This is a genomic window from Spiribacter salilacus, from assembly GCF_009649225.1.
GTDB lineage: Bacteria > Pseudomonadota > Gammaproteobacteria > Nitrococcales > Nitrococcaceae > Spiribacter > Spiribacter salilacus.
In genome coordinates this window covers 512047-569717 of the sequence record NZ_WJPP01000001.1, presented here as the reverse complement: position 1 = coordinate 569717, position 57671 = coordinate 512047, and the positions used below count along the sequence as shown (strand labels likewise).

41 protein-coding genes and 7 pseudogenes (2 of these 48 only partly in view) are annotated in these 57671 nt (G+C 51.8%); 28 read left to right on the top strand and 20 right to left on the bottom strand.

Features of this window, described 5'->3' with window-relative positions:
• A protein-coding gene (locus GH984_RS02865) for a hypothetical protein (RefSeq protein ID WP_153718676.1) crosses the window boundary here: on the bottom strand, nucleotides 1–602 show its 5' portion. The gene continues 193 nt to the left of window position 1, outside the view; the window shows 602 of its 795 coding nt (coding positions 1–602); it begins with the start codon at nucleotides 600–602; its stop codon lies beyond the left edge, outside the window.
• Between the two features lie 136 nt (nucleotides 603–738).
• Between GH984_RS02865 and GH984_RS02860 the strand changes: the two genes are divergently transcribed.
• A complete protein-coding gene (locus GH984_RS02860) occupies nucleotides 739–1722 on the top strand; it encodes a 5'-nucleotidase (protein WP_153718675.1) in 984 nt (327 codons plus the stop codon).
• Nucleotides 1723–1737: 15 nt separating this feature from the next.
• Here GH984_RS02860 and GH984_RS02855 read toward each other — a convergent pair whose 3' ends face one another.
• The gene (locus GH984_RS02855) at nucleotides 1738–3399 is read right to left on the bottom strand and encodes an NERD domain-containing protein (RefSeq protein WP_153718674.1); all 1662 of its coding nucleotides are present in this window, start codon (nucleotides 3397–3399) and stop codon (nucleotides 1738–1740) included.
• A gap of 125 nt (nucleotides 3400–3524) precedes the next feature.
• On the opposite strand from GH984_RS02855, the gene GH984_RS02850 reads away from it, so the two are divergent.
• The 3 genes from GH984_RS02850 (at nucleotide 3525) to GH984_RS11055 (ending at nucleotide 7411) form a co-directional block, all read left to right on the top strand.
• Nucleotides 3525–3827, top strand: a complete 303-nt coding sequence (locus tag GH984_RS02850; protein ID WP_153718673.1) for a metallophosphoesterase — start codon at nucleotides 3525–3527, stop codon at nucleotides 3825–3827.
• A gap of 336 nt (nucleotides 3828–4163) precedes the next feature.
• Nucleotides 4164–6293: an AAA family ATPase gene (locus GH984_RS02845; protein ID WP_153718672.1), complete on the top strand. Its 2130-nt coding sequence runs from the start codon at nucleotides 4164–4166 to the stop codon at nucleotides 6291–6293.
• Nucleotides 6294–6361: 68 nt separating this feature from the next.
• Entirely contained in the window at nucleotides 6362–7411 is a 1050-nt protein-coding gene (locus tag GH984_RS11055) for a helix-turn-helix transcriptional regulator (protein ID WP_153718671.1), read from the top strand.
• Here GH984_RS11055 and GH984_RS02835 read toward each other — a convergent pair.
• Entirely contained in the window at nucleotides 7381–8622 is a 1242-nt protein-coding gene (locus GH984_RS02835) for a F0F1 ATP synthase subunit delta (protein WP_153718670.1), read from the bottom strand. The two genes, GH984_RS11055 and GH984_RS02835, sit on opposite strands and share 31 nt — an antisense overlap.
• Before the next feature lie 291 nt (nucleotides 8623–8913).
• Here GH984_RS02835 and GH984_RS02830 point away from each other — a divergent pair, with 291 nt between their 5' ends.
• Together GH984_RS02830 and GH984_RS02825 are read left to right on the top strand one after the other, a co-directional pair.
• Nucleotides 8914–9846 carry an LEM-3-like GIY-YIG domain-containing protein gene (locus tag GH984_RS02830; protein WP_153718669.1) on the top strand — a complete coding sequence of 311 codons (933 nt, stop codon included), beginning with the start codon at nucleotides 8914–8916 and terminating at the stop codon, nucleotides 9844–9846.
• 52 nt (nucleotides 9847–9898) lie between these two features.
• A complete protein-coding gene (locus GH984_RS02825) occupies nucleotides 9899–10531 on the top strand; it encodes a hypothetical protein (RefSeq protein ID WP_153718668.1) in 633 nt (210 codons plus the stop codon).
• 96 nt (nucleotides 10532–10627) lie between these two features.
• On the opposite strand, the gene GH984_RS02820 is transcribed toward GH984_RS02825, so the two are convergent.
• Nucleotides 10628–12712: a DUF2779 domain-containing protein gene (locus tag GH984_RS02820; protein WP_153718667.1), complete on the bottom strand. Its 2085-nt coding sequence runs from the start codon at nucleotides 12710–12712 to the stop codon at nucleotides 10628–10630.
• An 86-nt stretch (nucleotides 12713–12798) separates the two neighbouring features.
• Here GH984_RS02820 and GH984_RS02815 point away from each other — a divergent pair, with 86 nt between their 5' ends.
• The 6 genes and pseudogenes from GH984_RS02815 to GH984_RS02790 form a co-directional block, all read left to right on the top strand.
• A complete protein-coding gene (locus GH984_RS02815; RefSeq protein WP_153718666.1) occupies nucleotides 12799–13494 on the top strand; it encodes a HEPN domain-containing protein in 696 nt (231 codons plus the stop codon).
• Between the two features lie 134 nt (nucleotides 13495–13628).
• Nucleotides 13629–14006: a metallophosphoesterase family protein gene (locus GH984_RS02810; protein ID WP_153718665.1), complete on the top strand. Its 378-nt coding sequence runs from the start codon at nucleotides 13629–13631 to the stop codon at nucleotides 14004–14006.
• Between the two features lie 106 nt (nucleotides 14007–14112).
• The gene (locus GH984_RS02805) at nucleotides 14113–15816 is read left to right on the top strand and encodes a DUF262 domain-containing protein (protein WP_172973145.1); all 1704 of its coding nucleotides are present in this window, start codon (nucleotides 14113–14115) and stop codon (nucleotides 15814–15816) included.
• Between the two features lie 110 nt (nucleotides 15817–15926).
• Entirely contained in the window at nucleotides 15927–16370 is a 444-nt protein-coding gene (locus tag GH984_RS02800; RefSeq protein WP_153718663.1) for a hypothetical protein, read from the top strand.
• Between the two features lie 670 nt (nucleotides 16371–17040).
• Nucleotides 17041–17460: a hypothetical protein gene (locus GH984_RS02795; protein WP_153718662.1), complete on the top strand. Its 420-nt coding sequence runs from the start codon at nucleotides 17041–17043 to the stop codon at nucleotides 17458–17460.
• A gap of 12 nt (nucleotides 17461–17472) precedes the next feature.
• Nucleotides 17473–17769, top strand: a pseudogene (locus GH984_RS02790) (integrase core domain-containing protein); the annotation flags it as partial.
• A gap of 187 nt (nucleotides 17770–17956) precedes the next feature.
• Here GH984_RS02790 and GH984_RS02785 read toward each other — a convergent pair.
• The 5 genes from GH984_RS02785 to GH984_RS02765 form a co-directional block, all read right to left on the bottom strand.
• Nucleotides 17957–18196 carry a hypothetical protein gene (locus GH984_RS02785; RefSeq protein WP_153718660.1) on the bottom strand — a complete coding sequence of 80 codons (240 nt, stop codon included), beginning with the start codon at nucleotides 18194–18196 and terminating at the stop codon, nucleotides 17957–17959.
• 75 nt (nucleotides 18197–18271) lie between these two features.
• On the bottom strand, nucleotides 18272–19084 hold the full coding sequence (locus tag GH984_RS02780) for a hypothetical protein (protein ID WP_153718659.1): 813 nt from the start codon (nucleotides 19082–19084) through the stop codon (nucleotides 18272–18274).
• 351 nt (nucleotides 19085–19435) lie between these two features.
• Nucleotides 19436–19681 carry a hypothetical protein gene (locus GH984_RS02775; protein ID WP_153718658.1) on the bottom strand — a complete coding sequence of 82 codons (246 nt, stop codon included), beginning with the start codon at nucleotides 19679–19681 and terminating at the stop codon, nucleotides 19436–19438.
• A 45-nt stretch (nucleotides 19682–19726) separates the two neighbouring features.
• Nucleotides 19727–20899, bottom strand: a complete 1173-nt coding sequence (locus GH984_RS02770) for a vWA domain-containing protein (protein WP_153718657.1) — start codon at nucleotides 20897–20899, stop codon at nucleotides 19727–19729.
• 4 nt (nucleotides 20900–20903) lie between these two features.
• Complete coding sequence (locus tag GH984_RS02765; RefSeq protein WP_172973143.1) at nucleotides 20904–21935, bottom strand: ATP-binding protein; 1032 nt, start codon at nucleotides 21933–21935, stop codon at nucleotides 20904–20906.
• Nucleotides 21936–22104: 169 nt separating this feature from the next.
• Between GH984_RS02765 and GH984_RS02760 the strand changes: the two genes are divergently transcribed.
• The 7 genes and pseudogenes from GH984_RS02760 to GH984_RS02730 all read left to right on the top strand — a co-directional run.
• Nucleotides 22105–22386, top strand: a complete 282-nt coding sequence (locus GH984_RS02760) for a hypothetical protein (RefSeq protein WP_153718655.1) — start codon at nucleotides 22105–22107, stop codon at nucleotides 22384–22386.
• A gap of 223 nt (nucleotides 22387–22609) precedes the next feature.
• Entirely contained in the window at nucleotides 22610–24484 is a 1875-nt protein-coding gene (locus GH984_RS02755; protein ID WP_153718654.1) for a UvrD-helicase domain-containing protein, read from the top strand.
• A 5-nt stretch (nucleotides 24485–24489) separates the two neighbouring features.
• Nucleotides 24490–27687, top strand: a complete 3198-nt coding sequence (locus tag GH984_RS02750; protein ID WP_153718653.1) for a helicase-related protein — start codon at nucleotides 24490–24492, stop codon at nucleotides 27685–27687.
• Complete coding sequence (drmB, locus tag GH984_RS02745) at nucleotides 27677–29536, top strand: DUF1998 domain-containing protein (protein ID WP_153718652.1); 1860 nt, start codon at nucleotides 27677–27679, stop codon at nucleotides 29534–29536. Before GH984_RS02750 ends, drmB begins: the two co-directional genes overlap by 11 nt.
• Nucleotides 29536–31212, top strand: coding sequence for a nuclease-related domain-containing DEAD/DEAH box helicase (locus GH984_RS02740; protein ID WP_153718651.1), 1677 nt, complete (start codon nucleotides 29536–29538; stop codon nucleotides 31210–31212). Before drmB ends, GH984_RS02740 begins: the two co-directional genes overlap by 1 nt.
• Before the next feature lie 151 nt (nucleotides 31213–31363).
• Nucleotides 31364–31851 (top strand): annotated as a pseudogene (locus GH984_RS10860) (transposase); the annotation flags it as partial.
• Nucleotides 31852–31915: 64 nt separating this feature from the next.
• Nucleotides 31916–32032, top strand: a pseudogene (locus tag GH984_RS02730) (transposase); the annotation flags it as partial.
• Nucleotides 32033–32256: 224 nt separating this feature from the next.
• Here the strand turns inward: GH984_RS02730 and GH984_RS11125 are convergent.
• Together GH984_RS11125 and GH984_RS11120 are read right to left on the bottom strand one after the other, a co-directional pair.
• Nucleotides 32257–32361 (bottom strand): annotated as a pseudogene (locus tag GH984_RS11125) (IS110 family transposase); the annotation flags it as partial.
• Nucleotides 32362–32402: 41 nt separating this feature from the next.
• A pseudogene (locus GH984_RS11120) lies at nucleotides 32403–32588 on the bottom strand (IS110 family transposase); the annotation flags it as partial.
• A gap of 63 nt (nucleotides 32589–32651) precedes the next feature.
• On the opposite strand from GH984_RS11120, the pseudogene GH984_RS02725 reads away from it, so the two are divergent.
• Nucleotides 32652–33517, top strand: a pseudogene (locus GH984_RS02725) (integrase core domain-containing protein); the annotation flags it as partial.
• A gap of 65 nt (nucleotides 33518–33582) precedes the next feature.
• On the top strand, nucleotides 33583–34461 hold the full coding sequence (locus GH984_RS02720) for an HNH endonuclease signature motif containing protein (protein ID WP_153718649.1): 879 nt from the start codon (nucleotides 33583–33585) through the stop codon (nucleotides 34459–34461).
• 184 nt (nucleotides 34462–34645) lie between these two features.
• Here GH984_RS02720 and GH984_RS11050 read toward each other — a convergent pair.
• From GH984_RS11050 to GH984_RS02705, 3 genes and pseudogenes are all read right to left on the bottom strand, one after another.
• Nucleotides 34646–34720 (bottom strand): annotated as a pseudogene (locus GH984_RS11050) (hypothetical protein); the annotation flags it as partial.
• A 106-nt stretch (nucleotides 34721–34826) separates the two neighbouring features.
• Nucleotides 34827–37652: a DEAD/DEAH box helicase gene (locus tag GH984_RS02710; RefSeq protein ID WP_153718648.1), complete on the bottom strand. Its 2826-nt coding sequence runs from the start codon at nucleotides 37650–37652 to the stop codon at nucleotides 34827–34829.
• On the bottom strand, nucleotides 37649–39163 hold the full coding sequence (locus GH984_RS02705; RefSeq protein WP_153718647.1) for a hypothetical protein: 1515 nt from the start codon (nucleotides 39161–39163) through the stop codon (nucleotides 37649–37651). Before GH984_RS02705 ends, GH984_RS02710 begins: the two co-directional genes overlap by 4 nt.
• 980 nt (nucleotides 39164–40143) lie before the next feature.
• On the opposite strand from GH984_RS02705, the gene GH984_RS02700 reads away from it, so the two are divergent.
• From GH984_RS02700 to GH984_RS02680, 5 genes are all read left to right on the top strand, one after another.
• Nucleotides 40144–41694: a DNA cytosine methyltransferase gene (locus GH984_RS02700; RefSeq protein WP_369691900.1), complete on the top strand. Its 1551-nt coding sequence runs from the start codon at nucleotides 40144–40146 to the stop codon at nucleotides 41692–41694.
• Nucleotides 41695–41916: 222 nt separating this feature from the next.
• Nucleotides 41917–43398 (top strand): ATP-binding protein, encoded by a 1482-nt coding sequence (locus GH984_RS02695; protein ID WP_153718646.1) that lies wholly within the window; start codon nucleotides 41917–41919, stop codon nucleotides 43396–43398.
• Complete coding sequence (locus tag GH984_RS02690; protein WP_153718645.1) at nucleotides 43395–46046, top strand: Z1 domain-containing protein; 2652 nt, start codon at nucleotides 43395–43397, stop codon at nucleotides 46044–46046. The genes GH984_RS02695 and GH984_RS02690 overlap by 4 nt, the downstream gene beginning before the upstream one ends.
• Complete coding sequence (locus GH984_RS02685) at nucleotides 46039–47010, top strand: PD-(D/E)XK motif protein (RefSeq protein WP_153718644.1); 972 nt, start codon at nucleotides 46039–46041, stop codon at nucleotides 47008–47010. The genes GH984_RS02690 and GH984_RS02685 overlap by 8 nt, the downstream gene beginning before the upstream one ends.
• Nucleotides 47010–49070, top strand: coding sequence for an AIPR family protein (locus tag GH984_RS02680; RefSeq protein ID WP_153718643.1), 2061 nt, complete (start codon nucleotides 47010–47012; stop codon nucleotides 49068–49070). The genes GH984_RS02685 and GH984_RS02680 overlap by 1 nt, the downstream gene beginning before the upstream one ends.
• Nucleotides 49071–49100: 30 nt before the next feature.
• On the opposite strand, the gene GH984_RS02675 is transcribed toward GH984_RS02680, so the two are convergent.
• The 3 genes from GH984_RS02675 to GH984_RS02665 are packed head-to-tail and all read right to left on the bottom strand — an operon-like array spanning nucleotide 49101 to nucleotide 53321.
• The gene (locus GH984_RS02675) at nucleotides 49101–50813 is read right to left on the bottom strand and encodes a class I SAM-dependent methyltransferase (RefSeq protein ID WP_153718642.1); all 1713 of its coding nucleotides are present in this window, start codon (nucleotides 50811–50813) and stop codon (nucleotides 49101–49103) included.
• Nucleotides 50803–53004 (bottom strand): DNA/RNA helicase domain-containing protein, encoded by a 2202-nt coding sequence (locus GH984_RS02670; protein WP_153718641.1) that lies wholly within the window; start codon nucleotides 53002–53004, stop codon nucleotides 50803–50805. Before GH984_RS02670 ends, GH984_RS02675 begins: the two co-directional genes overlap by 11 nt.
• Nucleotides 53001–53321 (bottom strand): nucleotide pyrophosphohydrolase, encoded by a 321-nt coding sequence (locus GH984_RS02665; protein WP_216643607.1) that lies wholly within the window; start codon nucleotides 53319–53321, stop codon nucleotides 53001–53003. The genes GH984_RS02670 and GH984_RS02665 overlap by 4 nt, the downstream gene beginning before the upstream one ends.
• Before the next feature lie 138 nt (nucleotides 53322–53459).
• Here GH984_RS02665 and GH984_RS02660 point away from each other — a divergent pair, with 138 nt between their 5' ends.
• Together GH984_RS02660 and rlmKL are read left to right on the top strand one after the other, a co-directional pair.
• Nucleotides 53460–54422 (top strand): virulence RhuM family protein/type II toxin-antitoxin system death-on-curing family toxin, encoded by a 963-nt coding sequence (locus GH984_RS02660; RefSeq protein ID WP_153718640.1) that lies wholly within the window; start codon nucleotides 53460–53462, stop codon nucleotides 54420–54422.
• Nucleotides 54423–54532: 110 nt separating this feature from the next.
• Nucleotides 54533–56674 carry a bifunctional 23S rRNA (guanine(2069)-N(7))-methyltransferase RlmK/23S rRNA (guanine(2445)-N(2))-methyltransferase RlmL gene (gene rlmKL, locus GH984_RS02655; protein WP_153718639.1) on the top strand — a complete coding sequence of 714 codons (2142 nt, stop codon included), beginning with the start codon at nucleotides 54533–54535 and terminating at the stop codon, nucleotides 56672–56674.
• On the opposite strand, the gene GH984_RS02650 is transcribed toward rlmKL, so the two are convergent.
• The 3 genes from GH984_RS02650 to GH984_RS02640 all read right to left on the bottom strand — a co-directional run.
• Complete coding sequence (locus GH984_RS02650; RefSeq protein ID WP_153718638.1) at nucleotides 56671–57009, bottom strand: helix-turn-helix transcriptional regulator; 339 nt, start codon at nucleotides 57007–57009, stop codon at nucleotides 56671–56673. The genes rlmKL and GH984_RS02650 overlap by 4 nt on opposite strands.
• Before the next feature lie 132 nt (nucleotides 57010–57141).
• Nucleotides 57142–57474 carry a helix-turn-helix domain-containing protein gene (locus GH984_RS02645; protein ID WP_153718637.1) on the bottom strand — a complete coding sequence of 111 codons (333 nt, stop codon included), beginning with the start codon at nucleotides 57472–57474 and terminating at the stop codon, nucleotides 57142–57144.
• Nucleotides 57474–57671: the 3' portion of a toxin gene (locus tag GH984_RS02640; protein WP_153718636.1), read on the bottom strand. 147 nt of this gene lie beyond the right edge of the window; the window shows 198 of its 345 coding nt (coding positions 148–345); its start codon lies off the right edge, out of view — the gene reads right to left on this strand; the stop codon is at nucleotides 57474–57476. Before GH984_RS02640 ends, GH984_RS02645 begins: the two co-directional genes overlap by 1 nt.

Below are 57671 nucleotides of genomic sequence, written 5' to 3'. Positions count from 1 at the left end.
CAGGTGTCCTCCCAATGACCTTCAGTTTCCTCGCCTGTCTTGAAAGACACGAACCCCTCAAAGAGACGGATCTCCCAGCCATTCAGTTCGGTAGCAAGGTCTTGTATGAGACGCATGCTGGCAACCATGAGCCCTGAGGCAGGCTGGGTGTACCAAAGGCGCTGCCGTTGCCGTTTTTCACCCTTACTATCTTGGTCTTGTAATTGATCAGGAATGCGCGCAATTGGATTGCCCTGCCGTGCGCCGCGGCGTTTATCTTGAGGTTGAGCGCGCTTCGCGAACGCCATCGACAATGGTGCCTCGATCATCAAGTTGAGGGTACGCCGTTTTCCTGCACCATGATGCGCTTTCAACCACTCCGTGATCGCAGGGCAAAGCATGCCATAGTGCTTGTCGCCTCGCGGTTTGAGTTCTTTGGAGTTGAGTCGATAATCCTGAAGTGGATCTGGGATTTTGTCACCATTGATGGTGATCCCGCAGCTTCGTTTACTGCTTGAAAAACCGATGTCGATTATGACCCAGGGTGGATCCTCACCACTTGTTGTGGTCGCGTTTAATTTAGCAAGTTCTTTGATGCATCCTGCTCGGACAGTGCTTGTCATTTCAGCCCTCCTGATTGGCTTTAGAATTAGCGTGGACGAGATTAACGTGACGCGCAACAGCCAAATTAAAGGCGAGCCCTAAGCCGTTCAGTACTCTGATAAGCTGCCATTTGTTAGAACGCACCAAGGAGTGGTGATGACCGATTCAGATAGGCAAACCCGCGCTGCAGCATCACACACGGTTATCGAACCGATAGAGGAGCGCTTAGTGGTGGCCATCGCCTCCAGCGCGCTGTTTGATCTTCGGGCGTCCGATCAGATATTCCGCGAACAAGGCGCCGAGGTTTACCGCGAATATCAGCAAGCGCAACGGGGTACGCCGCTCGGCAAAGGCATCGCGTTTCCATTCATTCGGCGTTTTCTTGCTTTCAATCAGCGCTTCCCGGCAGAGCGGCCGGTTGAAGTGGTCCTGCTGTCGCGCAACTCCGTTGAGACCGGGCAGCGCGTCTTTGAATCGATTGACCATCATGGCCTCGACATTCGGCGGGCTGCGTTTCTGGAGGGTAACTCGCCTTATCCCTATATTGGTGCGTTTCAGGCGGCACTCTTTCTGACGGCCAATGAGTCGGATGTGATTAGCGCGGTTGAGGCGGGTTTTCCGGCCGGGCTTGTTATGCGCTCGGAGGTTGAAGACGACCTAGCCGATGGCGCCTTACGTGTCGCTTTTGACTTTGATGGTGTGATCGCTGATGACGAGTCTGAATCGATGTTCCAGCAAGGGTTGGCAGCATTCGAACAGTATGAGGTTGAGCGAGTTCATGAACCCCATCAGCCGGGGCCGTTGGCGCCGCTTTTCCGTAAGCTCGCTATGCTGCAACAACTCGAGCACCAAGCGCAGGCAACTGACCCTAACTACGAGCCCATGCTCCGCACCGCCATTGTCACCGCTCGCGGTGCGCCCACGCATAATCGCCTAGTTACAACGCTGAAGAGCTGGGGCGTTAGTGCCAACGAAACATTCCTGCTCGGTGGTATCGAAAAGCATCGCGTGCTCGAGACGCTACGACCGCATATCTTCTTTGATGACAATCAGCGGCATTTGCAGTCACCCGCTGGCGATCTGCCTATGGTTCATGTGCCATTTGGGGTGGTTAATCGACGGGCCGGGCTTGGCGAGTGAGTTAATGTGACGCCGTTATCTCCGCGCACGCTGCATCTCCTTTAGCCAACCACAATCTTCGTGCACGAGGAGTTCACAGGCAATCGTTGCCCGAGTGAGGCCGCACCAGAGGAGGGCGGTTTCGCGCTCGCGTTGTTCTGGGTCGCCAGATAGCTCGATATCCGTCAGGATGACGGCGTGAGCTTGTTGCCCTTTAAACCGGTAAATGGTCTCGGCCTGGATAGGCCCGACTGTGTGAATGGGGTTGCCGTTGTTGTCATGCCGGCCGGTAAAGCGTTGAATGCCCCTGCCGGCAATTTCGCTGAGATCTCGATAAACGGCTGACGATTGGCCCCGCAAGCTGACGATAGCGATTTGCTCGGGCGTGAATCCTTGCTGCATCAAAGCGTTGAGCCGTTCTTCCAACTGCCGCTGCTGCTCTTCCTCGGTTGCGTAGGTGGTGACCCAGGGTGTGTAGCCATCCATCGGGTTCGCCCAATCAATCTTTTTGTCGAGCAGCTTGTCGATAAAACGGGCAATGCGGGCGGGCGTTCGGAAGTTACGGCGGTTGTTGTAGCGAACAAATCCCTCGAGTGGCACGGGTTTGTTCCCTTGCAGCGATTGTTCCTCATCCTCGAGCCATAAGCACCGGAAGTCGGGTTTCATGGCAAGCCGCAGCACCTCGTACCAGTCGGCCTTGAAGTCCTGGCCTTCATCAATGATCAATACATCATAGGGCCCGGCCTTATCAGCGATATCAGCCATTTGCTCCACGAGTTCATCCCAAAAGGCGCCGCCGTCGGATGCACTTGCTTGTAGACGGTCCGCATCACCAAAACGCTCGAGCCACTTGCGGCAGTGCCCGTGGAAGTTGTTAACGTTTTCGGTATCGCTGAGACGGTTCTGCAATGCGTCTGCTAACGGTCGATTGAAGCAAACAAGCAGCGGAGCCTCTTCATTGGCGATTGCCTGCTCGTAAGCCTCGATCGCTACTAGGCTTTTGCCTGCTCCTGCGGCGGCTTGAATACGTAATCTCCACGGGGTGAATTCAAGCGCAGCAGGTAGTTCTTGCAGTGGGCTCGCCAAGCGTTGATAGACCACTTCATGTTGCTCAGTCGTGCGGGTCATGTCCCGCTCTAGCGAGAGCGATTGCATCAAGAAATCGCGCATCAGCCGAGGTGTTTGGTCTTGGGTACCCCCAATCGGCAGCAGTTTTCCAATGCGCTCAGCAAGCTCGCTGTCTTTGGTGGCATCTACAATGCCCTCGATGGAGAGTCCTGCGGCGTTGATGCGCTCAACGCGGTGATCGGGGCAGTAAAGAAGTGATCGGACAGTGATTCGCGGGATATCGGCTGCCTTCAATGCCTCGAGAAACAGGTTACGGGAGAGGTGCATTTGATCGATGACTGACTTTGAGCGTGTCTCGCCGGCATAGTGAACCCCCAGGTCATCGTCCTGCTCTTGCAAAACCCCGTTCTTTTGCTCAATCAGTAGAACATCACCGGATTGATTGACGATCACAAAGTCAATTTCGCCAAATTTCTGATCATGCGGCTTTAAGCTGGCGATATAGCGGTTGTGGAAAACCGTGTAATCCAGCGGCAGTTCATCGGCTAAGCGTTCAAGGGTCGTCAGCTCTGCCTCGGAGGCACCGCTAAGCCTGAGCTCGGCGACATTGTTGGGTATTATTCGAGCCATTCCTTGGTCCCCACGCTTGAATTATTTTACTGTGCAGCGCGCGCCTGCGACGAAATCTGTCGGAATCATCTGTGATCATCAGCGCCTGCTATGCTAACCCTATCTCAACGGCCAAGGAATAGGTTATGTACGACATCGTCGGCGATATTCATGGACATGCTAGCCGCTTGGCGCAGCTGCTTGAGCGCTTGGGCTATGTGCAGGATGCGCAGAGCTGGCACCACCCGGCCCGTCAGCTCATATTCGTTGGTGATTTTATTGACCGTGGGCCCGAGCAGGTTGAGACTTATCGCTTGGTGCGCGCCATGATCGATCGCGGTGCCTGCGTGGATTACACCGTAACCGAGCCGCCGCCGGCGGGTAAGTTAACGGCCTATCGCTGGGCCGGGGAGGCGAGCATTAAACCGGATGGGTATCTTTGGGTTTGAGGTGCATTTTGCCGTAGCTGACCGATTGATTGCGACATAGCTTGTCGAAACCCTGTGCGATCATCCCCCTTGTAGTTCACATCTTCCTTCTCTAAGCAAATTAGCTTTGCGTTTTTATGCGCGCTCTTTTTGAGCGTGCAGATCTAGTACGTCCAATCAATGGAGGTTATTTCATGGTCAAAACTCGGAAAGCGGCTGTTGCAATTCAGAATCGACGCTTTTTGGCAAGAAAACCCGGAGTCGCTAAAGCGGTTCAACGTTACGTTAAACGCAATCCAGCGGAATCGCGCTTAGTCAACGCAAGTTTACGCATCTACCAGTAGGAAAGGAGTTTATATGACAGACCTTAATTGTGTTTGGCGTGAAGATCTCAATAAAGTGAAAAAGGGTAATCGCTTGTTGGCACGGGTTGCACTCAACTTGCATTTGGCATCGCTGGCGGAAAAAGCACGTTTGACGCCAAATCCAGTGAGCAGCGGTATGAAACGGTTAATAAGGCCTTTATTGAAGCCAGAGGCAGTTAAGACATTAGATGCCCGCGCTAGACGTGATGGTGATAAGAGCGACAAGGAGGGTATGACCACACAATCGGATTGGGATGATGTGTTGTCCGTTGTGCCTGAGAGCGTACTGGCGGCGCTGCAAGAAGTGGACTTTGATGCACAGTATTTCCAGGTTGTTGCACTGATTGGAGACACGCTGTCGTTAAACCCCGTTGAAAAGCGAATTCTCCTGTTTATTGAGCTTCTGAATCTGTCTGGTGCCTTGAGGTACATGTGTCGAGAGACCTCGCGGGCGCCCAGCCATACTAATGCAAACCGGTTGGCCCATTCGCTAGAACTAGAGCCACGAGAGGTACGCATCGCTTTGGCCCCAAATGGCCGGTTGCAGCAGTTGGCGCTCGTTGAGGTTGCCAGCCAGAGCGATCTAGAAGATTTTGTCACGGCTGGCGAGGTGCTTAATAAGAGTCGTGCCAATGAGGTGATGACTGAGAAAGATTTGCTCTCGGTTTTTCTCGAGCCGTTATCACCATCGCAAGTCTCGCTGAGCTGTTTTCCTCATCTGCGCGCTGAGACTGATCTATTGGATGGTATTTTCCAGGGCGCAATCAAAGACCATGTCAAGGGAGTTAATGTCTTATTCTATGGCGGGGCAGGCACGGGCAAAACCGAGCTGGCTAAGGCGTTTGTAGAAAAGCTTGGTGCGGAGGTCTTTAGCGTCCGAAGCACGGATTTGAACGGTGATCCACTAAGTCGTGAAGGCCGAATTGGTGGGTACCTGATGGCACAGGTTCTGCTGCAAGACCGCACGAACCAAATACTGATATTTGACGAAATCGAAGACCTACAAACGATTAATGAGTTGATGGTTTCACGCTCAACAGGGTATGCCCCGAGCAAGGACAAGGGTTGGTTAACCCGCGTTCTTGAGACGAATCAGGTGCCTACAATTTGGATTACGAATGATATCCAGTCTTTAGATCCCGCCGTTCGGCGGCGGTTTCTGCTACCGGTTGAGTTTAAAACGCCACCGCAAAATGTACGGCGTGAAATTGCGAACCGTATCTTAGGCGAGGCAGGTGTATCCACGGCGTTGATTAATGAAATTGCTGAAGATATTGCAATTACGCCGGCCGCGATAGATAACGCGCGACGTGTTGTTAAATTATGCGCCGCAAAAAATCCTGACCAAACTGTACGCCAAGTGATGGCAAAAACGCGCCAAGCCATAGCTGGACGGGCGAGTCCGCGCGTGCGAGCCGTGAATACCACTATTGACTTGCGGCTTTTGAACATCGAGGGCGCTAAATCGCCCGAGGCAGTTATAGACGGTATGCGCAAAAGTGGGCAGGGTCGTATTTGTGCTTACGGGAAACCAGGCACTGGTAAAACTCAGTTTGCCGAAATACTGGCTCAGGCACTGAATAAGGAGCTGGTGGTTGCGCCTGCATCAAGTGTTCTTAGTTGTTTTGTGGGGGAAACTGAGCGCAATTTAGCTGAGCTGTTTGAGCAGACAGATCCTGCTCAAGCCATCATTCTGTTGGATGAGGTCGATAGCTTTTTGGCCGACCGCACTGAGGCCCAGCGTAGCTGGGAGCGCACCATGGTGAATGAGCTCCTGCAGCAGATGGAACGGTTTAATGGCGTGTTTATTGCTGCTACCAATTTGATGGAGGGTTTGGATCCCGCAGCGCTACGGCGATTCGATTTAAAGCTGATGTTTGGCGAATTAACGCGCACGCAGCGGTATCAGATTTTTGCGCAAGAAGCGTTAGGCAGTGCTGATCAGCCGGTCCCTGAAACCTCGCAGCGATTACTCGACCAGCTTGAAGGGCTTACGTTGGGTGATGTGGCAAATGTTCAGCGCCAGCAGATGGTGTTAGGCGAATCTTTAGCCCCAGAGCAATTCCTGCGCCAGTTACGATCGGAATGGGAGCTGAAATCAAAAGCCGTTAACTCACTTTAATTGCTAGTCTTTAGTCGCTGTTCGTTTGGTGGTAGCTTTAACAAATCTACCTCAGGAGGAGGGCCGTTGTGACGGATCACACTCGAGTAGAGTTAGGCCAACACCACGAAGTGAGTGCACGGCGGACTCGGCTGTTAAATGTATTAAAACAGCCGGCCACTTCGTGGCAATCTTGCCACACTGCCGGTCAGTTACAAGATGCCTTGCCTGACGATTATCCCAAAGGCCGGCGTGGGGCCGGCCGGCGAAAGTTACTACGAGACCTTGAAGCACTCAAGGATGCGGATTTTATTGTTATAGATAAGCGAAGCCAGCAGGATGTACGTTATCGCCGGGCTGCTGATCCCATCGTTGAGGATTCACTAATTGCAGAAGCGGAGCTCAACCGCATAAGAAAAGAAATTACCCGTGCTGCCAGGCATCAACAACTGGGAGCCACATTACAACGTTTGACTCATACTGACGGCACGGGATTAGCCAATAAAAGCATTATCGACTTTGTGCCGGACCATCTGCAGTTAAAAGAGGTTGCACTATCTGAGGAGATATTGGATAAGGTGCTTCAGGCGCTATTTGGTCGGTGCCCGCTAACAGCTCGATACCGAAAGCGCAGCGGCAAAATGAGTGGTGGCGAGCTGCATCCGCAGGCATTCGTGCAAAGGGGCCCAATTCCCTACCTGCTTGCGGTTAAGCAGGGTGAAGGGAATTTAATTAAGCACTTCCCGCTGCATCGGATGACCAGCGTGGCCTTGCTCAGCAACAAGCCGGCAATACAGGTTGAGGAATTTGACCTGCAGGCCCACATTGGGGCCGGGTTTGTCGATTTCAGTCAAGGAGAACAGGGCAAAGTCAGTTTTAAAGCCCGTGGGTACATTATTGATATCCTCGGGCACTGTCCTTTATCTGATGACCAGCAAATTACCACAGACTTAACTGATGACTCATTTGATGCAGTAGTATCGGCAACAGTGCCACTAACTGGTGCGTTTTATCGCTGGCTGCTGGCAGCGGGGTCAAACGTTGAGGTTTTAGAGCCATTGGAGTTGCGCCAGCGTTTTCAAGCTGAAATGCAGAAATGTGCTGACATTTACTCCAGCACATTAATAGGGCCAGGATAGCCGTCCACCACAGTTTCGGTAAATTTAAAGCGCTTGATATGCTGGCCATAGTACGTGTTCCATTTCCGTGCGCTAGGCGTGCGCCCCTCGCCCTGCGCTGCCGATGCGCGCGTATGGAAGCCTAATCGATACCCAATTTGTCGTGCCCATTGTAAGCAGGTGCAAATACCATGCCGTGCCCACGGTTCTGCAGCATTTAGCAATGGCTGAACGGTTTCTCGATGCTCCCTAGCGATCTCGATGAAATCAGATTGAACCTCATCGATGAACACAATTTTATTAATGTGATCGATGTGCAGCCGTATCCAGCCAACCGTATTCATGTCAGAAGGGTGATAGCGACATGCAGAAATCATTTTTTCAGTAACCTGATTGGGCAGCGCATTGAGCGTTGGCTCAATAAGTGCTGGGCTGCGAATGACCAAAACTAATTGGGCTTCAGCGAAAATCCTTTGCAGCCCAGACCATTGGCCATATGCCAGTGTGAAAATTTTGCCCGCATCGCAGTAGTCCTCTAAGGCTTGACGGCTGATGACATTGTTTTCCGCCAGAGCCAACAAGGCGTTTTGGTAACGCGCAGTCGTGACTGGATCAAACTTCTTGAGTTGTCCCCAAGTCATTTGGTCAATATTTTGATCCTGCATGCGCCTAGCTAACGTGCGAATGTTGAGTGCTGCCTCCGAAATAAACTCAGGGCGGTTAACGCCAAATAGTATTTCAAGCTCAGCAAACGAGTTTGGGAACAGCCTGAGAATCATGCGTTCTCTGATGCGGTTCATTTGTTCATCAGTTAGTGCAGTCCAAAACGTATTCATGACCGTATCAAACCAGCGGGTTGGTTGACGCTCGAAGGAGTGGATGGGTGGTTCAGTGGCAGTACCCGGCGCGGCCGATTGCCGAGCAATGTATACACCCACCACATCGTCATAGAGCCGAACAGCCTGAAATACTGTTGAGTTCAAGTTGTAGATGAATTTTTTTGGGCACTCGACAATTCCGAGTGTGACCAACTCTTCTTGACCAGAGGTGACTTTCTTAAATGTTTTTCTCACCAGATCAGGGGGGAGTTGGTTGATCCAGGTTCGGTATTCGGCTTTAGTCAGCGCTTTTTTTACCTGTTGCCAGGTGGGGTTAATCAGCAGTTGCTGATTGCCAACAAATTCTTCGCGTTCTTCGGTTGTCAGGGATTTTGCCAAGCTGGCTTTCGGCATAGATAGTACCTTATTGTTAAACGTTGAGTTTTTCTTCAGGCCAAGATCGGCTGAGTAGCCTACGAAAGGAAAGTCAATTTAGACACGAACTTAATTATACTAGCGCTGGGTGACAGGGAATGTCGTGATTAAAGATGGGGATTTTATGAAATGGATTAGGCGATACGAGTGGTGGATTGTTCGGGAACCGCGTCACGCATTTAATCACGACATAAAATGTCGCGACGTTTTGGCAAACTATAACGCTGAGAAATCAGTATTGCCCTAACTCAGTTTTATGGAGCGCACTTAATGCAAAATGAAGTAAATAATGAGTTTACCGAGTCACGTAAGGAGCCATTGCTTCCTTATTATGTATACCTACTTCTCAATCCTTTAGACCATAACCGTGTGTTCTACGTGGGCAAGGGTACTGGGCAGCGGGCTGGCGCCCATTACAATGACGTAAACCGATTGCTTAAGCAGCTAGCTCAGGAAAGTGAAGACCAGTTGACCAAGGCTGAGCTGACGAGCAAACAGGCTGTAGTCCGCAATATTGCAGAGGCGGGAAAAAAGCCGCTGGAAGTGATTGTGGGTCGGTATGAGACTGAGCAAGAGGCCTTCGCCGTGGAGGCGACGCTTTTGCATTTTTTATATGGAAAAAGTTCTCTAACCAATATTGCGAGCGGGCGTCGCCACCGTTACATCCGAACCAAAGAAGAATTTGAAGAGATTGTAAAAAATGCACGGGATCAAGAAAATATCCCAAGAAAAGCAGGTGTTGATGAGGAAAAAGTCACAGGACTTCGTACTAACGAATACCGAAATCAAAAAATATTGGGTTTAGAGGAAGCAAGTGCCTATGACACACTCGCCGAACTTCAGCAGATTTTAACGGAGAACGGGTTTGTATGGCGTGATTTTAATGAACCTGGCGACCGATATTTTCATCCTGGAGAATCCAATGGCTACCTTGCTGTAATTGTCAATATCAGTGGTATAGACTTTAACGTTCAATTCACTAAGAAATTGAAATTCAGTATCCAATACATCTACACGAAGGACCCGAGTGAGAATGAACAACCTTTGAAGAATCTCCAGGAGAAACTGGATTTAGTGTTGGGCAAAGCAAAAGCGGGTCGCAAATATTCGTGGCTAAAGCCTGATAAAAAATATCGTAATATCCCTGATATCCCATCCCTTTTAAAGGTTTTAGAAAGCTTAAGAGGAGCGATGGAGGTCTGAATTAATTAGCCTAAGAATACCAATGGAATATGTGTAACTAGTAGGGTACAGCATGGTGCAAATAGAATTAAATCCTCAAGAGTTAAAGCTTGCCGCTCAAGAGGCAAAGTACCAGTGGAAGGGGGACGAAGGGCGCTTGGCGGCTTGGCTCCAATCAGGTGCTGACATATCAGTGCCGGGTCTAAAGGAGTGGCTCACCAAATGGAAGCTGGCGCGGGCTAATCCTGTGGCTTATCGAGAAGTTCTCGCCCGACAACTGCAGATAGCTCGTGCAAAGATAAAAAACACCGACGTAAAAGATCTGCCTATGGCTGTAGAGGAATTAGCAGAAACGTTAAAAAGAAACGGGGCTACGATAAATCGTCAGACTAGTCTTGCATCAAAGTTTGTGTGCTCTCTATGTCCAGAGAGTATCCCGCCTTATGACCAATTTGGGCAGCAAGGGCTAAGGTCTCTTTTTGAACATAGGATCAATCCACACGATTATTCGCAATACTTTAGATTATTTATGGAATTTCACCAAGCACTTTTACGTAAGAAAAGCGCGCAAGAAGTAATTGCAAAGCATCTCAAAGAAAATTCTAGTATCTCACCTCAAGTTCTCCGAATGAGGTTTGCTGATAAGTGCCTGATGCTGATTGGACGCTTTGATCCAAGCCGGATGGAGAGAAAAATCGAACCGTAGCCCATTGGTTTCTTGCATGTTGACACGCGTCGAAACCGATTTATTTCAGACAAACCCGGTGGTTACTTCATGTTGAGCGAGATCAGTCGTCTAGGCCTAATAATCATTTATCCACGACTCCATAATCATGGCCATGGCTAGCGTATCTAGTTCGCAGTAGTACTTCATGCTGGTTTTGTATAGTTCAAGCTGTGTTTTGGGGATGCTCTTAGATTGGATCATCAGGTAGATCATCAAGGCGGCGCCGCCGTTATTGATGCCAGAAAGTTCGGCATTTGCCTTCCTATCAAGATCCCCTGGCGACATTAAGTCATCGTCAGCAGAGCTCATGCTTGTATTGATTAGGCCAGCTAAAAGGTCATAGGGATTGAGTACCGAGCCGGGCTTGTCGCGGTCTTCCTGCCACCAAGTCACCGCCTGATTTAAGTGGTTTAAACTGCTTATATCACCATCACCGCCATAGTCCGCTCTACTGTAGCGTTGCTTTAAATAGGGTGATTCCGACATCACGGCCGGCAGTAAGGGTTTGATGCTAGAGCTGCCCCGCGTACTCGGATGGAAGTACAGATCTGCTGCAAGTTTGCATTGATCCACCATATTACGTGAACCGACGCCAAACTCTTCGGACTCTGTAATTTGTTGGCAAAACGAGACTAATTCATCTTTATCAGATGGGGGATTATCCCTTTCGCTTAGCTCCTCTCGGAGTTCATTGAGGAGAGTGTTTTCATAAATATCCCAACGAAATATGGTGCCTTTAGTGCCAAGGGCTTGTTTCAGTTGCCGCAGTAGCGCCACGTGGGGGTCGTTTGATTGACGCAGTTCAAGAAATTGGTCCTTATGCTCGATGCGACCATCGTCGTGCATAACATGCAGGGAGTACTGAAAAGCGGTCAGGGCATTAGGTTTTTGACCCGATCGGATGGGTAGTGCGCTGCGAGCGCCTTCAAAATCTAAAAAATAGTAGGGGTATTCCCATTTTTTTTGTAGAGCCTTAAAGCCTGAATGATTGAAATAGTGACTACCGCCACCGGGCCACGTTTGCGTGATTTGCATGTTTTGGCGCTGGGCGTTGCTGATTGGGTCATCAATGCTACAGTCACGCGTTTCGTCGGCTTTGAACAAAAGGTCTGTCGGAACGTCTTGTAAACGCCAGATACCCTGCGCCAAGAGTGTATTTTTGAGTTTTTTACGGTCGTTATAAAGCCCAAGCACAGTCTCTTCTCGCGTTATGCGCGAGTCGAAGCCGTTGAGTTCCTTCCCCCTCCAGCATTCGTGAAATCCGCTGCGATTTTGATCGGTGGGGTGTGCGGAATAGAATTCACATTTTCCACAAGTTGTGGCCGAAATCTCCGCCCGCAATGGACTGCCATTGGCGTATTCCATGGCCCACTGACTACTTAACTCCTCAAAGCCCCCGCTAATTCCCGGTGATTTAGATTTTAGGGGGGCATTCAATATCTCTTCGACTTCGCTAGCTACATTAACCGTCTTTAGGAAAGCATGGTCAATGTCCTGATCCAGCGGCGGCAGGGCAACCGTGGCTTTTTTAGCATTGCCGTTAGCACCGGTTTGTATTGGAAACAGCGCATGCAGATCCGTAGTTGATGTTTTAACGGATTTATCGGGCATCATCAAAAAGGGGTTAACAGTCCAGGCGGGATAAGCTTTTTTTGCCACCAACGTCTGAAACGCCACATCCTGAAGATAAGGCAGAAACCCAGAAAGAATTTTGCCATTGTTGGTTCGGGGGAAATTCTTTTCCAAAGAATCAAAGCTTTTGGACTTGACTTCGATAAGGTCAACTTGGTTTCCGCGTTTGCAAAGTACATCCACGCGAATCAGAAAGTTATGGACGACCAGTGTGGGTTCAAACAAGACGATCCTGTCCCGTTTTAGCAGTTCTTTAGTTTTACGTATTTGTTCTTCTTGATCTCCGGTGATTTCGATGGCTTCCATGTCGTCTGCCCGAGCTTTGCGCGCATAAATCCATTGTGCCAGAGCGCCAATTTGATGGCCGCCTTGCGCCAGACTCTCAAGAATCTCGCTATCGTCGTTGGTGTTTGCGTAAGCTTTATTGACTACATAGTTAAGCTTAGCCGGGCATTCCACTGCTAATTTGAATCGGGATTTGGTTAGATAACGTTTCTTCTGGTTGTGCGTAATGTCAAGATTTGTCATGTTTTATCCCCATACCCATAGTGCAGTTCGTAGGATAACCTACAAGCACGTCACAGGATGTCGCACTGGGAGTTTTCAAAATAGATTTGGATTACGAGACTCTAAAAGCCCGCCATCGTGCGCTGCGTGATGGTTTTGAGCAGTCACTTTCTTTGCGTGTTCACCGGGCACTGAGCTGGTTGCAGCGTGCTGAAAAAGAAACAGAAGATCCGGATGCGCAGTTAATTTTTCTCTGGATCGCATTTAATGCTGCTTATGCCAATGAGATACCTGCTGATTTGGCCGTGGCGCCCGAGCAATCGCGGTTTCAGCAATTTCTGCGGCGCCTTGTAGAGGTTGATCGGGAGAAGCTGCTCTATAAACTCATTTGGGAGCAGTTCCCAGGCCCCATTCGGGTACTTATAAATAATCCCTACGTCTTTAAGCCGTTTTGGCGCTTTCAGAATGGGGAGATCAGTCAAGCTGATTGGGACAGCGCTTTTGAAAGAGCCCGTTCGGCAGCACTCCGTGCGCTATCAAACGGTAATTCTTATACGGTGTTATCCATTGTTTTCCAACGTTTATACGTTCTGCGCAATCAAATTATGCACGGTGGTTCTACTTGGCATAGCAGTGTGAACCGAGCGCAGGTAACGGATGGGGCTAATATCATGGGGCGTTTGGTGCCTTTGATCATCTCGTTGCTGATGCAGCATCCCGAGGAGAGCTGGGGAACGCCCATTTACCCCGTGGTAGAAGATCCTGCACGAAGGCAGGGGCGAGGAGGGGAAGCGTCGGCTTAATCTGAGAAACCGTAGACAGGCTTTGCGACATTCTTTGTCACGGGGGCATGATACTTTTTTGACGTTGGTGACTGCACTTTCCGGCACTAGGGTAGTTGGAGTATTAGGTATGTCGGCAGAAATTGAGCGTCTCGATGACGATTAAGTTTTTCCATACATCTGACTGGCAGATCGGCAAGGTATTCCGTTTCGTTGATAAAGGCACAATGGGGCTTCTTCAGGAGGCACGACTTGCAGCGATAACGCGGTTGGGTGATTTAGCGGTTGAGCATGATGTCGGTCATATATTCGTTGCCGGTGATGTCTACGACATGGAGGCAATATCCTCCCGTTCCCTAAATCAGCCGCTGGAACGCATGCGGAGATTTGAAAGCGTTACCTGGCATTTGATGCCCAGCAACCACGATCGGAATCGCCCTCACGGCCTCTGGGACCAGCTCCTGCGAAATGGAGTGCCGGAAAATGTGGTGCTGCACCTCTGTTGGGCCACACTTTGGCTGCTTACGACGTGATCAGCAAAATCTCACAGCATGTGCCCCTGTACCGCTTGCAGTTGCGCTATCGCAGAAGTCCTCTTCAATTAATTTCATCAAATTTTGGTCAAGGGAGATAAAAATCGTGCCTTACGAAATAACGACAATTGGCGCCGCGCTAAGCAAAGTACATCCAATGAATCCAACGTGGTTCATACCAGTGATGCAGAGGCCGTATGTATGGAAAACCCCCGACATTTTAGCACTATTTAATTCCATTTATTCGGGTTACCCAATTGGAACTAGTTTAGTCTGGCCGACAACCTACCACAATCCCAATAATGATGGTGCTAGACGTGTCTATGTGGTGCACGCACATCAAGCAGAAGAATTGCCTCCAGTTCAAGCTAATGTACAAGACGGAACAGATATTACCCTTGTTCTAGACGGTCAACAGCGGCTCACTTCCCTCGCAGTGGGTGTTTTTGGTACATGGACTAGTAATAATAACGGGCCAATGCAGCTGTTCTTCGATCCGACAGCAATGGGTAATAATGCGCGACGAGCTTTTCTGTTTGTGCCGCAAGGTAATGTGCCAGATAATCATCTGATTCGGCTTGCTGACATTCCGAATTGGCAAACTGATCCTGGCTTTGAACACTTTCTTACGAATTACTTTAATTCGATAGTTGGTCGGAATCAAGCAGTACCTGTAGACATGATTGAGGAGAATATTCGGCGACTCAGAACGAGTATTTGGGAAACGGAGGCGTTCTGCTACGGAGTTTATCATGCTAGAGATCTTCAGGATGCCCTTAACGCATTTCAGTTGGCAAATAGCACAGGTAAGGAATTAGAGAAAACGGACTTGTTAATGGCAACACTTCAGGTGGCATGGGCAGATATTCCGCTAAGACGTCAATTACCTGAAAGCTTCAAGCAAATAAATCAAAGATTTCAGGGTAACAATCCGATGACAACAAAAAACTACCTTAATGTTTTTGTCCAGAGTTCAGAAGATGGCCTTCCCCCAGGTTACAGATGGAGTGATTTGACCCCTGAAGTTATTAACAACCTACGTGATTATTGGGGGATTTTCCAAAATAAATACGTTGCATTGGTTGAGCAATTAAGTCTCTGGGGGATGACTAGGAGCAAGTGCGTATCGGCCATTAATGCTCTGCTTCCAATACTAGCTATGCAAGCGCGCAAAAATTTTCGGTTTGAGATGGAGAATAACGTCGCCAATGCCGAGGTAGAAAAAGTCAGGCAATGGTTACTTGTCGTACTCATGAATAGGACTTTTGGTGGTCAGTCAACGACTACCATACGTGATGCTCTCAGGGTTATTGATCAGTATGGGAGAGCAGACTATTTTCCACAACGTGAGCTTTTTGGCGTGTTGGAGAATCACCATAGATTCGATTTTCAGACGAGGGGTGGTCTAACCAGTTTCGTCGAAGGTTTAACCTATCAAGGGGGGGCTTTGCAAGTCAGGCAGTTGCTTATGTTGTTAAAGGATAACATCCAATCAGCGAATGTTGTCGGGTATGAAATCGATCACATTTTCCCACGGAAACCGTATGCTGATCAGCACCCAAACGATATCCATAAGGTTTGGAATCTACAGCTTTTGACTGCGCCTGAAAATACGAAAAAGACTAACCAAACGCCAGCAGTCCTTTACCACAATGACACGTTTTCGTCGGACTGGAGAAGGCACAACATACTGCCCGAGAATGATCAGGCAGCGAATGTTATCAATATCTGGGATGACCCAACCCGGTTGTGGAATGCACGCCGCGATGCGATTGTCGATAAATTGTGCCAAATTCTGAATGTTGAATAATGTTTAGGTTCGCATAGCTGTCACGTCTCGGATGATTCCATGTTCCCGGAGAGCTATTGTTTGTGGTGTGCACGCGAATTGCTGAACACTTTGCTCGAGGAGGCCCGACGTTGAATATCCGGTTTCACGCGAACGCGACAACGATACCCAAAACGAGAGCGCACATTCAGTCCTCCGAAAAGAGCATCCGGGCGCTGGCCGAGGAGCTCGGCGTTTCGGTGTCGACGGTACTCCACTGGCGCAATAGCGAGACGATCCACGATGACTCGCACACGCGGAAAAACCTGCTGGCAACACTCAGCTCCGCTCAGGAGGCCATCGTCATCGAGCTGCGCCGCACACTGCTGCTGCCGCTCGATGACCTGCTGACGGTGGTGCGTGGGTTCATCCACTCCGATCTCTCGCGCTCGGCGCTGGATCGCTGCCTGCGGTGCAATGGCGTCTCCCGGCTGGCGGATCTTCGCCCGGCCGAACCGTGCGATGCGGTCAAAGCGAAGCCGTTTAAAGCCTACGAGCCCGGTTATATCTATAGTGACCTTGCCCAAAAAAAGTGAACAGCTGATTACACCGCAACCTGAGCCTCGAATGCATCTGGGCTGATGTATCTGAAGGCAGAATGGCGGCGGGTTCGGCTATAGTCAGTGTCGATACACCCAAACAACTGCTTGTAAAGGGTAGCTCGATCCACCTATCGGTGCGAGCAAAGAACGGGCGCTTGGTCTCGGGTTCAAGCAAAAGATAAACGTAGGACGACATCGTGCCGCTCTTTGACGGTTATTTAGGCGGGCTTGCTCGTTGTCCTGCTCTACCTGCTCTAGCCAAGCAAGCTTTGCTTGTTGCTCTACGGAGTACGGCGCTGGCAGGCCATGGGTCAGCTTGTCGGCCCGGTCCGCGTCGATCTGGAACCACAGCTATTCTTCTTCTAGCACCATCTGTGGTGCGTTCAGCTCGGCGAGTCGCATGAGGCGCGCCAGACGTCTCTCGGCTTTTTCTAGTGATTCGAGTGTGAAGTGTTTTGGTTTGTTCACGCTTGCCCTTGCCTATACCTTTTTTTCATTCCAGATTAAGTCAGTGGCACGACAATGATTGTCGCGGGACATGGTTAAGATATGAAGTTTATGGTCTTCTTAGGTACAAAAGAATTTATGATTTGCTGAGATTGAAACGTGTGCATACCATTCTGAATGGACCGGCAGTCAGATACGGAGACAAGGGGATTAGACGATGACACGGCCAACTTTAGTTGACGTCGCAGACGCCATACTTAAAGTCCATGGCGATCCAGAATACCGATATTTCAAGTCCAGCAGGGTCCGAGCTCAGCTTCAAGCCACTAGCCGGTTTACTGCCGCTGCGGGGCAGTTGAATGCGCAATGTCAACCGCACCTGCGGGAAATGAGGCATCGCGGATGGATTGAGCGTGTCCAATTGGAAAACCAGGAGAGGGATATTCCATATCGCATTGTCGACGAGGTGGCACTTCAGAATTTTGTTCTCGCGTCCTCCCTTTCCGGGCATCACGCGCTCAGCCAGATTGCAGATAGGTTAGCTCAGAGATTGGAGCGGATTGATGGAACGATCGAACGGATTGAAGAGGAGATTCTGCACGGTCGTACGGAGGAGGGTAATTCCACCGAAAAATGATCGAGGTGATAAGTGGACTTTATGTACGAGCAGCTATTGGATGGACGGCCCTACCGACTATTAAACGTCATCGATGACTCCAACTATGAAGGGCTGATCATGGATGCGGACTTCTCGCCGCCGGCTGATCGACTCATCGGCTCTCGTGAGCAGCTCATCGAGTGGCGAGCGAAGCCTCAGCAGAATGCCTACTTTGAGGGCTACAACCGAACGGTCCGTTATGACTGGCTATGGACTTACAGCAATGAACGACCTAATTTTTTGATTGGCGGCATAACCCCTAAACAGAAGGTAGCCATGGCCGCCTGATGAGCTCTACTTATCGCCCCGGTTATAAATGGGGGGAATACCATGACAGGAGGGCATTATGAACGACGAAGTGGAGTTCCCATTTGGGCACAACTAGATTAAACAGTCATCGGCATGTGAGATTATTCATGAGACGCCGCCGTCACCGAGTAAGATCAAGCCTCCGGGCGGATCGATGTCCGTTCCACTACGCGTTTTTAGAATTGTTTAAAATGCCAACGATTAACGACACGATTAACATGACCGGAAACATAAAAACCCAACAAGCGATATAAACCGCGAATCCGATAAACCCTTGCTCACCGGCGTAGGCAAATAAAAAAGCCGCACCAAACAACGTGCGTGTGATCAGCCAAAGCGCGATCGGAAGGGCGATAAAAATGAAAAGCAGGGCGCCAACTATCAGGAGAATTCCTTCGTCGGTCATTGTTTTCTCCCACTTGCCGGTTTGAGTGTTTTAGCAGTGCTTCTGTGCCGACATATCGCGTTACCACACCCCCATTCATAAGCTACCAATCAACGAAATGATGAGCCAATCGCCAATCACGCCGGGCGTTTCTAACACGATCCAGCCTGTCTCAATATTGGCCCAGCAGTTTTCAGCGTCTGAGTATTGATCGGGATTGGCCAGGACTTTACTGAGCAGCTCGTAATGGGGGTGTTCGAATAGGCGTTGGTAAAAAGCCTCGTTGGCGATTTTCTGCTGGCTGGGCGAGATACTGCGCGGCATGGGGGATCCACGGTAATGCGCCTGCATGGCCCTTCGGGTGAGTGTGAGGTACTCGCGCAGCGTCTGGCGTGGGAGCAGGTTTTGATAATCAATGCTCAATGCGGTTTGCTCGGCTGCGGAAAGCTCATTGTTGATCGCGGCCATGCAAAGCCGCGGCGGCAGTTCGTTTGTAGCAACAAGATCATGGGCCACCAGTAAACGTGCCTCGGCAGGGGGTAGGCGCTGTAATCCTTCAGATACTGCATTCTCAGCAATCGCAAATCCCACTTCGGCAAAACTTGGCTGCAGCGTCTCTAACTTGGTGTTGGGCGCCGAGGCGAGGATGCCGGCGGTATTGAGCGCAATCTCATCAATCAGGCCCTCTTCGCTGAATAGCTTCTGAAGGTGATCACGGTATATGTCTTCCCGATCCGCTGGAATGTCGAGGTTCTGGACAATCTCGCGCTGCGCATCATCACTTTGGAAGTAGTCAACAATATGAGGCGCAAGATCTTCCTCGCTGGGCTGCGCGCTTAGCGTTGTCGAAAATAATGACGCGCTAAACCACAGGCTTAAAAGCAGTTTATGGTGGCTTTTTGTTGGCATGATCGCTCCTTGAACAGCCTTCTTTTAGTACACTGCCAAAGCAATAGCGGTCAAGGATGGGTAAAAGCTATGTGGCCACATGCCAAAAGAGGGACGCGTTTTGATGGGGATGTCTTTGCGCGCTTTTCTATCAACGATGCAGTGATCAAGCTCTGGCTGCCAGCGCGGTTGCTTGCGTCGAAATCCCGTTACTTCTCAAACAGAACCTAGAGGATCTTGCTGAGGCAGCGGGCGAGAGTCTTTCTGCCTACATCCGTCGAGTCTTAGCCCGGGATTTCCTTTCAGAAAAGGAATATCAGCAATGGCAAGAGAGCAGCCGCTAGTGAACCGCCCCCAGCGCGGCCTACACAACTAATCCGCCTCGGCCTCTACTTCATAAAAAAGCCAAAAGATATCGTTGTTGATGCGTCGGCCCACGTTATCAAGGCTTACGCCGGGGTCAACGAGTAGCAGGATGGCGAGGCGGTCAGCCACCTCGTCCTCAAACTCCTCAATTGAATCCGCGCGTTTGGGGCCATCGCGCCAACGGGGTGTGACGCCCATCCCGTAGCGATCGGATGACCAGGTGCCATCCGGTTCTCTGAATACCCTTAGCATGGGATGGAAAACCTCCATGTGACTGTTACCTTCCTAATTAGGAACCTACTCAATGTGAATGGTCTTGCCATAGGGAGACTTCTCGTCACTGCTTGATAGCCATAGTGCCGGTTCGTTGAAACAGGGCCATGCACCGCATAGGTAGCCGTCAGTTAGCATCAAGACCAGCTCTGGCTTGGTATTCATAGCATCGACAAAGTGCTTTACACAGGCGGCATCGGTACCGCCGCCTCCCACAGGCTTGGTTGAGCAGGCCAAAGCCTCATATTCCCCGGATATGTAAACCTCCTCGCGGGTAATCTGGGTATCCCAATACAGCAGATGGACGCGCTCAGGCGGCATAGTTTGGGTGATATGCACGATCTCCGATAAAAACCGATTCAGCAGACTTGCATCGATTGAGCCAGAGGTATCAACGCCAATGACCATCGGCCCAATGATCTCAGAGAAGGGCGTTGGCATATAAATATCACTGGCCAGCCAGCGCCGGTTGGGCCTGCGCCAGGAGGTGCTGGTGCGGCCTGCGCAAACGGATTGCACAAAATCCTGCAATTGCGAGCGCCAATCAACTTGAGACTCTATGATCGCACCAATATCGCGGCTCCTTGTGCCATTGAGTCGAGTGGCCAAGCCGTCGCCCTGACGTGCTGCCCGGTCGATGGCTTGGTGAAGCGCTTTTCTCGCCTGTTCACTCATCGATCGGGCATCTACAAAACCATGCTCGTCGAAACTCCCTTGGTCGTCGAACTGCTCGTCTGCACCGGACTCTTCTTGCTGCTGCCTTAAATCTTCATAAACCTGACCGGCATTCCAGCCGCGGTATTGCTCCTCAATACAAAGCGGTAGGTCAGGCAGCTCGATTTCCTTACCTTCGGGGTCGAGATCAAGGATTTGCTGGTTGATGACATAGTCACAGGCCATGTTGGCAAGCCTTGGATTCTGTCTCCACAGCCCTTGCCAGGTGGTCATGTGCTTGTAGAGCACATGAAAATTTTCATGCGCCACCACAAAATTGAGCTGCTTGTCGGTTAACGTGTTCAGGAATTGCCGGCCATAGACCTTATTGCGGCCGTCGGTGTAGGCCGTGGGGATGCCATCTTCAACCCGGCTATCGCCTAAAAGAATAATCCCTGAGATCAAAGCAAAGCGGGGAGAGCGCATTAGCGCGATATGACTGCGCTGTAGTCGGCGCTGAGGGCTCAGTTTGCTTTTTGTCATCTTATTAGACGGCCCAGCTGTTCTCGCGCGCCCATTGGGTGAAGGTTTTTGATTGGGCGAATACCAATGCGTTGCTGCCGCGCATGGCCTGAGTGGCAAACATCATCTGCACCTCGCGGGGCAGGCGGGGTAGGTAAGTCATCCACGCATCAATGGTCTCGGCCGATACCCGTGTTAGTGCGCTGAGAACCAGAATGACGCAGGCAATGGGCGATTTGGGTACCTTTGCTGACTCTGGCTCGGTAACAATGGTTTTAAATGCGGGCAGGGCATCGGCCACTGAGAGGAAGGCCTCCATATCTCGCGCGGCTGATTCACCGATGGTTCCGGATAAGGCGGCTATTAACAGTTCATCAGAGAAGTGTTTGCGCTGCTTGATGATATGCGAGGCATGCGCCAGTGAGCGAGGTGAAACAAAAGCCGTCTGCTGCTCGCGCGGGTTAAAAATGTAGGGGTTGTCTTCAGCACCATCTGGGTCGTCGATGTAGCTATCTAGGCAATGGGGGTATTCCCTGACCCAGGCTAAGACCGTGGCATCAATGCCATTGGCCATGCCCCACTCAATCCATTCATCGGCATCGGGCTTGCGAACGGTTAAAAAGGTGACGCGGTTTTTGGCATGGGCTTGCAGCATATCCCCCAGCCCATCGGTGGTCATGTTGGTAGTGCCAAACACAATCGATCCAGCGGGCAGGGGGTGATTACCAATGCGGTGCTCTAGCAACAGGGTGAGCAGCGCGTTTTGCACAGGGCGCATTGCTTTGCCAATCTCATCGAGCATGACAATGAGGGGTTTGTTACCCACAAACATCTGATTAGGCACAAACTCCACCGCATCGCCCACGCGCGGCATTTGCAGATCGCCTAGGTCCAGTAACGCGCAGTCGATGTAGCGCGCCTCAAGCGCTGTCTGCTCGGCTAGCGTCTGGAGCATGGCCGATTTACCCGCGCCCGGCTCCCCCTGAAAGATGAAGGTATTGCTGGTGCCGCAGGTGCGGATAAGCTCCCGGGCTTCTTTAAGGTTTACGGTTGTCATACCGCAAAAATAATTCGCAGATGCGACAAATAACGTCGGATGCAGATGCCAATGTGTGCCCATGGAAAAAATCTGGCAATATCAATTTAGCGTTCGAAAGGGAGCGGCCTTTCAAAGGATTGATATGAAGCAACGAACGACTGTCTTAATCTGTTTAGCCTGTCTGCTAATGGCTGGTAAAGCCGCAGGGGCGGAATCCTCCGATGGCATTGCTTTGATGCGTATGCACCTTGAGTGTGGATGGTTGGAGCAGGTGTCGGCTGGGAGTGATGAGTTCGCTGAAGCTGCCAAATATAACATCGTTGCAGGTGCTGAACTGGCCGCCGATCTAGGCCTCGAGCGCCATGAGTTGGATGATGAGGTGACCGCGGCGTCGCGGCGTGTGTTGGATGGGAGCAACGAGGCGGCTTATTTGGGGGAGAGGGTTGTTGGGTGTCGAAAAGAGCTTTGAAGGGTTAATGATAAAGATTAGGGCTCAAGACATGATGGTTGTGCAAGGTGATGATCGACGAACTGAAATTATAGGGAGTGGTGCGCCAGCTTTTTGTTCTTTTACTAACCTTTAACCCTAGTTAAGGAGCTGAACGAGAGATATATATGCGATTACCTCGCGCTGTTTGCCAGCTCGAGCAAAAGCCAAAGTTATAGCTCTTAGATCTTGGAGTAATGTTGATATGATAGCGGTCAAGCAGGCGTCAGTGGTTACAGAGTGGGATGCAGAGCAGCGTCAGGTAATCGAAACCGTAGCTGAGGCCAGAATTATCGTAGAAGCCGGGCCAGGAACAGGCAAGACAGCTGTTGCTTGCGCGCGGCTTGCGTATCTAACAAGTGCGGCGGATGTCGAGCCCAGCAACACGTGGATGATCAGCTTTACCCGGACCGCAGTAGCAGAAATTCGCGCGCGGTTGCATTCCTACATCGGCGATGCCTCCTTCGCGATCAGGATAGCGACGATCGATTCTCACGCATGGTCCATCCACTCCGGGCACGACCCGAATGCGAGGCTGACCGGGTCCTATGAGGAGAACATCGCCCGGGTCATCGATCTCCTGAAGTTTGATGACGATGTGGCCGATGAACTGTCACAGGTCGAGCATGTCGTAATCGACGAGGCACAGGACCTCGTAGGGCAGCGGGCAGACCTGATCGAGGAGCTGGTGAAGAGGTTGCCGTCTGATTGCGGTGTCACAGTCTTCGCTGACGAGGCACAGGCCATCTATGGGTTTTCGGACGACAGCCTCGGACATCGCAGCGGCGACGCTGCCAAGCTAGGGGAAGCGCTTCTCGAAAGGCTGCGTGCGCAAAGATCTCTGGGCTTCGAGACGTTGATCCTGAAGGAGATTTACCGCACTTCGTCGCCGGGACTGAAAAAGATCTTCTCCGATCTGCGGAAGGATGTCCTCGACAAGAATAGGCATCGCGACGGCTTTCACGCCGAGACGGCAGAAAGAATCCGGGAGCTTGCAGACAGTAAGGGCTTGAAGTGGACCCAGATGAAGGTCGCCGACTTCACAAGCGACGATCTTCTGCTCTTCAGAACCCGCGGCGAAGTACTGATGGCGGCGCAGTTCTGTGACCTCCCTCATCGGCTGCGCCTGTCAGGATACGGAGCGACGCTCCCGGCGTGGCTTGCAATCTGCTTCTCGGATTTCGTCGAGCCTCACGTGGCCGAGCGGCATTTCCTCGGTCTCTGGGCTGCGCGGATCGAAAACAAGACTGCGCCGCACTATGGGCCGGCCGAAGCATGGCAGCACCTCTTGCGCGTTGCAGGGCGCAGAGATGGCTCGGTCGATATGCAGAAGCTCAGAAAGCGGCTGGGCCAGGCCCGTCCTCCGGTGGAACTGACCCTTCCCGAGTACGGCCTTCAGGGACCGATCGTCGGAACAATCCACGCCAGCAAGGGACGTGAGGCCAGCAACGTTGTGTTTCTGCTTCCGAACGGCGCAGAATTCGAGACGGTCGAGGACGAGGCAGAGGAAGCAAGGGTCCTTTTCGTCGGGGCCACGCGCGCGCGCACCTCCCTCATCGTTGGCGAGAGCAACGCTTTTCGAGCGTCAACGCTCGCATCTGGCCGGGTTCATCGGTCCGCGAGGAACGGCAAGTCCACGATGGTTGAAGTCGGTCGCGACGGCGACATCACCGCTCGCGGCCTTGTCGGCCGCAGCGAGTTCAGCGCGGCCGATGCGAAAACCGGGCAGGCTTTCCTCGCAAAGGCCGCGGATGTGGTCACCACTTACAAGCTGGAAGCGGATCCCGAACTCTATTGGTGCTACAGGATCCGTGTCGGCGACGGAGGTCCCTGTGTCGGGGTCATTTCACGTAATCTGACATTTGACCTGTGGGAGATACTCGAGAAAAGGAAGCAGAGGCACAGCCACAAGCCTCCAGGCTACGTGAATCATGTCCGGGGCCAAGGCAGCGCGACGATTGTGCTGAGTCCCGATGACAGTGACCTAGAGGCGCTCAACGAACCTTGGGCCACCTCTGGCTTCATGCTTGCGCCGAGAATTACGGCCTTCCCTTCATTCTTCTTCTTTCGCCGGAAATAGCGCTCATGCTGGACAGATCAGAGGAAAGGGACATTGTTGCGCTCAGGCTCGCAGAGGATCTTGTCGGTCCTCGGACCGAAGACGAGGAACTCCCGGCTCGGCCTTCCGATGTCTACCTGACCGGCATCTTGTGGCCGCAGCGAACTGCCATGTCAGGGGAGGATGACGATCGCCTTGGCACAGCGGGCGCGGGCGGTGTGGAGGAGAGCGATGGCGAAAGCGATGCGGTCCGAACCGGGTCGATCCAGAAGCCCTCAGTCGCTGGCATATCCTTCAGCGCAAACGCAGATGGTGTTGCGAAGGTACGCGTCGTATGCAGCTTCGGGACCTATCGGGCCGAGAAACGCGATCATGGAGATGTGTGGGTTCGGCGAGCTCACACTGTCGAAATCTCGTCCCTCGAATTGCCGCCCGGGCCGACGCGCGAGATCCAACTTGCCGAGCACTGCGATGGGCTTCCTGAAGTTTCCCTCAGTGTCAGATGCATCAAGGCTGCGGATACCATCTTGGCGACCCTCGCTCTGGTCAATTCGGTGGTTCCGGAGCAGGACCGAAATGAGATCGAGGCGGCCTCTCTTTTTCAGACCTCGCTACGCATCGAGCCCTGCGAGGGTACTTTACTGGTCCCGAAGCCTCCTAGGCGCGCAGCTCCTTTAAAGCCGACGACTGACGGCGAAACGGACGCGATTACCGACGAGGAGAGCGGAGCGCTTCTATACAGAAACGTCGCGGAGTTGGCCGTCGGCCACGTATGTTCGGCCGAGTGGGAAGAGGCAGAGGCTTCGGCAGGCTCACAGCCCCATGCTCGGTGGGTCGCGACGACATGGCTGCCCTCGGCCATTGTCGAGGGGGTGGATCCCAATGGGCATCCATACTTCGCAGAACTGGGAGGTGAGCCTGGGACATTCGATCCTCTTCTGGCCGAAGCGCTGGCCTCCGCTGACTCGACAACCCTCAGGAACGGACTTGTCACCTTCTGCGACGCCTATGCGGAGTGGATTGAGACGCAGAGGAAGCGGTTGGAAGATGCCGGGGACGTTGCCCCTGCATTGAAGCATGTTGCCAAGGCGCATCTCATTCAGTGCAACAAGGCCCTGGATCGCATGCGAGTCTCGGTTGATGAACTCGGCGCCAACCCGAGGCTGCGGAGAGCGTTCCAGCTGGCAAACTTCGCCATGCACCTGCAGCACTCGTGGGACAAGTCGAAGAGCCGTCAAGGTCCTCTCCGCTGGCGCCCGTTCCAGCTGGGCTTTCTGCTTCTGAGCGCTCCGTCGTCGGTGATCCGGGATCACGAGCACCGAGGCGTCATGGACCTGCTCTGGTTCCCAACGGGTGGCGGCAAGACCGAGGCTTATCTGGCGCTGATCGCGTGTATCGCCGTCTATCGCCGCCTCTCGGACAATGCCGATGACCACAGCGGCGTTTGCGCCCTAATGCGCTACACGCTTCGCCTTCTTACAACCCAGCAGTTTGCGCGTTCCGCCGCAATGATCGTGGCCCTTGAGGCCATCCGCTCTGGTCGGGTAGCCGCTCCCGAGGGATTGCCGCTTCAGGGCGGAGAGCCTTTCTCGATAGGCCTGTGGGTTGGTGGCGATGCTACCCCCAACAAACGGACAGCCGCTTACGCTTCCATCGTGCTGCGTTCGCAGGAAGTGGCTTCGCCAAAGCAACTCGCGCGTTGCCCTGCCTGCGAGTCGAAGCTGAACTGGTCGATAGCAAGTCCGACATCTCCTGTGGAGGTTTCCTGCGAGAAACCTGAATGCGCGATGTACGGGCTGCTCCCGGTCCATACCGTGGACGAGGATGTCTATGAAAATCGTCCGACGCTGATCATTGGAACAGCAGACAAGTTCGCTCAGGTTGTCCGTGAAAAGCGAACCAACAGCCTGTTTGCCGTTTCGGAAGGGTCCCCTCCTGACCTGATCCTCCAAGACGAGCTTCATCTCATTTCGGGTCCGCTCGGGACAATCGCTGGCGTTTATGAATCCGCTTTCGACTTGATGTTCGCCGCGCGCGGACATCGCGCCAAGGTCATTGGCTCGACAGCTACGATCCGCAGGGCTCCGGAACAGGTTCTAGCGCTTTTCGATCGTGAGGCCTTCCAGTTTCCGCCGCCGGCGATCGACTACGACGATACAGGGTTTGCGGTGCGCGACCGCCGCCCCAGCGCCAAAGGACGGCGATATCTCGGGGTCACGACAGCGGGCCGATCCGCGAAGTTCACCCTTCAGGCAGTGGCTGGCTCCTTGCTGCAGACCGCCTTCGGAGCGTTCAGCGATGATGTCCGTCGGGACGCCTACTGGACACTTGTCGGCTACTTCAACTCCCTTCGGGAGCTAGGCGGCGCCCTTGTGCTGATGCAGGATGACGTCACCGATAGTATCGCGCTCTACGCGAACGCTCGGTCCGAAGAGAATCGCCCTCTCAGCAACGTCGAAGAACTCACCTCTCGCCGGACGCAGGAGGAGATCCGCGAGATGCTCGACCTTCTCGATATCAAGATTGGGGCTCCTGGCGCAGTCGATGCGGTGCTAGCGACTAACATGGTGAGTGTCGGCGTCGACATCTCCCGACTGGGACTGATGCTGGTCAACGGGCAACCAAAGACGATCGCAGAGTACATCCAGTCAACTAGCCGCGTCGGGCGCGGTGACGTGAGCGGCTTGGTCGTTTCGGTCCTCAACAACGCCAAGGCAAGGGATCGCTCGCATTTCGAGACGTTCTGCAGCTGGCACCGCACATTGTACAGGGACGTTGAGGCGACAAGCGTCACACCCTTCGCATCGCGTGCTCGCGACAGGGCGCTGCATGCCGCTCTTGTGGCGGCAGTACGTCATCTGGTTCCGGACATGCTCGACTCCCCTCGAATGGAAGACGAGGCGGAAGACGAGGCAATGGATCTCATCGACCTCATTGTAGAGCGGGCAAAACGCATCGATCCAGAAGAGACGGCCGTGCGGGATGAACTCGAACGGCTCCTCCTTAATAAATGGCGAGCAAGATCGCCGACGGTCTACTGGAGCGACTACAAGGGGGAAAAATCCCTTCTGCAGAGCGCCGAGCGCGCTGCCGCTCGTCGAGCTGCCGGCCGCGATGCTGGCGCCGCTTGGCCTACCCTCAACTCCATGCGGACCGTCGAAGCCGGAACCCCATTCAGGATGGCCCCAGTACTGAGGGCAAAGGACGATACGGATGAAGAATGAGTTGCAGGAGCTGCGGCGAAGCGCAGTCGTTTCTACCTTTGGTCCAGGTTCCGTCGTGGACTTCAGGGCGGGTGGAGGAGCCGTCTCTGGCATCGCTGCAGGGCTCGAGGAATGGGATCGGTCCTTTCCTCCGGCGGGACTGGCGCACCCGCAGGTCATCCGCGAGACGCGCCTCCAGAAAAAGCTCGGCGTCAAGGGATTCAGAACGCCCCCTGTCACGCTCGAGCGGGGAAAGGATGACGATCCGGATACTCGGCGCCTTGTTGCCGTGCGCTTCCCGAAATGGCTGCAATGCCCCAGCTGCGATATCATCAAGCCGGAGCGCCGATGGAAGAACGACCCTGGAAAGGCCTACCGTTACTGCCCGACGTGCACCGAAAAGGCACATGGCGACAGCAAGGTTTTTGTCATTCCCGTCCGCTTCGTCATGGCATGCAAGCATGGGCATGTTGACGAATTTCCTTGGGACTGGTGGGTCGGACACAAGCCCGAATGCCCAGTGGCGAAACGAGAAAACACGGATCGCCATCCGGGGCTTTTCCTGCGGTCCGAGAGGCCGGGCCTCGCTGGTCTGATCCTCAGCTGCCCGAAGTGTGGTGCACGCCGATCAATGGATGGCGTCTTTTCCAAGAAGACTTGGGAACGCGCCCCCAAATGTCGCGGCCACCGACCATGGCTGGCCGATGGCAATGAGAGCTGCGGTAAGGAGCAGTATGCCGTTCAAAGAGGCGCGTCGAACCTGTATTTCGCTGTAACGGAGTCCGCGCTGAGTATTCCACCGTGGTCTGACAGTCTGCAGGAAGCATTGGGGAACTGGTGGAGTACGCTCATAAATCTCGACGATCATTCCGAGCTGGCGAGTTTCATAGGTACTCTCGCAAAGGGAGAGCTCAAAAGCGCCTTAGACGAACTTGAAATGTCGCCTGCCGAACTTGCAGAGGCAATTCGCGCTCGTCTCACATCTTATGGACAGCTACAGACCGATGATTTGAGACCAGCAGAGTATCGGCAGTTCGTTATGGAACCTAGCCGCAGTCGAACGCTCGAAATCGATTTTGAGACACGCAGGGAAGCCGTCGCCGCGGAAATCGCCCCGTGGATTTTTCGGGTGGTAAGGGTCGTACGACTGAGAGAGGTGCGAGCCATCAAGGGCTTTACCCGCATCAACCCACCAGGCGATCCAGACTCGCCAGAGGTTGCTCGTCTCTCCAAGGAGCCTCTTGAATGGTTGCCAGCCATCGAGGTCCGCGGCGAGGGCATCTTTCTCGCCCTGAATGAGGAGCGCCTGTTGAGCTGGGAAAACCGGCCAGACGTCGTGGCGCGCGTTTCCGAGTGCGAGGCGCGGCATCAGGCCGATTGGAAGGAACGGTACGGAGAAGACGCGAAACGACCTCAGGCGATCACCCCGCGATATATGCTCTGCCACACCCTTGCGCACGCTCTCATGCGTCAGCTTACTCTCGAATGTGGCTATTCCTCGGCATCTCTCCAGGAGCGGATCTATGCCGGTACTGGCGAGGAGCAGATGGCGGGGCTTCTCATCTATACCGCGACTCCCGACTCGGATGGGACGCTTGGAGGGCTCGAACGGCAGGGGAGGGCGGAGCGCATTGCTGGCATCCTCCAACGGGCAATCGACGCGATTGAGTGGTGCTCCTCGGACCCACTCTGCATCACCGACATGATGGGAGCCGAGAATAGCTACTCCCACTCGGTGTGCCACGCCTGCTGTCTTGCCCCGGAGACATCGTGTGAAGCGTTCAACAGCTTCCTCGACCGTGCGCTCCTCACGGGCGACGGGACGGGCTCGGGTCTCGGCTACTTCGAAGAGATGCTTCGGATAAGCTGATGGCAGTGCTCTGGCCTAAAAAACTTCCTCGTTCGATCGTGGACGATCCGCGGCGAAAGGCAGAGGTTCGCGTCTACGATCGCCTTGCCGAGGTGCTCGACGACAGCTTCCATGTCTTCTACTCCAGCCCGTGGCTGGGCACCGATAGACTCGGAAACGAGAAGGATGGTGAATGCGATTTCCTGATCGCTCATCCCGAGCACGGCATCCTAACAATCGAAGTCAAGGGCGGCAGGGAAATCTCGTTCGACCCGATGGACGGCCAGTGGCGCAGCACGGATCACGGCGGGTTTGTCCACAAGATTAAGGATCCTGTTGCACAAGCGCGCAGCGCTAAGCACGAAATCCTCAAAAAGATGAACAATTCAAAAAAGTGGCCAAGTCGCTTTATTCACGCCGTTCACGGGGTGATCTTCCCAAGCGCTGGTTCGCCTTCTGGGGCTTTGGGTGCGGATCGACCGGCTGAGATCTTTTGCTGCTCACGCCAGTTTCATGGTGACTTAAAAGGATGGGTCACTAGCCGTATCAAAGCTGGTAGCCGCCCCGATAATTGCGAACCACTAGGCCGAGACGGCATTAGTGCATTGGAATCTCTTCTGGCGCGTCCTTTCACACTGAGTTTTTCTATTGGCACCGAGCTCGCCGACACCGAGGCGATATTCCGCGTCCTCGAACCATTGCAGTATCAGATTCTCGAGGTGATTGAAGATATTCCTCGGGCTTTACTCCAAGGTGGTGCAGGCACTGGCAAGACAATTGTCGCGATGGAAGAAGCTCTGAGATCCGCGAGGGCAGGGCGCAAGACCCTATTGACCTGTTTTAATAAACCGTTAGCCAATTACTTTGAAAGAAGATTGAGCGGCATCGAACATTTATCAGTCGCCGGATTTCATACGTTATGTGGTTGGGCTTCGCATCAAGTCGGCATCTCGATACCCTCTGATATCAATGATGTAAGCCTGTATGAAAACTCTTTGCCGAATGCGCTATGTGACGCAATGGAACAAAAGCCTAGTCTGCGATGGGAAACCGTAATCGTAGATGAAGGTCAGGATTTCTTGGACGAGTGGTGGATAGCATTGGACGCATGTTTAGTGCCCGATGGTCGCATTCGGGTTTTTATGGACAGCAATCAACGTGTTTATCAGAGGTCCGCAGATCGTGTTTGTGATTTCAGCTTGGTTCCTGTCCGGCTCTCAAGAAATCTTCGAAATACCAAAAATATCCACAAAGCGGCCTCAGCCTATTACTCAGGTCCGGAAATCTTCGCAGATGGGCCGGATGGTTTGGAGGTATCTTGGGTTAGCGCTGAGGATTCCGCCACGATGATTGAATCTGCTTACCGAGAGCTTCGAAAGCTTATTTTCAAGGAGGATGTGGCGCCCGGTGACATAGCTGTACTTGCTAATAGCCCCGCTGTTATAGAAAGCTTCTTAGAAAAAACCATTGGCACAAACATTCCACTTACCGATGCTGACACTATGACGTTAGAGGATGTTGTTGTTGATACTGTGCGTCGCTTCAAGGGGCTAGAACGGTCCGCGGTGGTGTTAGTCGTGGATGGCGACGAGATGGGTCGTCGTGAACTCGCATACGTCGCTTTCTCAAGGGCCCGAGCATATTTATGCGTTGTGTCGTCTTCTGCGGTTGCTGATGAATTGTTAAAAGGCTTTTAAAATTTTGCATTGCTTAAGCCGGTAAATTTTAATTGCTGCAATCGTCTTGAAGTGAAGGTGTTTACTGGTACGGACCCAGTTTTTAGGACAGTTGATAGCGTAACATTCACTCATGAGAGGGGTTACGCATATGGGTCGAAAACGATAAACAGACGCCTTCAAAGTTGAGGCGGTTCGTCAGGTCACTGAAGCCGGTCACGGGGTCTATGATGTGGCCAGCCGGCTTGGGATCAGCAACAAAAGTCTGTATGACTGGATTAAAGCCTACGGGCCAGAGTCCGGCGCGATTCAGGCCACAAGAGCCGATCAGGAAGAACTCAGGAAGCTGAAGGCAGAGCTTAAAAGGGTCACGCAGGAGCGTGACATATTAAAGGAAGCCGCCCGGTACTTCGCGCAAGAGTCGAAGTGAGGTACCGGTTCATTGAGTCTCGACAACATAAGGATCCCATCACCACGATGTGCCGCATTCTCGAGGTCCACCGCAGCGGGTTTTATGCTTGGCGGCACGCACCGCTGTCTCGCCGGGCGCGTGAGGCCCAGCGGTTGGAGACCAAGATCAAGCAATTTTGGATGGAGAGTGGCTGTAACTATGGCTATCGGAACATTGAGTTAGATCTTGAAGAAGCTGGAGAGGTAATCCCCCCGAAAAATAATCGAGGTGATAAGTGGAATTTTGTACCCTAGCAAGGACAGGAGATTCCACATGCGTAAATCACGTTTCACGGACAGCCAGATCATGGCGGTCCTCAAGCAGGCCGAGGCAGGGGTTAAAGTCCCAGACCTCTGCTGCGAGCACGGTATCAGCAGTGCGACATTCTATATCTATGGACTACCTCCCTATTGCAAGCACTAAGTTGCAGCGGGTCCGAACTGCATACATCTATCCGGCATCAGAGTTTCTGAGAAAGTAGTGTCCAAATGGGGAATCCGCTCACGCTCACCTCAACAAGTGGACGATCTCAAGGATCATTATAAAAGTCAGGTTCCAAGCGTGATGGTTCGACCTTTTTGCCATTTCCAGTGCATTCGCAATCCACGGGTATGTCAGGAGCAAACGTAGCTGGTTTTGTTGCGCAGAATCGACCAAATGATTCTCGCATTCTTATTAGCGACTGCTACAGCTGCCTTGTTGGAACCCCGTCGCTCCCTTAACTGATCGACCCATTTACCAAAGAGGCTTGCATCAGGTTTTGCCAGTAAAAGGCGCCCTTGCAGGCTTCGACACCAATGGTACAGGTTTCAAGTTGCGCAACCGATCGCAAGAGTTCATCGCGCTTTAAACGAGTTTTGTAAACGACTTTGCCGGATCGAGACAGACCACACAGTTGGAAAACGTTCTTGGCCAAATCAATTCCGAGGTAATGTACATTTGCCATAAGATAATCTCCGCTGAGTGAACTGACCGCCGTAGTATAAGTCGGGAGGTAGTCCATCCCATTAAGTGGCGCGCTAGGTTTGGCGGCATGGACACCTCGATGATGAAGCGGCTCAAGGAGCGCGAGGAGGAGAACCGGCGCTTGAAGAAGATGTATGCCGAGGAGCGACTGAAGTCTGAGTTACGCAGGGAAGCCCTCGAGGGAAAGTGGTAAGGCCGTCTCATCGCCGTGAGATGGCCAGCAAGGCAGTCGCCGCCGGCCGCTGTAACATCCGGCTTGCCTGTCAGGCATTTTCCATCAGTGCGACCTGCTATTGCTACCGGTCAAAGCTCCGGCATGAGAACGCGGAGATCGCCGACTGGTTGGTTCGTCTAACCCACAATCAGCGCAACTGGGGCTTTGGGCTGTGCTACCTATACCTTCGCAACGTCAAAGGGTTCCGGTGGAACCACAAGCGCGTGTATCGCATTTACCGATCGCTTGAGCTCAACCTGCGGATCAAGCCGACGAAACGCCTGATCCGTGAAAAGCCCGAGCCACTTGCTGTCCCAGAGGCCGTAAACTAGGGCTGGTCGATGGATTTTATGCACGACCAGCTAGCGGATGGACGAACCTATCGGCTATTCAACGTCATCGATGACTACAACCGCGAAGGACTGATCATTGATGCAGACTTCTCGCTGCCCGCAGAGCGCGTCATTCGTTCTCTCGAGCAGCTCATCGAGTGGCGAGGCAACCCCCAGCAGAATGCCTATGTTGAACGCTACAACCGAACGATCCGTTCTGACTGGCTAAGCCACTATTTGTTCGAGTCAATCGCTGAAGTCCAGGACTTTGCCACTCGCTGGCTATGGACTTACAACAATGAACGACCGAATATGGCACTTGGCGGCATAACCCCGAAACAGAAGGTAGCCATGGCCGCCTGATGAGCTTTACTTATCGCCTCGGTTATAAATGGCGGGGTTACCGACACAGAAAGGATTAGATAGAAATGGCATATTGGATATTCAAGGTTGCGGAGCAGGATTTGTATCCCGACGAGCCAGGGCTGAAGTACGTGTATGACAACACTCACTCAGTTCGGGTCCAGAAGGGGGACACTTTTCTATACCTCGACAAGACACAAGGATACTCATTCACAGCTACAGGAACTGTAAAACAACTTTCGGAAAGAAAGCCAACTGAACAAGAAGCACTGCGAACACGCAAAGTTAGAGTGGTATACACAGCCCATCTCACAGATGTTGTGAGGTTCACAACGCCTCTTTCCGTCTCGCCAACAAGCAAAGAGGGAAAGCGAAATCGTGCTCAGCTTGGTATTACGGATGTCAACCTGCTCGGCTGGTCACAGTCGATGCCATCACTCGGTGAATCTATGTATCAAGCGATTCTCGACTTGGCAGATCTTCGTCATCTTCTTCCTTCCGTCTCAACGGAGGACTTCTCCGTTCCTGACAGCTGGAGCAAGACCAAGTCTCGCTTAGCCATAAAAGGCTTCACTGACACCGTCATGAAGCGAAGTGACAGTCGGTGCGTTGTTTGCGGATCATGTCTCCCTGGTCTTGTGGAGGCTGCACATCTGAGCCCCTACGCCACGGATGTGAAGAACAGAGCAAACCCTGCTAATGGTATATGCCTTTGCAAGTACTGCCATCGTGCGCTAGATCTTCAATATATCGCTATTGCCTCAACCGGTGAACTTCTTGTTGACTCTGAAATTGATGACTCTGTCGCTACCTTTCATTGCAGCCAAATCTCAAAAGATGATCGCAAAGCATTACTCGCGGGCGTTGACCCAAAGTTTCTTAATCTAACCGTCACGCGGCATAGAGAATACTTGTCCAACAAAGGCATGGAGGCGAGGTCCTAAAGGCCGCGCCTCATGGCAGGCGTTATGCGTCAAAAGGAGATTGGATGCGAGCCATAATTTTATCGCTAATGCTTGTGCTGCTAATTTCAGAAGTGGCATTTGCACAAGAATGTAAAATCACTGCAGCGGATAACTGGTGCGGCCGTTCGTTATTGTAAAACCGGATCCATTGCACGATCACCTGCCGCGCATGCGCTAGCGGCTCGAACTGGTGCTGCCAGATGCATCCCTCTTTTAGGGATCGGAAGAAGCGCTCCATTAGCCCATTCCGCTCCGGCGTATAGGGCGTGATGAACTCGTGGGTTAGTCCATACGCTCTGACCGTGTTGATTTAGTGCTGCAAGATGCACACCATTTCATGTTGTTCATCTTCCCACCCATGCACCCGAAACCCACTGCATGTTTTCAGGATGGAGATGCCGATTGCTTACTTCCGCTAGTCGCCGATCTGCTGCTTTTTCTGCTGCTAGAAACCAACGTCTGTTTTGGTCTCGGTCTATTTCGACGGTGCCGGTGTTGGCCGGCCGTTTTAGCCAGTCTACAAAAGATTCCGGATTAATTTGCACTTGGTCGTCTTCGGTTATTCCAAATACTGCGTATTCTTGGCGCCTGCGGTGCCCTTGGTCATTCTGCCAGCGTAAAATACTAGTGGTCAGTGCCGCGCTGTTCGGTAAATTGCGTACTACTGCACTCAAGCCCATGAAGTCGTAGCTTTTCGCTTCTTGTAATAGGTAACGCATTATGTGCGAATCCAGATCAAGAATATGCGTGTTGGGCCGCTTGATGGCTAAGATACGGTCTAGTGTTACCTCATAGCGGGTTCGGGTGCTACCTAGGGCATTTTGCATTGTCTCAGGGATACGGATATGCCAGAGTCTGCCGTCGTGACTGGTGTCTACTATCTCAACATCGAGTTGCTGGAACATACCCTGAACGAAAGCCGTACTGTGCTCGCTCGTAATACGCAGCTCATTTCGGGTCTCGTTGGGATTAAAGCTCGCAGCATACGCAAATAGCTCGTGCTGTTTTTCTGTGGCCTCTTTAGCGAGGGCTAGGGCTGTGTTGATCCGCTCTTCGGTACGATCGATTCCTGCTACGGTCGCCTCTTCCAGAATCTGCGAAACGTCAATTAGATCTGCAATCTCGCCAAGGATATCGTCGTGTAGCTGAGAATCAAATTCAGGACTAACCCCAGCTAGATCAGTAACCACCTGTTCAATACGGCTATACATCATTTCCATAATTTGTTCGTCGGCTGTGTCTGGAGAGTGGATATTGAATACAACTACTCGATTCCTTTGCCCATAGCGATACAGGCGGCCAATGCGCTGCACCAGACGCATTGGATTCCATGGTAGGTCGTAGTTGATCATGATGTGACAGTTGCGCTGCAAATTAATGCCCTCGCCACCAGCTTCTGTGGAGATCAGAAATTGGGCTGATTCCTCAAATCGGGCAATCGCGGCATGCCTCAAGTGGTGAGGCATAGAACCGTTAATTTGCTCCACACAGCCGGCGCCAAAACGACCCTCTAGAGCTGACTTGATATAAGTTTGGGTGGTTCGATATTCGGAAAAAATTAGCACTTTTTGATCTGGATTATCGGCGCGGATGGCTTCGATTAATTCATCGAGAAAAAGCTGAAGCTTACGGTCATTGTCGCGCAGGCGTTCTGCCTCGCTGATTAGTTGATCGAGTAGATCCAGCTCACCATCAAAGAACTGTGCCGCTTCGGTCTGCAGCTGTTCTTCCCATTCGCCAATAAACCGCTGATCTTTTTCTGCATAATTACCCATCGGCTCTATGTTGGCCTGAGTTTGAAGTCGCAATTTACGGTTAATCAGCGCATTGTGGATCGCCGCAGCACTTGAGGCAGCGAGCTTGCGGTACACCGTCATTACAAAGCCGATAGCATTGCCTTTGACGCCAAGTTTGGCGCTCGCTTCATAGCCTTTACGAAGATACGCTTGTAGGGTGTTATCGAATACTTTCGCCGCCTGAGAGACCGACACTTCCATTGCTGACGTGGTTTTGCCATTGAAAATGAAGTTGCCGTCCACATCAGTTACATCGGCTTTATTATTTCGGAATACCATATCTCCGATAATTTCCGGATTGTTCCTTAAACTGTTGATTTTATCGGTCAGCTCGGGCCGGAGCAGCTCCAATAGTGCCTGGAATTTGTCTTGCATCCCTTGATGTGGCGTAGCTGTTAGCAGGACCATCGCATCTGTTTTTCGCCGCAGTTGGGCAGCTAACTGGAACCGCTGTGAGGCATCAAGTTTCATACCGTACTGTCGCCGACTAAGGCGATGCGCCTCGTCGAAAACAACCAAATCCCAACCACCGGCCTGCTCCAATGCTGCTAGGTGACGATCATCCTTCAGCCTATCCATTGACGCGATAACATAGTCAAACATCTTCCAGTGGCGCGGCTCATTTATCTGGAAGTCATCACCATAAATTAAAAAATCGCCCATTTTGAACTTGTGGTTAAGCTCGTCTTGCCATTGTTTGGTTAATCCAGCGGGAGTAACTAGCAGCACTCTATTAAGACTATCCCGCTGCTTAAGCGCAGCCAAAAGCATGCCGGTCTCGATAGTCTTGCCAAGCCCGACGTCATCAGCGATCAACCAATTGAGGTTTCCAGAGGCCAAGATATGGTGAACTAAGTGGATTTGGTGGGGAAGTGGGTCGATCTCCAAATGTGAAAGGGATCCTGTATTTTCGTTCCACATTTCCAGAGCATGCGCCAGCGATTTTAGTCGGAACCGCTCTGCACTATCTGCGGGGCCTGTTTCACCGAGGATGAATCGGTGTTTGCTGCCCTTAATCTGCTTTAAAGTTTCATAAGGGAGCCAGAGTTGTTTGCCTACTCTCGGGAAATCAACCAGTACTTGGTCACGGCCACCCAAGGTGCGAGTCTTTAGGACAATACCTTCTCCCATCGTCTTTCGTGTTCGACTTGCAGGTACGTCTTGCACGTCCATCATTGGGCGGAACCCGCAGCGCAGACTAGAAAGTGGGACCACAGATTTCCGGTTTTCACCTTGCCAATGGACAGTAACATCGACTTGATTCCCTCGATCAATTGCGGACTCCACTCTACCTACGCGTTCGGTCTGATCGGAAAGGGTTTGTTTTACCCAAGCGTGGCGCACCGGGAGCAGTGGGGTACGGTTTTTAGTCATTCTTCTGATTCCTTTCTTTTTCTCATGCCCCTAAGTGGCGGAGGTTCACTTAGTGGAAGTTTTATGCCGAGTTCCTGTAAACAGTGGCGTGCGGGCGTGTTGTAGTGGCATAGAGTAATATTTTCAGAGCCAATGTTTTCGTCTGCCCATCCATGAAAACTGAAAACGCTTTCACCGGAGAGCGCGCCCCGCACTGACCCGGTTCGGTATTGAAGAAACCTTAGAAAGGTTTTGAAGCTGCGGCATAGGCTTTGATCGGCATACCACCATTCGTACAAATCCTCAATGAGAGTTATTACTTCCTCGACTGCGGGAATCGCTGGGAAACATCGTATGACACGCAGTGCATCCACCCAACTTATGTTGCAGTAGGCCGCGGTGGCTTCCATGTAGAGCGCGTTGCTCTTGATCCGAGCGAAAGTTATCCAATAGCGATCATTATTGAACCAATAATTGCGAATCGCCCTAGCGAGCATAAGCTCATCCGGGATCATGCCTTTACTAATTTCTCGCTCAATGGCTACGCGGGTCGCATTCCATCCATTCTCAACAAAAACCTTTTGAAGTAGCTCAATTGAACAGGGATGCCAATCGCAGTTTGCAATGACTTCTGTGGCGACTTGAAGGGCACGTCTCTCGCGGCCAACGTAATCAGTCGGTAGGATGTGTTCGGTGTCCCCGCGATTAGCTTCTTCATCAAACTCATCAAGGTCTTCGTATTCATCCCACGCGAATTCATCGATCTCCTGATTATCGAGGGAATCCGGAAGGTAGTCGAAGAGACTGTAAGCAGCATCGTCGTTTTCTGGCACAGCAAAATCGGCGTTTGGTTGTAATTCTTCATAGTAGAGATCATCTAATGATTGCTCGACCGCTTGAACATCAGGCTCCTTATTGTCGGTGTGAGAGCTGACATGACGCGAGTTGGGAGTTGTGAAAGTAGTGGCCTCCCTTTGTAACTGGTCTTTCGGTATTACTGGTTCCGTAGCAGGCGACCCCTCACCTAGTGAACCTGTCGCCCTAGACCTAGGGGTGCTGTTATTCGTATTGAGATACTTACGCTGTCGGTACTTGATTTTGACCTGATGCTTGGCTGGTCTTTCCGTTTGGCTAGTATTTCTTGGTGATGAAAGAGATAATTTCGGCCGCAGTGATAATTGTTGGACTTTTCCTGAATCAGCGTCGCTTGCATCCGATACAGCGTCGTCGTGCGGTGAATAATCGACTTCTTTACTCTGCTCAGCTTGCGTATTTATAAACTCTAAGTCTTCATCAGTAAAATCATTGGCCGCCTGACTGGCCTTGAGTGATTTGTTGAAATGATTAAGGGCTTTCGTCGGTTGATTCTCAAGCAGATAAACATGACCGAGTGCGGTAAGGAGTGCGGTAGAGTGGGGATGGAGTTCTAAGTTTTGCTGAAGCAGGAGAATCGCTGCTTGGCGAAGCCCTTCGATAACAAGATGATTTGCCTTCGTTAGTATTTCGTTTTCATCCAAAACATTATCATCCATGTTTTCTGCGACAGCCTCCTTGCCTCTTGCTCGCGTCAATGCTTATACGTTAACACCTAAAGCGGCACTGACCCCAGCTCAGAACTTCCCACGGTTTTCGTTTAGACAAATTCTCTCAAAAGCATGCTGGGTATACTGGTGTCTTGATTATCAGGTTCAGTCCAGAACCGCTCGCTCCTCTTTAAGCACCGTTTATCCCGAATTAGCGATTGTGGTCTACTTCCACCGACTGGGTCTCTAACTGAGGTGGATAAGATCACCGGGCATTAGAATTGACGGAGGCGAGCTAAGGGTAGGCCATTTGTTTCAATCTACGACCTCAAGCTTGCCAAGGCGCTGGCAACCTCTTTGAGCTACTGCTCCTGTTTAAGCAGTTTCAAAGTCTCCGCGATCCCAGCTTTGCTGAGTTGCATTGTTAATCTCGGGTCAGTGTTTGTAAGCACAGCGTGTGCGTATTTGAATGCGCATTAAACCGCTGAAGATTGATGTCACATGCCCCCTGTCCACGATTACGCAATTAACTCACTCCCCTAGGCAGGTTTATCGGTTTTTCCGACGTCTTCTGTCGGAGGCATGGTCAACCATTTCGCACGATATAATTATAGGCAGTGTTGGAGTGGCGGCTAAAGGCTTACACTTGCAAATGCGCCGTAGGCGAACAGCCAAGGAATAGGGCATGTGCAACATCGTAGGCGATATCCATCGACATGCTAGCCGCTTGGCGCGGCTGCTTATAGGGGAAGAGCCCGAAGAGTCTAGAGAGTGCAGAGGTGTTAATTTGGGCCATCGTTGTGTAAGTTCTTCAACGGACTTTGATAAACCCTATAATTTCAACAACTGTAATTCTGATCTGTTCAGTATTTCCGGCACCTTTGGTGTCAAGGGAGACCAGTCGGGGCTGGCTCCGCCAATCAGTGGGCGGTATGACGAAAAAGATGTGGTTACCCTTTTAAGAGTGATCCAAACGTGAGGATCAGTCAGTGAAGAAGCGGCCCTATCCTTTGGTTGATGTGTTTGCTGGCCCAGGTGGCCTTGGGGAAGGCTTCGCTTCATTGCAAAGGAATGGGAAAGAGCGTTCATACTTTGAAAGTATTGTCGCCATTGAACAAGATAAGTTTGCTCACAGAACACTCCTTTTGCGCCATTTTCTTAGAGTGTTTGAAAGCGATGAGTTTCCTGAAGATTATTATCGATATTTAAACGGTCATATCACCCTTAATGAGCTTTATTCGCGGCATCCCAAAGAAAAGGCTCGGGCGGATCAGTCGGCGATAAGGTTGTCCCTTGGCGCTGAAAATCATCGCCAAGTTCGTGCGCTCATCACCAATAAGCTTGGAAACGAAAAAAAGTGGGCGTTGGTCGGTGGGCCTCCTTGCCAAGCATACTCTTTGGTGGGTAGGTCACGGATGAAAGGTGATCCAGCGTTTGAGAGCGACGAACGCCACTTTCTCTATAGGGAATACTTGCGAATCATTGTTGATCACGGTCCACCAGTATTTGTAATGGAGAACGTGAAGGGCCTGCTGTCAGCCCGGGTAAATGGCGACCTTGTAATTAATCGCATTATATCTGACCTAACTGAACCGGAAGGTGCCCTTGGCATTTCGCCAAATGGCCTAGGCTATAAGCTTTATTCGCTCGCGGAAGAGGAGCTTCCAGGGTTCTGCGTCGATCCGCGCCTTTTTCTCGTTAGGGCGGAAGAATATGGAGTGCCGCAAGCCCGCCACAGAATGTTTATTGTGGGTATCAGAGACGATATTGCAGTCCGTCCTAAAAAGTTAAGGCCTCACAAATCGCCAACACTAGAAGAGACGATTGGCAACTTGCCAAAAATTCGGAGTGGAATTTCAAAGAGTGAAGATAGTTATGAGAGTTGGCGGGTAGCAGTCGGCTCGCTAGATTTACAGCGGATCAACAAAGAGCTAAGGGGAAATTGCTACGCGGAGGAGCTTTTTGCGACGCTTGCTGCTTGCGATCCCGCGCCCGTAGTCCCCTTGGAAAAATCCTCTACTCGATATCCAGCGCGGCCTTTTTGTTCGCATAGTGTCTTCGAGAGCATCTACGATGCGCGTCTTTCAAGATTGGATAGTCATCACTCGCGCTCTCATATGCCGTCCGATCTTCGCCGTTATGCCTTCGCAGCTTCATTCGCATCAGTTACCGGCAGGAGTCCCAAGTTAGCTGATTTTCCACCTTTTTTACTGCCTAACCATGCAAATGTTGGCGACGGCAGAGCTGGGAAGATGTTCTCAGATCGATTTCGGGTTCAGCTTCCTAAGCAGCCTGCTACTACTATCACTTCTCATATCTCTAAAGATGGGCACTATTTTATTCACTACGATCCTATGCAATGTCGGAGCTTGACAGTCAGAGAAGCCGCGCGGCTGCAAACTTTTCCGGATAATTATAGATTCGAGGGACCAAGAACATCTCAGTATCACCAAGTAGGCAATGCGGTGCCGCCGTATCTCGCAAGGCAGATCGCCGAAATAATCGCAGATATTCTTGATAGAGCCGGAGAGATTAAGTGAGAATCGACCGTGTTTCCTGCGAGCTAGGGGGGCGGGGCACTGCTCGCATCCGATCCGAGGAAATGGGATCGGAGCTGGTCCTTTCCCAGTATGCCAGTGTGATTTTTTTGAGTGCCTGTTACTGCCGTCAAGGCTTAGATTGGCGAAACGCTGCAAGATCGCAGGTAGATACTTCATTTCGGAGCGGACAGTGCCACCCCTCGTCCGAATATAGGGCAGGTTATGGCTAGACATCACCATCTTCCTCCAAGTGCCTCATCTCTATCTGCATCGATGCGTGATTTAGGCTATTCACTAGAAACTGCGATTGCGGATCTTGTTGACAATAGCATCTCGGCAGAAGCAACCAAGGTCGATATTCTTTGTGATCTGAGCCAAACAAACCCCACATTGGGCATCATTGACAACGGTAATGGCATGGATGAGGCGGGCATAATTGATGCCTTGCGGCATGGGTCAAAGAACCCATCGGAAATGCGTTCACCAAAAGACCTTGGTCGCTTTGGGCTCGGGCTCAAGACGGCTTCCTTTTCGCAGTGTAAAAGGCTAACGGTAGTTAGTAACAATGGTAGTGGGCTGCACGCAGCGGAATGGGACCTAGAGACTGTACATAAAAAGGATGATTGGCTTATCTCAATTCTTGATACCGAAGAAATCGCGGAGGTGCCATTTCATGATCTGATCATCGGCACGGGTACAGCGGTGATCTGGCGTAACCTCGATAGGCTATTCGAGGAGGAGGTTGGTGCCGGACTGCATGAAATCGTTAATGAGAAGCTAGATCTCGTCGAAAAACATCTAGCTTTAGTTTTTCATAGGTTTATAAGCGGCGAAGTGAGTGGCCGTAACAAACTGGCACTCTCCCTGAATGGTCATTCGATTAAGCCCTTTGACCCGTTCTGCCGCAAAAATCCGGCTACGCAAATATTGCCGGAAGAAGTTGTGCGGGTTGATGGCGCGGCAGTTCAAATGCAGCCATACATCCTTCCGCACCACAGCAAATTGAGCGCACAAGAATACGACTTCTATCAAAACCGCAGCGATTTTGTTTCAAACCAAGGCGCTTACGTCTACCGCGCCGGTCGCCTAATGGCATGGGGCGACTGGTTCAGACTCATCCCAAAAGGGGAAGCCACAAAATTGGCTCGAGTGCAGATTGATTTCCCAAATAGCCTCGATGAGTTGTGGACGATCGATATTAAGAAATCACGTGCACGTCCTCCAGCACCGGTTAGAAACCGTCTACGGCAAGTCATAGACACGGTAACTGCACGTAGCACCAAAGTGCATCGTGGTAGAGGAAAAAAGCTATTTGACGAGGTAAATGCGCCAGTTTGGGAGCGATACGCAACTCAGGGAGCCATAAGGTACGGTCTAAATAGTGAGCATCCGCTAGCTGAAGCCTTACGTGCAAACCTTGATTCTGAAAATGATCGCCGGCTCGCGATATACCTGGAGGCGGTTGCGTCTTCGCTTCCGATTGAGATGATTTATTCAGATTTTTCCACTAAGCCCCAAGAGACTCATCAGAACGAACTTTCGCGGGAAGAAATCAATGTCCGCCTTAATGATCTGAAGCAATGCCTTTTTGGCAACGGTGATGTAAATGTTGAGGCCTTTCGAGAAGTCGTAAGGTCCACTAGATTCTTCATTGGTTTCGAGGACGCTGTTGAAGACTACATCACTAGAGAGTTGGATAAATGACAGTCAATAAGATTGAGAATCAGAGGAATTTCACCAGCGCGCTTATATCAGCGCTATCGATTTTGCCGGAGCCGCCAACACGTGATGAGGTAAGGCGTCGGGCAAGGGAGCTTGCGTGTGTATTTGGATACGATGACCCACTTGAGAGCGTCATTGAAGATGCGCTCGTAGCTGTGGATTCGCGCATGGGTGCGGGTGTTTCCCTAGTTGATGTAGAAGCTGATCACGATGATCAATGGATCGATAAACGTGGGGATATCGATTGGATATATTCTGATGCTTACCAAGCATATCTAAAAAAGGAACAGCTGCATCCAACAGTTGTGCAATCGTTAAGCGATGTCGCAACTAAAATACTTGGTCATTTGCAAGATCCTAAAAGCGACGGCAAGTGGGACCGCCGAGGGCTTGTAATTGGGCATGTCCAATCCGGTAAAACTGCAAATTATATGGGGGTGATCGCCAAGGCCGCGGATGCAGGGTATAAGTTTATAATCGTGATTGCGGGTATTCACAATAACTTACGGAAACAGACCCAGGGACGCATAGACGAGGGTTTTGTTGGACGCTCCAGCGACCCGGAAGACCGTAAAAAGGTTGGTGTCGGTCTGCTCCGTGACTATCCTCATCCAGCCACCCTGACAAATGTCCATGATGATTTCAGCAAGAGGACCGCTAACCAGAGCGGATGGAAGATCAACGATCTGAATAAGCCGACTGTGTTAGTAATAAAGAAGAACGTTAGTACTCTGAAATCGCTGCATGATTGGCTTAAGGAGATGAACGCGCAGGCAGATGGACTAATAACCGATGTTCCAATGCTTATGATTGATGATGAAGCCGATAACGCTTCGATTAATACGAACAAGCCTGAACTAGACCCGACAAAGACGAACGCAATGCTTCGAAAGATCCTCGGTCTCTTTGCTAAGTCATGTTATGTCGGGTACACCGCTACACCTTTCGCAAACATCTTTATCAACCCCGATTCATATGATGATGAAGCCTATGAAGAATTATTTCCTCGTGACTTCATCGTCAGTCTCGACGCTCCAAATACCTATTTCGGACCAGAAAAAGTCTTCATTGATGATAGTAGTAGCGCAAGAATCGTAAGACCGATTTTGGATTGCGAAGACTACCTCCCTTTATCTCATAGGAAGGATGACGAGCCAATCGAATTGCCGCCAAGTCTCTACGCGGCCATTGATCAGTTCATTGTTGCTAGGGCGATACGCAACTTGAGGGGGCAAATCAATAAACACTGCTCAATGATGATTAATGTTTCCCGGTTCGTAGCTGTGCAACAGAGGGTGCGCAACTTTGTAAGCATTTACGAAAAGAAATTGCGGGAGGCGGTAAAAGCAAATTATGCGATGCCGGATTCAGTATCCCAAAAGAACGATATTATGGGCGCTTTAAAGTCCTGTCTGGAAACTGAGTATTCTGATTGTGGGTTTATCTGGCCGGATATTAAGGGTGCTCTCAATGACGTTTTCGGCAATCTCCAAATCTTCGTAGTAAACAGTAGCTCTGACGAAGCACTCGATTACAAGAAGTATGAGCGTGACGGGAGTAGTTTGACGGCTATAGCGATTGGCGGATTGAGTCTCTCGCGCGGCCTCACTATTGAAGGCCTTACGGTGAGCTACATGTATCGCAATACTCGAATGTACGACACACTCATGCAGATGGGACGTTGGTTTGGCTATCGATCCGGTTTCGAGGACTTATGCCGGGTGCATCTGTCTCCGGATTCCATAAACTGGTACGGCCACATCGCTGAAGCCTCAGAGGAACTACGTCAACAGATTAAAGCAATGCGGCGGGACGGAATGAGCCCTAAGCAGTTTGGGCTTTATGTGAAAGCGCACCCTGAAAGGTTGCTCATTACTGCTGCTAATAAAATGAGAGCTGGTGAAAGAGTTATTGTAAATCAGAACTTCACGGGCCGAATTGTGGAGAGCTATATTCTTCCGGTTAATAAAAAGATAAATGAAGAGAACGAGCAGCTAATTAAAAAATACTGGCGGAACAAGTTTGGTTGCACTGGTTTGGAAGATACTGGTAAGGGTTGGCTTGCTCGTGATGTAGAGATTTCGGAAATCGAGGCGTTCCTAATGGCGTTCCGTAGTCATCCTGATTTCACTGATCGTAAGAATGCGGCGATCAGTTATCTCAGCGCGCTTTCCGAGAAATACACTACGGGAGATGTTCTGATTTTATCGGTTTCAGCAAATGGGGAAGACGCGGCGAATTACATTTTGGGACCCCAAGAACGCAGTAGCGCAGGCCATAACGGTGATACATGGCGAATTAGTAAAGACCGTGTGGCGAGCCGCGGTGATGAAAAGCTAGGGCTGTCTGAGTTACAGAAAGATGAAGCAGTAAAGATTGCCAGGAAGGATGGCCAAGACAAGAACCCATCTGACTATCATTTCCGCTCAGTACGCAAGAAGCCCTTATTGATGATTCATGTGCTCCGGCCGGTAGGTAGAGATGCTAATGCGCGTGTCCCAGCATTCGGACTCAGCTTTCCGCCTGGCGATTATCAAACGGAAGTAGAAGTAGTTGCGAATCAGGTGTGGATCGAACGGATGCAGGGGGCATCGTTCGATACTCCCGACGAAGAAGACGACTATGATTAGGAACGAGGCACCTTGGGATGAGATGAAGACCCCGGACAGTGACTACACCGTTCGATATGCAACTGCATTAGGTGACGTTACCTTATGCTGGGGAAAGGACGCTGAGGGGCATTGTCTTTTTATACTCCAGCTGGCGGGAGAACATACAGAGCAATTCCGAAAGAACTCAAGCGACGTAAACGGTATTAGAGTTGATCTCCGGCAGTTGGCGGAATCTGGCCGTCAAGGGCTGATCCTTACACTTGAGAGACACGTGGATCGCGACCTTTTTCATGCCCTATGCCAGACGCTGATCGGTAATCTTAAGGGGGTTACTGATCCGCCCGTTGCCTTGAGCGTTGCGTTCAACCACATCAAACGTTGGAAGGCATTTTTGGCGGGCAAAAGACCTCGGGTTCTATCGGCGGAGGAAGTGCGGGGCCTTTTCGCCGAACTGAGCTTCCTTCGTCGTCTCAGGAAAAAGCGTCTTACTGATGGCCAATCAGTTGACGCGTGGTGTGGTCCTGATCGGATTCATCAGGACTTCATATTTGGAGATACTGCAGTTGAGGTTAAATCGATCAGTGGTAAAGATCGAAGCGTAGTGCGGGTCTCCTCCGAAGACCAGCTCGAGACAGTTTCTGATCGTCTTTTCCTTCAAGTTTATCGCCTCACCGAAGCCCCCGACGGTGCTGCAGCGCAGTCAATCAATCAACTGGCTGCAACGGTAGGTGATGAGCTCAGTGACGCTGATGCAATTGAGGCATATTGGGCCAAGCTTGCAACCTATGGATATGTGGAATTGCGAGAGTACGACAAGCCACGGTTTTTAATTAATGGTTCAAATACTTACCGGATATCTGATGGGTTTCCCAAGTTGGTGAGATCGGGGCTGCCGGAAGGCGTTGTTGACGTGAAATACAATCTTCAATTGGAGCGTATCGCATCTTTTGAATGTAGAGAGGAAGGAGTCTGGGAGAGCTAATGGAACAGCCAATTTCTGAATTTTTTCACGATTTTCGCCAAGAACTCATGGCCGGCGCGGAGGCGCATGGTGCATTCCAACTCTCCGAGTTCATGGAAGCTTTCGCAGCTGAGCTCATGGAAACCGGCTTCATTGAGGGCTTTGAGCTCTGTCATTACAGAGCACAACGAGGGATGCGCGTCGATGGTTACTGGTTCAATGATGAGGGTGAGCTTGATTTGTTTGTAGCGGATTTCGATAGTCGGGAGGCGCTTCAATCGCTTACACAAACAGATGTGATAGCGGTGTTCAAAAGGGTGGAAAACTTCTTCGAAGCAAGTCTTACAAAGCGTCTCTTCGATGATCTAGATGAAACCACCCCGGAATTTGGCTTATCTAGAGAGATATCAGATCGAAAATCTTTGCTCCGCAGAGTTAACTTCTTCGTTGTATCTGAGCGTGCGTTAAGCGACCGCATGCAGAACATCGAAGCGGGTAAAATTTGCGATATCGAAGCGACCTATCAGATATGGGACATGTCCCGGTTGCAACGTCAACGTAGCTCCCGCGGCCATAAAGAGCCTTTAGATATTGACTTTAAGGCGGAGTTTGGAAGCGGTTTAAGCAGCCTGTCTGCGCACCTAGGCTCAGGCGCGCATAAGTCATATCTTGTAGTGATGCCCGGCGATATGTTGGCAACGCTTTATGCAAAGCATGGTGCGCGCCTTCTTGAGCAAAACGTTCGCTCTTTCCTTCAAGCGCGCGGGAAAGTCAATAAGGGTATTCGCACGACGATACTGAATGAACCTGGAATGTTCTTTGCGTATAACAACGGTATTACGGCTACTGCGCAAGAGGTTGAGGTAGAGCTGGGTGATAAGGCTCCGGAAATTGTACGTATTAAAGACCTTCAGATTGTGAACGGTGGGCAGACCACAGCTTCTCTCTTTCATACCAAGAGACGTGACAAGGCAACATTGGATCGTGTTTTTGTACAGATGAAGCTATCAGTGATAAGCCCTGAGGATAGTGAGATTGTTGTTCCCAGAATTTCGGAGTATGCCAACACACAGAATCGCGTGAACGCTGCTGACTTTTTCTCAAACCATCCATTTCATGTTCGGATGGAGGGGTTTTCTCGGCGCATTTGGGCGCCTGCTCAGAGTGGTGCCCAACGTGAAACCAAATGGTTCTATGAGCGAGCTAGAGGACAGTATGCGGACGCACAAGCAAAGCTCACTCCAAGCGAGCAGAAACGCTTTAAGGCTGAATATCCGAAACCGCAGATGTTTACAAAGACAGACCTAGCCAAATTTGAGAATGTCTGGGACGACCACCCTAAGTGGGTTAACCTCGGCGCCCAGAAGAATTTCTCGAGTTATGCCGGTCGCATTGGCAAGGCTTGGAGCAAAAATCCTGATAGTTTTAATGAACTGTATTATAGGCGCGCGATCGCACGAGCCATCATTTTCAGATGGACCGAGAAGATGGTTTCTGGGGAACCTTGGTATAACGGAGGCTACCGAGCTAATACGGTGGCGTATGCGATTGCCACGGTAAACGAGCTCTGTAAACGAGCTGGGAAATCGGTTGATTTTCAAAAATGCTGGCAATCGCAGGCGGTTTATCCAGAGCTGGCGGAAGGCCTGCGCAAAGCGGCTAAATTCGTTAACGACGATATTACACAGCCACCTCAGGGAATATCGAATATTTCTGAGTGGTGTAAAAAAGATTCCTGTTGGGATCGGATTCAAGGAAAGCTTGACGAGTTGGAGTTCGAAATTGATCAGGCATTCTTTACGAGCCTAATTAGTAGTGATGCGCAAAAAAACGAGCAGAAACAGGCAAAAAAAGTACAACGGATAGACGACGGAATTGACGCGCAGCGAAAGGTCCTAAAGGTGCCCGGGCAAGCATGGAGTAAAATCCGGCAAGTTGGCGTTGAAAGGGAGATTTTGACTGAAAAAGAGGTTGGAATAATAAGAGTGGCAGAACAAATACCTCACAAAATCCCGTCTGAGAAACAAAGCGAAATACTGATCGCTGTTCTGGATAAAGCTCGTGAGGAAGGGATTTTCTGAGCGTTGTTGCGTAAATGACAGGCGTCTGAACTATCCCAACCCCATCCATTCCGCAATCTGCTGATTCTGCTTTAAGCGCCGGCGCTGATGTTGCAGGCCATCGAACACGGCCTGAGCCTGACTAGCATCGTTTACCATTGGCAGTGCGGCTTCAGCTTCCACAATGAATTGCTCGCGATATCGGCCGTTGAGGTAGGTGGCCTCCCACCAGTTGACGATACGATTATGTGCATGGCTCAACAGCTCAGCGGCCGGCAGCCGGTCACGTTTGTCGCGGTTAGCGCGGCGTGTTGCAGGCAACAGATTCCATAAGTCGTTGTTATTCCAATGCACCCAAGGCAGGCAGTGGTCAACTTCATATTGACTTGCTCGTAGTCGCTTCGCTGTCCAGGTGCAGTGGAGGTTGTTGCCCGTATCGAGTTGCGATTCGATGAGCTCGCGAACCAGTTGAGTCCGGCGCACAGGCTCTGACCAACGCAATGCGTCGCGCGCCGCGTTGTTGTTATATCGCAGTTCGTAGCGGTTCATGACTTCAACCCACTCATTGATGATGGCGGGCTCTAGCCAGCAGGCATATCGGCTTGCGCAATCCCAGATATGACTAGGTATGTGGAATTCACCAAAGCTTGATAGTGTTTCGCGATCTAGTCGAACAGGCCCATTGCGCAGGCGTATTGTGGATTGTTCCGTCGCAAATAACGGATCTTTAGAGCCCGGCCATGTGGTGTAGCGTACCGGCATTGCGCGAATGTTCTGGCAGGCATCACGAATCGCTGCAAGCAGCATTTTACCGGTGTTGGCGTCAAAGGCCTGCCCGATCGCTAAATCAAAAGCCGACAAACGTCCAAGTGCATAGAACGGTTCTTTCGCAAAGCCATACCCGGTGTGGCCTTGGGTCTGGCGTAACTGGTGCTCGAGGATGAGGGGTTTATAAAGCCGCAGCCAGTAAAGGCCAATCAGGCCAAATGGCACGGTCACATGATGATCGGTTCGGCGCATCACCATGCCGGGTAGGCCATCAGCAATGCGGGTAATCACGCGCAGTAGCCCCAGTTTGTAGGTTGATGACTTTTGGTCGTTAACGATGATGTGGCGCAACACCGGCAGGGCGCCCGTGCCATCATCGGGTAGCTGCAGACACACCGTTTCCCAAGTAACCTCGCCTCGACCCTGACAGTCTTGCCGGATACCTCGGCTTGCCGGTGGGGTGATGTTCACTAGGGCGCGTTGGTGTGCCAGATGCTCCAGTTCCTCACGGCTCGTGGGATGAAACGTTCTCTGCCCATCGCCGGGGCCATGTCTTAGCGTTACGCAGAGTCTTCCACCTGGTGCGAGTAACTCGCTGAGCACGCGCATCGCGCGCTCACGCTCTGAGGGCGGCAAATGCATCCACACTGCAGATAAAAGAATTAGATCAAAACGCTCTGATAGGGCGCGGACTTGTGCCAACTCTGGAAGCTGATCGTCCATCCATTGGACCGCTGTGCCTGCCGTGTGAGTGCCGCCGAGCTGGCGGAGCCGCTGCGCTGGCTCAACCGCCACCACCTCCCAGCCCCGTTTTGCAAGTGCTAGCGCATCTCTACCTGATCCAGCGCCAACATCCAATGCGGTGCCCGGTTTCTCGGGTAGGCAGGTAAGCCAATCGGTGTGCACGGTCTCAAAATCAAGCGCGGTGTAGGCTGTAAAAAGGGCTTCGGCATTATCCGAGTAGTAATCCACCGACTTCCTGTCGTCACCCGTCATCCAAAACTCCCTCAAACACGCCCACCACGTGGAATTCGGCGTCATCCTGAGCCGTGAGTTCGATGGCTGCTATGGATGGGTCGGAAGAGCGGGGCTTAAGCCGAATGATTTGATGGTGAAACCCATCGTCATCTTCGGTTTTGATGCTTTGGTATTCTTTTATGGTGTAGCCATAGCCGCTTTCTTGGTCGCGTAGGTTGGTTAATTCCACCAGTACGATTTTGCCGTTACGGCTGCCGCCGGGGTCTTTGCGGAAGAGGCAGGTTGCGCCGTTGGGAATGATGCGGTTCATCGACTCGCCAATCACCCGGCAGGCAAAGTAGGTTTCATCGATCGGCTGGGTAGGGGGTACGGCCACCCAGTCGGCCACTTCCGCCATTTGCAGGTCACTGAATGCGCCTGCAGCCACGTCTAAGTTATACAGCGGCACGGCATTAACAAAGGGTTTAAGCTCAACCACATTGTCAGCAGCTGGCGGCTGCACTTGCTGGTGGGTTGGAATGTGCTGCTTAAGATAAGCACGCAGGGCCGGATCGCACGCGTAGATAAAAGTGCCGCGAATGCCGCGCATCAAGATGGTTTGGTAGATGTTTAAGATGTACTGCTTGAGTTGCGCAGGATCATCGATCGCGGTTTTGCCGTTTTTATCGAAGTATCGATCAACGTCAATGATGATTTCTTGGCGATCGGGGTCAAACTTGATTTCATGGCCAAAGATGACACCGGCGTAGTTGAGGTCGTAGCCCTGGGTAGTATGAATGCAGCCTACTTCTTTGACAGCGTTGTCGGAGTTGATCCAGTCATTGTTGGTGCGGTTCCATTGCAGGGCAGTATTTTCGATCTGGATGTCAAAGAGTTGGGGGTTATTTTTAGAGACCCAAGGCCAGGAAAACCCAGCCACTAAACGTGATAAGCCCTGTTTTTCGTTGCGATCCTCGATGGTCGCGATTAGGTCATCGATTCGATCAAAAACCTTCAGCTCGTATTGCTTGGAACGAAAAACCTCAGTTTCGCCCAAAGCCACACGCAGTAAGTCGCTGATAAATTGAGAGTATGAGTTCCCAGCGTTTACGCGGAATTGGGACAACAACATTTGTTGTTGCGTGGTGGGTTGCTTTTTGAGTTGCTTGAAAACGCCCGAGTCTGCATCCGAGGGTTTGATAGATTGGTTTTCGTCGTAAAAGAAAACAGACTTGGTGGATTGTGCCAACACCCAGTCAACTTCTGAAGCGGTTCCGGCATCCATGCCGAGTTCCTTACAAACCGCGTCAAAGCGGCCGAAATACGATCCAAGGTTCTTGCGTTGGCGCAGGCGATGGGCCTCGTCCACTAATACAACGTCATAATGCTGTCGCGCCAATTCGGCTGGCCCTATCACCATTTTGGCGCTCAAGCCTGCGATCTGGCTGAATGCTCGTTTTAGGGTGCTGCGAAATGATGACATCGGCACAACTAGTGCCATGCGCGGCTCTGGAAACCGCTCTTTAAAACGCGTGACGAGCTCTCGCAGCTTAACTCCATCATCCGAAAATTCGCGCAGCTGAATATCATCGAGGTCGCTATGCAACAGTTTGAATAGAAAAATCGCCAATACGGATTTGCCAGTGCCAGCGCCGCCTTCAACAAGCAGTGTTTTAACGCGGTCATCTAATAGGGCGGTTAGGATGCCGATTAAGCTCTCGCGCTGATCGGCCGAGAGCGTTTTGTAAGGCGAGTATTTAAAGACATCAGAATTATCGATGGACTCCAACGAACGCTGCACAAGCCCTATGCGGCGAAGGTTATCCCAAGTTTCCTGAAAGATTTCACGGTATAGCTCATTTTTTTGGTAATAGTTATGGTCAATTGCACCGCCTAAGTTGCTGTTAATTGGCTTTAAATTTCCATCGCCAGCCAAGTAGCGAATCAATGAGGCTTCAATGTCCAGCGCGGCGCTTTTATTAAATTTGGTGCTACTGACCAAAGCGGCAGTGGTGAGCTTTTGTTTCTTTTTATCTTTTAGGTGGGTGCTAAGGCGTGATTTGGCATTGGTGGTTTCGCCAACATAAGCGGATTTGGTTTTTTTATCGCTTAAGATGTAAACCACCGGCCAGTTATTAGACGCATGCGGGTGCGCATCAATTTCCACGAGCACCTGTTTGCCAAAGGTATATTGCTGAACGGTAACTTGCGGCGTCTGCGATTGGCTCATAGCTCAGTGTATTTTTTTGCCGTGCCCTTGGCTTTTGCCACTGGGTATTTGGCGGCGTTTTGAGCCATCTTATCCAAAACGATTTCGCTGACATCAAAGTCATAGTGATCTGCCAGTAAAAGGGCAAACGCAAAAACATCCGCAAGCTCCTCTTTAACTTTGGCAGGGTCCGCTTGCTCGGATGATTTCCACAAATAGGCCTCGAGCAGCTCATTGGCCTCAATGCTCAGTGCCAGTGCAAGGTCTTTGGGGTTATGAAACTGTGCCCAATCACGCTCGTCGCGAAATTGCTTGAGTTGGTCAGTGAGATGTTGCATCGCTCCGTCCATTGGCGTGGCTAGTTGCGATTGTAGCCTAGCCACAGTTTTGCTCAAAAAGAAGTTTAAGAATCCCGCTGCACCTTCAAACACTTAAACTAGGTTAAAGTACATGGAACACAAGATAGAAGACGCTGTATGAGTGAAATCGTCATCTTCACGGGTGAAACAAATACGGTTGAAGTTCGTTTGGAAGGTGAAACCTTGTGGTTGAGCTTGCAGCAATTGGCTGATCTTTTCGGACGAGATAAATCGGTTATCTCCCGGCATCTGCGGAATGTCTTTTCCTCTGAAGAACTCGAGCGTGAGGCAGTTGTTGCAAAAAATGCAACAACTGCTGCCGATGGCAAGACCTACTTGGTAGATCATTACAATCTGGACGCAATCCTTTCAGTAGGCTATCGAGTCAATTCAACGCGAGCCACCCGTTTCCGCCAGTGGGCCACGCGCGTCCTTCGAGAGCATCTCACGCAGGGCTACACCCTTAATGAACATCGGCTGGCCCAGCGGGGCCTAAGCGAGCTGGAGCAGGCTGTTCATCTGCTGGGCGAAACGCTGGTGCGCCAGGAGCTGGTAGGCGACATTGGGCGTGATGTGATCGGGCTGGTGCTCGGGTATGCCCGTACTTGGCGCTTGCTGCTTAATTACGACGAAGGTCAGCTCGGTGAATTAGCCGGAGGCCAGCCGGCACGGGGCGTGCTTAACTTGGATGAAGCACGTGGCGCGCTTGATGCGCTAGCAATGGAGTTAAAAAGCCGTGGCGAGGCCAACGAACTATTTGCTCGCGACCGGGGTGAGGGGCTTGCGGCGATCCTCGGCAACATCGAGCAGACCATGTTCGGCGAGCCGCTGTATAAAACGCGCGAAGAACGCGCCGCGAATTTGTTGTATTTCGTGATCAAAAACCATCCCTTTTCCGATGGTAACAAACGCTCGGGCGCCTTCCTGTTTCTTCTGTACTTGCGTCAGGAAGGGATGCCGTTGACCCTCAACGACAATGGCCTAACGGCATTGACTTTGCTGATTGCCGAGAGCGATCCGAAGGCGAAGGACTTGATGGTCCGGCTGGTTATGCACCTGCTTGCCCGGGATAAAGATTAAGCAAGGCTAGATTCCCTGTTAGACTTTGCCCATGCGAACAGTCCGCCGATCGCGAGTGGACGCGTGAGCAGCTTTACGATACTCAATAACTCGCTGAGCCATAATCACCAATGACTGAATTTTTTGCCACCGCCCCGCGCGGGTTCGAAGAGCTGCTGGCCGCGGAGTTGCGTGACCTTGGCTTGGCCAGCGCGCGGGTGCAGCGTGGCGGGGTCGCCTTTACCGAACCGCTGGCGGGTGCCTACCGCGCGTGTTTGTGGTCTCGGGTGGCAAACCGCATCCTTCTGCATGTTGCGCGCTTTGAGGCGCAAGACGAACAGGCCTTGTATAACGGCGTGCAAGGTATCGATTGGTCCGCGCATTTGGGGGTGGGCAACACGCTGGCGGTGGACTTTACCGGCGTGCGGGCGCGCATTGCGCATAGCCGCTTTGCCCAGCAGCGCGTGAAAGATGCCGTGGTCGATCAGCTGCGGGATGCCAGTGGCGCGCGGCCATCGGTAGATACCGATCAGCCCGATGTGCGCATCAACGTGCATATGATGGAAGCCACGGTAACGGTAGCGATCGATTTATCGGGCGAGAGCCTGCATCAGCGCGGCTATCGGCGCGAAGGCCGCAGCGCGCCGCTCAAAGAGAATGTGGCCGCGGCCATGCTGCTGCGCGCTGACTGGCCCGCACTAGCGGCCGAGGGCGGGGCGTTAATTGACCCGATGTGTGGCTCGGGCACGCTGTTAATCGAAGCGGCATGGATGGCCACAGACACCGCACCGGGTCTATTGCGCACCCGCTTTGGCTTTCATCGCTGGCGGGGTCATAACGATACACTGTGGAAACCCCTAATCGACGAAGCGCTGGAGCGCCAAGAGCGTGGTGCAGAAAACCCACCCACCATCCTGGGCTTTGATCAAGACGAAGGGGCAGTCACCGCTAGCCGCGATCATCTGCGTCGAGCGGGTTTGGCCGATTGGGTGCAGGTGGAGTGCGCTGAGGTGGGCCAACTGCAACGGCCGGCTGATCTGCCCCGCGGCTTGCTCATCACCAATCCACCCTATGGCCAACGCTTAGCCGAGCAACATGAGTTGGTGCCGTTGTATTTAAGCCTAGGCCAGGTCCTGAAAACGCAGTTTTCGGGCTGGCGCGCGATGGTGCTCAATGGCTCGGGCTGTGCGCTGGGCTTAAAACCTGAGCGCAGCTGGCAGGTGTTTAATGGCCCCATTGAGTGCCGGCTTGAGCGCTTTGAGTTGCAAGGCCGAGGTGAGGGTGAGGGCGAGCGCGAGGGCGAGGGCGTAAACCCCGCGCAAGACTTAATCAACCGCTTGCAGAAAAACCAACGGCAATTAAAAAAGTGGCTGGCGCGTGAAGACATTTACGCCTATCGGGTGTATGACGCCGACATCCCCGAGTATGCGCTGGCCGTGGATGTGTATAACAGTCAAGACGGCCGGTGGCTGCATGTTCAAGAATACGCGGCACCTGCCACGGTAGATGCCGGTAAGGCACAAGCTCGGTTGCGCGCGGCGTTAAGTGTGTTGCCCAGCGCACTCGACACCGCACCCTCAAAACTGGTCTATAAAGTGCGCCAGCGCCAACGCGGTGAGCAGCAGTACCAGCGCATGGCCGAGCAAGGCCAGTATTTAGAGGTGCAAGAGGGGCCTTGCCGCTTGCTGGTTAACTTAACCGATCATTTGGATACGGGCCTGTTTTTAGACCATCGCCCGGTGCGGCAGTGGATTGGTGAGCACGCGCAAAATGCGCATTTTCTTAACTTGTACGCGTACACGGGTGCCGCCACCGTGCACGCGGGCTTGGGCGGCGCGGCTAGCACCACCAGTGTGGATTTATCAAAAACCTACCTTGCCTGGCTGCAGCGCAACCTAAATCTGAATCAACTCAACAGCCCCGCGCATAATCTAATCCAAGAGGATGTGATGGGGTGGTTGCAGCGCTGTGATCGGCGCTACGACCTAATCTTTTTAGACCCCCCCAGTTTTTCCAGCTCAAAGCGCATGGCCGGTAATTTGGACATTCGGCGCGATCATGTGGCGCTGATTCAGGCGGCGGCTGCCTGTTTGAGTGAAGACGGCTTGCTGATTTTTTCCACCAACCGCAAAGGCTTTAAGCTCGACCCGCTGCTGCACGAGCAGTTCAGCATCGAAGACCGCACCGCCTGGTCCATCCCCAAAGATTTTCAGCGCCCCGGGTGGGTGCATGGATGTTGGTTTATTCGTGGTTGCCCTCGAAGCCTTCGCTAGAAGTCATCCTTCACCGCCTGGGTGGTCCTGCCCGCTTTTTTGGGTAGCAGAGCTACCTTATCCCTCGCATCGGTTAGATAGCGGGTTAGGGTGGTGGGCTCGGCATCGAAAAGCGGTACACCGACGATTGCGGCGAGTTCAAAAGCCGCTCCGATGGCGCAACCCATCTCGCCTTTCTCAATGCGGTTTACGAGACCACGAGAGATGCCGGCGCGCTCTGCAGCTTCGGCTGCCGTCATGCCGCGCCGAATCCTGGCCTCATGAATGGTGAGGCCGAGTAGCTCAGCGGCTTGCGCGGCGTAACGTGAGTATGGCCGGGATAGGGGTTTTGCCATTTTGATTTTATGACCTATAAACAATACATTTGGTAGTTTAATGACCTATTTATAGATCATATAAGCATGATGTGTGCCTTGCCAGTGACATTGCGAGCCTAGCGGTGTTCGCAGCAGTACCCCGGCTTTGCACTAAGCCGCATGGCTATCTAGGCCGCTCAGTTTCTCCAGCGTGTCAGGAAATGTCCTGACCATCAAAATTAGAGCCGCTGCTTGAGCATTGGGGCGCGCCCGACCTTGTTCCCAGTTTTCCAGTGTGCGCGTCGATACCCGCAGACGTCGGGCGAATACAGCGCGGGAGACGTTCAAACGCTCACGTGTGTCACGAATAAGATTCGCGTCTACCTCGAGCGGGAGAAGGTCTTCTACCTCATGCGAGCGCAGAGTGATTTTGCCTTCACGATGCTGCTGCATTGCGTTGACGCCTTCCATGAGTTCATCGAACAATTTGCGTTTTTGCGTCATTAGTCTCGTCTCCTGGCTTCGATTTCGGCATGGATAGTCTTCTTGAGCACCTTCTTTTCCTCTACCGTCAAATCTAGGGTCTCGTCCTTGTTATAAATTGCGAAGAACCAAATCTGGCGATCACTCGTGAGATAGTAGTAGATAATCCTCAGTCCACTTCGTTTACCTTTTCCGCGACGGGCGTCTTCCCAGCGGAC

Bases quoted from the DNA above. Each gene is read 5' to 3' on its own strand.
- GH984_RS02860 (WP_153718675.1), top strand. From the start codon at position 739: ATGACCGATTCAGATAGGCAAACCCGCGCTGCAGCATCACACACGGTT.
- GH984_RS02855 (WP_153718674.1), bottom strand. From the start codon at position 3,399: ATGGCTCGAATAATACCCAACAATGTCGCCGAGCTCAGGCTTAGCGGT.
- GH984_RS02850 (WP_153718673.1), top strand. From the start codon at position 3,525: ATGTACGACATCGTCGGCGATATTCATGGACATGCTAGCCGCTTGGCG.
- GH984_RS02845 (WP_153718672.1), top strand. From the start codon at position 4,164: ATGACAGACCTTAATTGTGTTTGGCGTGAAGATCTCAATAAAGTGAAA.
- GH984_RS02835 (WP_153718670.1), bottom strand. From the start codon at position 8,622: ATGCCGAAAGCCAGCTTGGCAAAATCCCTGACAACCGAAGAACGCGAA.
- GH984_RS02830 (WP_153718669.1), top strand. From the start codon at position 8,914: ATGCAAAATGAAGTAAATAATGAGTTTACCGAGTCACGTAAGGAGCCA.
- GH984_RS02825 (WP_153718668.1), top strand. From the start codon at position 9,899: ATGGTGCAAATAGAATTAAATCCTCAAGAGTTAAAGCTTGCCGCTCAA.
- GH984_RS02820 (WP_153718667.1), bottom strand. From the start codon at position 12,712: ATGACAAATCTTGACATTACGCACAACCAGAAGAAACGTTATCTAACC.
- GH984_RS02810 (WP_153718665.1), top strand. From the start codon at position 13,629: ATGACGATTAAGTTTTTCCATACATCTGACTGGCAGATCGGCAAGGTA.
- GH984_RS02795 (WP_153718662.1), top strand. From the start codon at position 17,041: ATGACACGGCCAACTTTAGTTGACGTCGCAGACGCCATACTTAAAGTC.
- GH984_RS02785 (WP_153718660.1), bottom strand. From the start codon at position 18,196: ATGACCGACGAAGGAATTCTCCTGATAGTTGGCGCCCTGCTTTTCATT.
- GH984_RS02780 (WP_153718659.1), bottom strand. From the start codon at position 19,084: ATGCCAACAAAAAGCCACCATAAACTGCTTTTAAGCCTGTGGTTTAGC.
- GH984_RS02775 (WP_153718658.1), bottom strand. From the start codon at position 19,681: ATGCTAAGGGTATTCAGAGAACCGGATGGCACCTGGTCATCCGATCGC.
- GH984_RS02770 (WP_153718657.1), bottom strand. From the start codon at position 20,899: ATGACAAAAAGCAAACTGAGCCCTCAGCGCCGACTACAGCGCAGTCAT.
- GH984_RS02765 (WP_172973143.1), bottom strand. From the start codon at position 21,935: ATGACAACCGTAAACCTTAAAGAAGCCCGGGAGCTTATCCGCACCTGC.
- GH984_RS02760 (WP_153718655.1), top strand. From the start codon at position 22,105: ATGGCTGGTAAAGCCGCAGGGGCGGAATCCTCCGATGGCATTGCTTTG.
- GH984_RS02755 (WP_153718654.1), top strand. From the start codon at position 22,610: ATGATAGCGGTCAAGCAGGCGTCAGTGGTTACAGAGTGGGATGCAGAG.
- GH984_RS02750 (WP_153718653.1), top strand. From the start codon at position 24,490: ATGCTGGACAGATCAGAGGAAAGGGACATTGTTGCGCTCAGGCTCGCA.
- drmB (WP_153718652.1), top strand. From the start codon at position 27,677: ATGAAGAATGAGTTGCAGGAGCTGCGGCGAAGCGCAGTCGTTTCTACC.
- GH984_RS02740 (WP_153718651.1), top strand. From the start codon at position 29,536: ATGGCAGTGCTCTGGCCTAAAAAACTTCCTCGTTCGATCGTGGACGAT.
- GH984_RS02720 (WP_153718649.1), top strand. From the start codon at position 33,583: ATGGCATATTGGATATTCAAGGTTGCGGAGCAGGATTTGTATCCCGAC.
- GH984_RS02710 (WP_153718648.1), bottom strand. From the start codon at position 37,652: ATGACTAAAAACCGTACCCCACTGCTCCCGGTGCGCCACGCTTGGGTA.
- GH984_RS02705 (WP_153718647.1), bottom strand. From the start codon at position 39,163: ATGGATGATAATGTTTTGGATGAAAACGAAATACTAACGAAGGCAAAT.
- GH984_RS02695 (WP_153718646.1), top strand. From the start codon at position 41,917: ATGGCTAGACATCACCATCTTCCTCCAAGTGCCTCATCTCTATCTGCA.
- GH984_RS02690 (WP_153718645.1), top strand. From the start codon at position 43,395: ATGACAGTCAATAAGATTGAGAATCAGAGGAATTTCACCAGCGCGCTT.
- GH984_RS02685 (WP_153718644.1), top strand. From the start codon at position 46,039: ATGATTAGGAACGAGGCACCTTGGGATGAGATGAAGACCCCGGACAGT.
- GH984_RS02680 (WP_153718643.1), top strand. From the start codon at position 47,010: ATGGAACAGCCAATTTCTGAATTTTTTCACGATTTTCGCCAAGAACTC.
- GH984_RS02675 (WP_153718642.1), bottom strand. From the start codon at position 50,813: ATGACGGGTGACGACAGGAAGTCGGTGGATTACTACTCGGATAATGCC.
- GH984_RS02670 (WP_153718641.1), bottom strand. From the start codon at position 53,004: ATGAGCCAATCGCAGACGCCGCAAGTTACCGTTCAGCAATATACCTTT.
- GH984_RS02665 (WP_216643607.1), bottom strand. From the start codon at position 53,321: ATGCAACATCTCACTGACCAACTCAAGCAATTTCGCGACGAGCGTGAT.
- GH984_RS02660 (WP_153718640.1), top strand. From the start codon at position 53,460: ATGAGTGAAATCGTCATCTTCACGGGTGAAACAAATACGGTTGAAGTT.
- rlmKL (WP_153718639.1), top strand. From the start codon at position 54,533: ATGACTGAATTTTTTGCCACCGCCCCGCGCGGGTTCGAAGAGCTGCTG.
- GH984_RS02650 (WP_153718638.1), bottom strand. From the start codon at position 57,009: ATGGCAAAACCCCTATCCCGGCCATACTCACGTTACGCCGCGCAAGCC.
- GH984_RS02645 (WP_153718637.1), bottom strand. From the start codon at position 57,474: ATGACGCAAAAACGCAAATTGTTCGATGAACTCATGGAAGGCGTCAAC.